This window comes from Oxalicibacterium sp. (assembly GCF_035565035.1).
Lineage (GTDB): Bacteria > Pseudomonadota > Gammaproteobacteria > Burkholderiales > Burkholderiaceae_D > Oxalicibacterium.
This window is the reverse complement of the sequence record NZ_DATMTD010000115.1, coordinates 1-57,671: the sequence shown is the minus strand read 5'-3', so window position 1 is coordinate 57,671 and position 57,671 is coordinate 1. Positions and strand designations below refer to the sequence as shown.

At 56.6% G+C, this 57,671-nt stretch carries 55 protein-coding genes and 1 riboswitch (1 of these 56 running past the window's edge); of the genes, 21 read left to right on the top strand and 34 right to left on the bottom strand.

The window, feature by feature from the left end; all coding sequences use genetic code 11:
- The 9 genes from VN114_RS12540 to VN114_RS12500 form a co-directional block, all read right to left on the bottom strand.
- A protein-coding gene (locus VN114_RS12540; RefSeq protein ID WP_325515350.1) for a ParB/RepB/Spo0J family partition protein crosses the window boundary here: on the bottom strand, positions 1–426 show its start. The gene continues 465 nt to the left of window position 1, outside the view; 426 of the gene's 891 nt are visible here — the first part of the coding sequence; its start codon is at positions 424–426; the stop codon falls past the left edge of the window.
- Between the two features lie 61 nt (positions 427–487).
- Complete coding sequence (locus VN114_RS12535) at positions 488–1,258, bottom strand: AAA family ATPase (protein WP_325515348.1); 771 nt, start codon at positions 1,256–1,258, stop codon at positions 488–490.
- A gap of 56 nt (positions 1,259–1,314) precedes the next feature.
- Positions 1,315–1,854: a lipocalin family protein gene (locus VN114_RS12530; RefSeq protein WP_325515346.1), complete on the bottom strand. Its 540-nt coding sequence runs from the start codon at positions 1,852–1,854 to the stop codon at positions 1,315–1,317.
- Entirely contained in the window at positions 1,851–2,513 is a 663-nt protein-coding gene (gene rsmG, locus VN114_RS12525; protein WP_325515344.1) for a 16S rRNA (guanine(527)-N(7))-methyltransferase RsmG, read from the bottom strand. The genes VN114_RS12530 and rsmG overlap by 4 nt, the downstream gene beginning before the upstream one ends.
- Positions 2,510–4,447, bottom strand: a complete 1,938-nt coding sequence (gene mnmG, locus VN114_RS12520) for a tRNA uridine-5-carboxymethylaminomethyl(34) synthesis enzyme MnmG (RefSeq protein ID WP_325515343.1) — start codon at positions 4,445–4,447, stop codon at positions 2,510–2,512. Before mnmG ends, rsmG begins: the two co-directional genes overlap by 4 nt.
- 132 nt (positions 4,448–4,579) lie before the next feature.
- Positions 4,580–5,341: a TSUP family transporter gene (locus VN114_RS12515; RefSeq protein WP_325515342.1), complete on the bottom strand. Its 762-nt coding sequence runs from the start codon at positions 5,339–5,341 to the stop codon at positions 4,580–4,582.
- 72 nt (positions 5,342–5,413) lie between these two features.
- Positions 5,414–6,925 (bottom strand): CoA-acylating methylmalonate-semialdehyde dehydrogenase, encoded by a 1,512-nt coding sequence (locus VN114_RS12510; RefSeq protein ID WP_325515340.1) that lies wholly within the window; start codon positions 6,923–6,925, stop codon positions 5,414–5,416.
- A gap of 698 nt (positions 6,926–7,623) precedes the next feature.
- Positions 7,624–9,630: an AsmA family protein gene (locus VN114_RS12505; protein WP_325515338.1), complete on the bottom strand. Its 2,007-nt coding sequence runs from the start codon at positions 9,628–9,630 to the stop codon at positions 7,624–7,626.
- A 219-nt stretch (positions 9,631–9,849) separates the two neighbouring features.
- Positions 9,850–10,803: a LysR family transcriptional regulator gene (locus VN114_RS12500; protein WP_325515336.1), complete on the bottom strand. Its 954-nt coding sequence runs from the start codon at positions 10,801–10,803 to the stop codon at positions 9,850–9,852.
- 152 nt (positions 10,804–10,955) lie between these two features.
- Here VN114_RS12500 and VN114_RS12495 point away from each other — a divergent pair, with 152 nt between their 5' ends.
- Together VN114_RS12495 and VN114_RS12490 are read left to right on the top strand one after the other, a co-directional pair.
- A complete protein-coding gene (locus VN114_RS12495; protein ID WP_325515335.1) occupies positions 10,956–11,219 on the top strand; it encodes a hypothetical protein in 264 nt (87 codons plus the stop codon).
- Between the two features lie 427 nt (positions 11,220–11,646).
- Positions 11,647–11,829 (top strand): hypothetical protein, encoded by a 183-nt coding sequence (locus VN114_RS12490; RefSeq protein WP_325515386.1) that lies wholly within the window; start codon positions 11,647–11,649, stop codon positions 11,827–11,829.
- A 115-nt stretch (positions 11,830–11,944) separates the two neighbouring features.
- On the opposite strand, the gene VN114_RS12485 is transcribed toward VN114_RS12490, so the two are convergent.
- The 6 genes from VN114_RS12485 to VN114_RS12460 form a co-directional block, all read right to left on the bottom strand.
- Positions 11,945–12,754, bottom strand: coding sequence for a substrate-binding domain-containing protein (locus tag VN114_RS12485; RefSeq protein ID WP_325515333.1), 810 nt, complete (start codon positions 12,752–12,754; stop codon positions 11,945–11,947).
- An 84-nt stretch (positions 12,755–12,838) separates the two neighbouring features.
- Positions 12,839–13,066 carry a formate dehydrogenase subunit delta gene (locus VN114_RS12480; RefSeq protein WP_325515331.1) on the bottom strand — a complete coding sequence of 76 codons (228 nt, stop codon included), beginning with the start codon at positions 13,064–13,066 and terminating at the stop codon, positions 12,839–12,841.
- A gap of 25 nt (positions 13,067–13,091) precedes the next feature.
- The gene (gene fdhD, locus VN114_RS12475) at positions 13,092–13,922 is read right to left on the bottom strand and encodes a formate dehydrogenase accessory sulfurtransferase FdhD (protein WP_325515330.1); all 831 of its coding nucleotides are present in this window, start codon (positions 13,920–13,922) and stop codon (positions 13,092–13,094) included.
- Positions 13,923–13,943: 21 nt separating this feature from the next.
- Entirely contained in the window at positions 13,944–16,811 is a 2,868-nt protein-coding gene (gene fdhF, locus VN114_RS12470; protein WP_325515328.1) for a formate dehydrogenase subunit alpha, read from the bottom strand.
- A gap of 14 nt (positions 16,812–16,825) precedes the next feature.
- A complete protein-coding gene (locus VN114_RS12465) occupies positions 16,826–18,403 on the bottom strand; it encodes an NADH-quinone oxidoreductase subunit NuoF (RefSeq protein ID WP_325515326.1) in 1,578 nt (525 codons plus the stop codon).
- Complete coding sequence (locus tag VN114_RS12460) at positions 18,400–18,879, bottom strand: formate dehydrogenase subunit gamma (RefSeq protein ID WP_325515324.1); 480 nt, start codon at positions 18,877–18,879, stop codon at positions 18,400–18,402. The genes VN114_RS12465 and VN114_RS12460 overlap by 4 nt, the downstream gene beginning before the upstream one ends.
- A gap of 255 nt (positions 18,880–19,134) precedes the next feature.
- Here VN114_RS12460 and VN114_RS12455 point away from each other — a divergent pair, with 255 nt between their 5' ends.
- A complete protein-coding gene (locus VN114_RS12455; protein WP_325515322.1) occupies positions 19,135–20,256 on the top strand; it encodes a substrate-binding domain-containing protein in 1,122 nt (373 codons plus the stop codon).
- Here VN114_RS12455 and modC read toward each other — a convergent pair.
- The 4 genes from modC to VN114_RS12435 are packed head-to-tail and all read right to left on the bottom strand — an operon-like array spanning position 20,231 to position 23,589.
- Positions 20,231–21,328, bottom strand: coding sequence for a molybdenum ABC transporter ATP-binding protein (modC, locus tag VN114_RS12450; protein ID WP_325515321.1), 1,098 nt, complete (start codon positions 21,326–21,328; stop codon positions 20,231–20,233). The genes VN114_RS12455 and modC overlap by 26 nt on opposite strands.
- A complete protein-coding gene (gene modB / locus VN114_RS12445) occupies positions 21,325–21,996 on the bottom strand; it encodes a molybdate ABC transporter permease subunit (RefSeq protein ID WP_325515320.1) in 672 nt (223 codons plus the stop codon). Before modB ends, modC begins: the two co-directional genes overlap by 4 nt.
- Before the next feature lie 17 nt (positions 21,997–22,013).
- Positions 22,014–22,772, bottom strand: coding sequence for a molybdate ABC transporter substrate-binding protein (gene modA / locus VN114_RS12440; RefSeq protein WP_325515318.1), 759 nt, complete (start codon positions 22,770–22,772; stop codon positions 22,014–22,016).
- Between the two features lie 22 nt (positions 22,773–22,794).
- Positions 22,795–23,589, bottom strand: a complete 795-nt coding sequence (locus VN114_RS12435) for a TOBE domain-containing protein (RefSeq protein WP_325515316.1) — start codon at positions 23,587–23,589, stop codon at positions 22,795–22,797.
- A gap of 390 nt (positions 23,590–23,979) precedes the next feature.
- On the opposite strand from VN114_RS12435, the gene VN114_RS12430 reads away from it, so the two are divergent.
- The 4 genes from VN114_RS12430 to VN114_RS12415 all read left to right on the top strand — a co-directional run bounded on the left by VN114_RS12430 (position 23,980) and on the right by VN114_RS12415 (position 29,146).
- Positions 23,980–25,365 carry an L-lactate MFS transporter gene (locus tag VN114_RS12430; protein WP_325515314.1) on the top strand — a complete coding sequence of 462 codons (1,386 nt, stop codon included), beginning with the start codon at positions 23,980–23,982 and terminating at the stop codon, positions 25,363–25,365.
- A 27-nt stretch (positions 25,366–25,392) separates the two neighbouring features.
- Complete coding sequence (locus tag VN114_RS12425; protein WP_325515312.1) at positions 25,393–25,533, top strand: MFS transporter small subunit; 141 nt, start codon at positions 25,393–25,395, stop codon at positions 25,531–25,533.
- A gap of 157 nt (positions 25,534–25,690) precedes the next feature.
- Positions 25,691–27,097, top strand: coding sequence for a sigma-54 dependent transcriptional regulator (locus VN114_RS12420; RefSeq protein ID WP_325515310.1), 1,407 nt, complete (start codon positions 25,691–25,693; stop codon positions 27,095–27,097).
- A 12-nt stretch (positions 27,098–27,109) separates the two neighbouring features.
- Positions 27,110–29,146 carry a sensor histidine kinase gene (locus VN114_RS12415; RefSeq protein ID WP_325515308.1) on the top strand — a complete coding sequence of 679 codons (2,037 nt, stop codon included), beginning with the start codon at positions 27,110–27,112 and terminating at the stop codon, positions 29,144–29,146.
- Here VN114_RS12415 and VN114_RS12410 read toward each other — a convergent pair whose 3' ends face one another.
- The 4 genes from VN114_RS12410 to VN114_RS12395 all read right to left on the bottom strand — a co-directional run bounded on the left by VN114_RS12410 (position 29,147) and on the right by VN114_RS12395 (position 32,138).
- Positions 29,147–29,671, bottom strand: a complete 525-nt coding sequence (locus VN114_RS12410) for an MgtC/SapB family protein (protein ID WP_325515306.1) — start codon at positions 29,669–29,671, stop codon at positions 29,147–29,149.
- A gap of 107 nt (positions 29,672–29,778) precedes the next feature.
- On the bottom strand, positions 29,779–30,117 hold the full coding sequence (locus tag VN114_RS12405; RefSeq protein ID WP_325515304.1) for a hypothetical protein: 339 nt from the start codon (positions 30,115–30,117) through the stop codon (positions 29,779–29,781).
- A 215-nt stretch (positions 30,118–30,332) separates the two neighbouring features.
- Complete coding sequence (locus VN114_RS12400) at positions 30,333–31,181, bottom strand: oxidoreductase (protein WP_325515302.1); 849 nt, start codon at positions 31,179–31,181, stop codon at positions 30,333–30,335.
- 120 nt (positions 31,182–31,301) lie between these two features.
- Entirely contained in the window at positions 31,302–32,138 is an 837-nt protein-coding gene (locus VN114_RS12395; RefSeq protein WP_325515300.1) for an oxidoreductase, read from the bottom strand.
- A 157-nt stretch (positions 32,139–32,295) separates the two neighbouring features.
- Between VN114_RS12395 and VN114_RS12390 the strand changes: the two genes are divergently transcribed.
- Genes VN114_RS12390 through VN114_RS12380 form a run of 3 tightly spaced genes read left to right on the top strand, consistent with a single transcriptional unit; the run spans position 32,296 to position 35,202 of the window.
- Positions 32,296–33,192: a LysR family transcriptional regulator gene (locus VN114_RS12390; protein WP_325515298.1), complete on the top strand. Its 897-nt coding sequence runs from the start codon at positions 32,296–32,298 to the stop codon at positions 33,190–33,192.
- Between the two features lie 57 nt (positions 33,193–33,249).
- The gene (locus VN114_RS12385; RefSeq protein WP_414694224.1) at positions 33,250–34,293 is read left to right on the top strand and encodes an LLM class flavin-dependent oxidoreductase; all 1,044 of its coding nucleotides are present in this window, start codon (positions 33,250–33,252) and stop codon (positions 34,291–34,293) included.
- A gap of 9 nt (positions 34,294–34,302) precedes the next feature.
- The gene (locus VN114_RS12380) at positions 34,303–35,202 is read left to right on the top strand and encodes an acyl-CoA thioesterase II (RefSeq protein WP_325515294.1); all 900 of its coding nucleotides are present in this window, start codon (positions 34,303–34,305) and stop codon (positions 35,200–35,202) included.
- A gap of 65 nt (positions 35,203–35,267) precedes the next feature.
- On the opposite strand, the gene VN114_RS12375 is transcribed toward VN114_RS12380, so the two are convergent.
- Entirely contained in the window at positions 35,268–35,624 is a 357-nt protein-coding gene (locus VN114_RS12375) for a DUF1428 domain-containing protein (protein WP_325515292.1), read from the bottom strand.
- 268 nt (positions 35,625–35,892) lie between these two features.
- On the opposite strand from VN114_RS12375, the gene VN114_RS12370 reads away from it, so the two are divergent.
- Entirely contained in the window at positions 35,893–36,624 is a 732-nt protein-coding gene (locus VN114_RS12370) for a phosphatase PAP2 family protein (protein ID WP_325515290.1), read from the top strand.
- 111 nt (positions 36,625–36,735) lie between these two features.
- Here VN114_RS12370 and VN114_RS12365 read toward each other — a convergent pair whose 3' ends face one another.
- Positions 36,736–37,092 carry a hypothetical protein gene (locus VN114_RS12365; RefSeq protein WP_325515288.1) on the bottom strand — a complete coding sequence of 119 codons (357 nt, stop codon included), beginning with the start codon at positions 37,090–37,092 and terminating at the stop codon, positions 36,736–36,738.
- A gap of 158 nt (positions 37,093–37,250) precedes the next feature.
- Between VN114_RS12365 and VN114_RS12360 the strand changes: the two genes are divergently transcribed.
- Entirely contained in the window at positions 37,251–37,490 is a 240-nt protein-coding gene (locus VN114_RS12360; protein WP_325515286.1) for a DUF2061 domain-containing protein, read from the top strand.
- A 141-nt stretch (positions 37,491–37,631) separates the two neighbouring features.
- Positions 37,632–38,612, top strand: a complete 981-nt coding sequence (locus tag VN114_RS12355) for a D-2-hydroxyacid dehydrogenase family protein (RefSeq protein WP_325515284.1) — start codon at positions 37,632–37,634, stop codon at positions 38,610–38,612.
- A gap of 7 nt (positions 38,613–38,619) precedes the next feature.
- Here VN114_RS12355 and VN114_RS12350 read toward each other — a convergent pair whose 3' ends face one another.
- Positions 38,620–39,393 carry an L-asparaginase gene (locus tag VN114_RS12350; protein WP_325515283.1) on the bottom strand — a complete coding sequence of 258 codons (774 nt, stop codon included), beginning with the start codon at positions 39,391–39,393 and terminating at the stop codon, positions 38,620–38,622.
- Positions 39,394–39,782: 389 nt separating this feature from the next.
- Between VN114_RS12350 and VN114_RS12345 the strand changes: the two genes are divergently transcribed.
- Both VN114_RS12345 and VN114_RS12340 read left to right on the top strand, forming a co-directional pair.
- Positions 39,783–42,341 carry a chemotaxis protein CheW gene (locus VN114_RS12345; RefSeq protein WP_325515281.1) on the top strand — a complete coding sequence of 853 codons (2,559 nt, stop codon included), beginning with the start codon at positions 39,783–39,785 and terminating at the stop codon, positions 42,339–42,341.
- Between the two features lie 150 nt (positions 42,342–42,491).
- Positions 42,492–42,977: an asparaginase domain-containing protein gene (locus VN114_RS12340; RefSeq protein ID WP_325515279.1), complete on the top strand. Its 486-nt coding sequence runs from the start codon at positions 42,492–42,494 to the stop codon at positions 42,975–42,977.
- Positions 42,978–43,237: 260 nt separating this feature from the next.
- On the opposite strand, the gene VN114_RS12335 is transcribed toward VN114_RS12340, so the two are convergent.
- Complete coding sequence (locus VN114_RS12335; RefSeq protein ID WP_325515277.1) at positions 43,238–43,432, bottom strand: hypothetical protein; 195 nt, start codon at positions 43,430–43,432, stop codon at positions 43,238–43,240.
- 155 nt (positions 43,433–43,587) lie between these two features.
- Between VN114_RS12335 and VN114_RS12330 the strand changes: the two genes are divergently transcribed.
- From VN114_RS12330 to VN114_RS12310, 5 genes are all read left to right on the top strand, one after another.
- On the top strand, positions 43,588–43,833 hold the full coding sequence (locus tag VN114_RS12330) for a hypothetical protein (protein WP_325515275.1): 246 nt from the start codon (positions 43,588–43,590) through the stop codon (positions 43,831–43,833).
- Between the two features lie 46 nt (positions 43,834–43,879).
- A riboswitch (Fluoride riboswitch) is annotated at positions 43,880–43,966 on the top strand.
- A 72-nt stretch (positions 43,967–44,038) separates the two neighbouring features.
- Complete coding sequence (locus VN114_RS12325; protein ID WP_325515273.1) at positions 44,039–45,256, top strand: voltage-gated chloride channel family protein; 1,218 nt, start codon at positions 44,039–44,041, stop codon at positions 45,254–45,256.
- A 99-nt stretch (positions 45,257–45,355) separates the two neighbouring features.
- Positions 45,356–47,191: a DUF4153 domain-containing protein gene (locus VN114_RS12320; RefSeq protein WP_325515271.1), complete on the top strand. Its 1,836-nt coding sequence runs from the start codon at positions 45,356–45,358 to the stop codon at positions 47,189–47,191.
- Between the two features lie 187 nt (positions 47,192–47,378).
- On the top strand, positions 47,379–47,603 hold the full coding sequence (locus tag VN114_RS12315; protein ID WP_325515269.1) for a Lar family restriction alleviation protein: 225 nt from the start codon (positions 47,379–47,381) through the stop codon (positions 47,601–47,603).
- A 217-nt stretch (positions 47,604–47,820) separates the two neighbouring features.
- On the top strand, positions 47,821–48,366 hold the full coding sequence (locus VN114_RS12310; protein WP_325515267.1) for a DUF4399 domain-containing protein: 546 nt from the start codon (positions 47,821–47,823) through the stop codon (positions 48,364–48,366).
- A gap of 87 nt (positions 48,367–48,453) precedes the next feature.
- Here the strand turns inward: VN114_RS12310 and lpxO are convergent, their stop codons facing one another.
- The 7 genes from lpxO to rpmH all read right to left on the bottom strand — a co-directional run bounded on the left by lpxO (position 48,454) and on the right by rpmH (position 55,853).
- On the bottom strand, positions 48,454–49,347 hold the full coding sequence (lpxO, locus tag VN114_RS12305; protein WP_325515384.1) for a lipid A hydroxylase LpxO: 894 nt from the start codon (positions 49,345–49,347) through the stop codon (positions 48,454–48,456).
- 138 nt (positions 49,348–49,485) lie between these two features.
- Positions 49,486–51,714 carry an NADP-dependent isocitrate dehydrogenase gene (locus tag VN114_RS12300; RefSeq protein ID WP_325515265.1) on the bottom strand — a complete coding sequence of 743 codons (2,229 nt, stop codon included), beginning with the start codon at positions 51,712–51,714 and terminating at the stop codon, positions 49,486–49,488.
- 145 nt (positions 51,715–51,859) lie between these two features.
- Positions 51,860–53,260, bottom strand: coding sequence for a tRNA uridine-5-carboxymethylaminomethyl(34) synthesis GTPase MnmE (mnmE, locus tag VN114_RS12295; protein WP_325515263.1), 1,401 nt, complete (start codon positions 53,258–53,260; stop codon positions 51,860–51,862).
- Between the two features lie 119 nt (positions 53,261–53,379).
- Positions 53,380–55,035 carry a membrane protein insertase YidC gene (yidC, locus tag VN114_RS12290; protein ID WP_325515262.1) on the bottom strand — a complete coding sequence of 552 codons (1,656 nt, stop codon included), beginning with the start codon at positions 55,033–55,035 and terminating at the stop codon, positions 53,380–53,382.
- 15 nt (positions 55,036–55,050) lie between these two features.
- Positions 55,051–55,311, bottom strand: a complete 261-nt coding sequence (gene yidD / locus VN114_RS12285; RefSeq protein ID WP_325515260.1) for a membrane protein insertion efficiency factor YidD — start codon at positions 55,309–55,311, stop codon at positions 55,051–55,053.
- Complete coding sequence (rnpA, locus tag VN114_RS12280; protein ID WP_325515258.1) at positions 55,308–55,709, bottom strand: ribonuclease P protein component; 402 nt, start codon at positions 55,707–55,709, stop codon at positions 55,308–55,310. The genes yidD and rnpA overlap by 4 nt, the downstream gene beginning before the upstream one ends.
- 9 nt (positions 55,710–55,718) lie before the next feature.
- Positions 55,719–55,853, bottom strand: coding sequence for a 50S ribosomal protein L34 (gene rpmH / locus VN114_RS12275; RefSeq protein WP_011872825.1), 135 nt, complete (start codon positions 55,851–55,853; stop codon positions 55,719–55,721).
- Positions 55,854–56,190: 337 nt separating this feature from the next.
- On the opposite strand from rpmH, the gene dnaA reads away from it, so the two are divergent.
- On the top strand, positions 56,191–57,579 hold the full coding sequence (gene dnaA, locus VN114_RS12270; RefSeq protein WP_325515253.1) for a chromosomal replication initiator protein DnaA: 1,389 nt from the start codon (positions 56,191–56,193) through the stop codon (positions 57,577–57,579).
- The last annotated feature ends 92 nt before the right edge of the window (positions 57,580–57,671 follow it).

Below are 57,671 nucleotides of genomic sequence, written 5' to 3'. Positions count from 1 at the left end.
GCCTTGCGCTTCTTCCAGAGGGTTCAGATCTTCGCGCTGGATATTTTCAATCAGCGCCATCGCGGCCGTGGCTTCGTCGTCGACCTCTTTCACCAGCACCGGCACTTCTGTCAGACCGGCGATCTGGGCGGCGCGGAAGCGACGTTCACCGGCGATGATTTCATAACGCGGCTTGCCGTTGACCGGCGCAATAGGACGCACAAGAATTGCCTGCAGCAAACCCTGCGCCTTGATCGACGCAGCGAGTTCATTCAACGCACCTTCATCCATGCGCGTGCGCGGCTGATATTTACCGGCCTGCATGTCGGCCACCTGCAACGTCGTCGGTGCGCCGGGAATCGCGGCAACGGCTTCATTGAAATCGCTGGAACCGCCGAGCAATGCATCCAGGCCGCGGCCCAGGCCTTTTTGTTTTTTCGTAACCATGTTTCGCTTATTGCCTATCGATTGGTGACATGCGACTTCGCCGCACACCACACATTTGTTTTCAAATCGCCTTGATGCGTTCGACCATTTCGGCGCCGAACGCCAGATAGGCCTGCGCACCCTTGGACGCCGGATCGAAATTGATTCCCGGCATGCCGTATGACGGCGCTTCGGCCAGTCGCACATTGCGCGGGATGATCGTCTTGAATACCTTGTCGCCGAAATGCTGTTCCAGTTGCAGCGACACTTGCTGTGACAAGGTCATGCGCGGATCGAACATCACGCGCAACAGGCCGATGATCTTCAGGTCCGGATTCAGCTTTGCATGCACTTTCTTGATCGTGTTGACGAGATCGGACAAGCCCTCCAGCGCATAGTATTCGCACTGCATCGGAATGATCACGCCGTGCGCTGCACACAGTCCGTTCAGCGTCAGCATCGACAACGCTGGGGGACAATCGATCAGCATGAAATCGTAACCGGCATCGACCGCGGACAACGCATCCTTCAGACGATTTTCGCGATTCTCGAGTTCCACCATTTCCACCTCGGCGCCTGCGAGTTCGCGGTTTGCCGGCAACACGTCGAACTTGCCGGTCTCCGATGTCACGCGCGCGGCAGTCACATCCGCCATGCCGAGCATCACTTCATAGATCGACGATTTCAGTTCGGCCTTGTTGATGCCCGCACCCATTGTTGCATTGCCCTGCGGATCGAGATCGACCAGCAAGACACGCTGATTCAATTGTGCCAAACCCGCTGCCAGATTGACTGCCGTAGTGGTCTTGCCGACGCCTCCCTTTTGATTCGCGACGCAGAAAATTTTTGCCATGTTCTCGTTTTAGTTGGTGGTCGGTTCGGCATTGCGCCGATCATGAAAATAATGACTCAGGGCGTCTGTCTGGTCTTGACCAGTTTTGCCGTATCGAAGCCCTGCTCGGTCAGGCGATTGACGATTGCCGCGTATGTGGCATCCGACATCGTCGGTGTGCGCGACAGAATCCACAAATACTCGCGTGACGATTCGCCAACGGCTGCATACGTGTAATCGTCCGCAAGATCGATAATCCAGTAATCCGCCCAGACGAAAGGAATCCAGCCGAGCCAGTCGGGTGCAAAACGTACCTTCAAGCGCGCGTTGGTGATGGCATCGACGATACGTCCGCGGCCGATCGCTTCCTCCAATGTACCGTCGCTCTTCTTGCAGCGATTGACGACCTCGATTTCACCGTCGGTACGCTTGCTGTATTCGGCAGTGACATTGCCGCTGCACTGATCCTGGAAACGATTGGGAAAGCGCGCAATTTCGTACCAGCCACCGACATAACGATCGAGATCAACCTTGGCAACCGGCCGCACATCCTGAGCAAGTGCCGAATTGAACAGACAAGCCGCACAGAGTGCACCAAGCATCAAGATTCTGTTCATGCTGCCTCCCTTTCGATAAAAACCAGATGGCGTTCCGCATTCAATGTCGGCACATGGAGCTGAAGTATTTCGCTGACGCGCCAGCCTTCGGCCAGACGCCCCGCCTCTTCACCCGGCGCCACGCCCTTGAGCGCGATAAAACGTCCACGTTCATCCAGCAGGTGCTGCGACCATGTAACGAAATCATTGAGCTCCGCAAACGCGCGCGAAGTAATCACGTCAAACATTTGCGGTGCCTGCCACTGTTCGACGCGACCGGTTTGCACGCTGACATTATGCAGATCAAGCTCTGCTTTCACCTGCGTCAGGAACGCGGTCTTCTTGTGCACCGTATCGATCATGGTCAATCGAAGTTCGGGTTGCGCTTCTTCGGCCCAGATCGCCAGCACGATTCCAGGCAAGCCACCGCCGGCACCAACGTCAAGCACAAACCGCGCACCGTCAAATGCCGTGACTGCCGCCAGGGAGTCCAGCAAATGCTGCACCACCATCTGCGATGGGTCGCGTACGGCGGTCAGGTTGTAAACCGCGTTCCACTTGAGCATCAAGGCCAGATAGTCGATCAGCTTGTCACATTGCGCTTCGCTCAACGAAACAGACAAGGCGCGCGCGCCATCAGTCAGTTGGGCGGTCAACGCCGCTCGATCAAAGGACTTCATGCTGCCGCTTCGGATGCCGGCGGCACCGTAGCAAATTCCTTGAAGCCGCCCTTCTTCAGGTGCACCAGCAACAACGAGATTGCAGCCGGCGTGACGCCCGAAATGCGCGATGCCTGTCCCAAGGTTTCAGGCTTGTGCTTGCACAATTTCTGCCGCACTTCGAACGACAGGCCCTTGACCTCCATGTAGTCAAAGGCCCCTGGCAATTTCAGGTTCTCGTAATAATCGTGACGTTCGACTTCCTTTGCCTGGCGACCGATATACCCGGCGTACTTCAACTGGATCTCGACCTGCTCGCGCACCGCGTCTCCCGAGACGCCCGGGCCGCCCAGATCCTGGCCGTCGGCGCCCTTCAACGTCATCAGACTGGCATAGCTGACATTCGGGCGACTGAGTAAGTCTGCGAGTGCATACTCTCGCTCAATGCCTTTACCCAACACGCGTTCGGCCTCAGCTTGAGCCAAAATTCGGGGATTGACCCAAGTGGAACGCAGGCGTTCCAGCTCGCGCGCAACCGCTTCTCGCTTGGTTTCGAATGCCGTCCATTGCGCATCGCCGACACAACCGAGTTCACGACCGATTTCCGTCAGGCGCATATCGGCGTTGTCTTCACGCAGGCTTAAACGATATTCGGCCCGGCTGGTAAACATGCGATATGGCTCCAGCACACCCTTGGTGATCAGGTCATCGACCAGCACGCCGAGGTAGGCTTCGTCGCGGCGTGGCGTCCATGCCTCCCGACCTTGCGTCTGCAATGCAGCGTTGAGTCCGGCCAGCATGCCTTGTGCGGCGGCCTCTTCATAACCGGTGGTACCGTTGATCTGGCCGGCGAAAAACAGTCCCTGGATGACCTTGGTTTCCAGCGATGCCTTCAGGCCACGCGGATCGAAGTAGTCGTATTCAATTGCATAACCGGGACGCAGGATATGCGCATTTTCCAGGCCACGCATCGAACGCACGAGGTTTAACTGCACATCGAATGGCAGGCTGGTGGAAATCCCGTTCGGATAAAACTCGTTCGTGGTCAGGCCTTCCGGCTCAAGGAAGATCTGGTGCGAGTTCTTGCTGGCGAAACGATGGATCTTGTCCTCGATGGATGGGCAGTACCGCGGACCGACGCCTTCAATCACGCCGGTGTACATCGGACTGCGATCCAGACCGCCGCGGATAATGTCGTGCGTTTGTTCGTTCGTGTGCGTGATCCAGCAAGGCATCTGTTTTGGATGCATCGCGGCCGAGCCCATGACGGAAAACACCGGGATCGGATCGAGATCGCCCGGCTGTTCTTCCATCACCGAGAAATCGATCGTGCGGCCATCGATACGCGGCGGCGTACCGGTTTTCAATCGGCCCTGCGGCAGCTTCAATTCCTTCAGGCGCGCAGAAAGCGAAACTGCAGGTGGATCGCCGGCACGACCCGCCGAGTAATTATTCATGCCGACGTGAATCTTCCCGTCGAGAAAAGTACCTGCCGTCAGCACCACAGCTCTCGCCATGAACTTGATACCAACTTGCGTAACTGCGCCGACCACACGATCGCCTTCGACCAGCAGATCGTCGACTGCTTGCTGGAACAGCCAAAGATTCGGCTGATTTTCCAGGCGCGAACGGATCGCTTGTTTGTAAAGGATACGATCGGCTTGCGCGCGCGTGGCACGAACGGCCGGGCCTTTGGAGGAGTTCAGGATGCGGAACTGGATACCTGCTTCATCAGTGGCAATCGCCATTGCGCCACCCATGGCATCGACTTCCTTGACCAGGTGGCCTTTGCCGATCCCGCCAATCGACGGGTTGCAGGACATCTGGCCCAGCGTTTCAATATTGTGCGTAAGCAGCAGCGTCGCCTGTCCCATGCGGGCAGACGCCAGTGCAGCTTCGGTTCCGGCATGGCCGCCGCCGACAACGATCACATCAAATTTGTCAGGAAAAATCATGGTGCGCCTCAATGAGACTTAGGTGAGACAGTTAGGCAGAGGCGAGATTATAAAGTCTTTTTGATTTTATTTCGCCCGTTGCCGAGCAGGCCCGCAACAATCAAGCGCGGGATGTTTCACGTGAAACACTCGTCAGCCCAAAAAGGCGTCGTAAGCCGTCTTCAGGATCAAGGCCGAAACCACGAACAGGAATAACTTGCGGACAAAACCCGCTCCGTAACGAACGGCCAGCCGGATACCGACCAGTGACCCGATTACATTACATGCGGCCATCACTGCACCCAATTGCCACAACAAATGTCCGCTATAACCGAACCACAATAAGGCGGCAAAATTACAGGCGACATTGACCACTTTCGCCACGGCAGAAGCGCCGAGAAAATCGAAGCCGAAGAAACGGACAAACAGGAATACCAGAAAGCTGCCGGTACCCGGGCCAAAAAACCCGTCATAAAATCCGATGCCGCCGCCGACCAGGATTGCAATCGCCCGCTCTCTCCTTCCCGTATGCGCAGGAGCATGGACGCTGCCAAAGTCTTTTTTACGAAACGTATATATCGCTACAGCGACCAGAACAAAGGGTAAAAATTTCCGGATAAAGTCCGGCGGGATATGCGTGACGGCAAATGCGCCGGCAAAAGAGAGTGCGAATGCGGCCATGGCTGCCGGCACGGCTGTGCTCCATTGCACCCGAACCCGACGTGCGAAACCGACAGCGGCCGCAGTCGTGCCGCAAACTCCCGCCAATTTATTCGTGCCGAGAAGTGTTGCCGGCATGGCATTGGGCATGGCCGAAAACAATGCTGGTAGCTGGACCAACCCGCCGCCACCGACCACGGCGTCGATCAGTCCTGCAACAAATGCCGCAATCGCCAGAATGACATAATCAGCCATGCAGGCAGTCCCTGCGTTTTCTGATCAGTGTTTTGGAAAAGACCCAATAACGTTTCACGTGAAACATTGAACTTATTTGCTTACCGGCATCGAAAACTCGGGGCCTTTATCGATTGTTTCCGGCCAGCGCTGCATGATTGATTTATAACGCGTATAAAACCGGATGCCCTCTTCGCCGTAAGCATGGAGGTCACCGAACATGGAGCGTTTCCAACCACCGAACGAGTGCCATGCCATCGGTACCGGAATAGGGACATTGATTCCGACCATCCCGACTTCGATCCGGCGGGAAAACTCGCGGGCGGTATTGCCATCCGATGTGAATAACGAAACCCCGTTTCCAAATTCATGGCCGTTAATCAGATCAATGGCAGCAGCAAAGTCGGGTACACGAACGATGCACAGAACCGGTCCGAAGATTTCTTCCCTGTAAATCGTCATGTCTGGAGTCACATGATCGAACAGGCATCCCCCCAGAAAGAAACCTTGGTCGTGGCCACCCACTTTCAGTCCGCGCCCATCTACCAGCAGCTTTGCGCCTGCTTTTACACCAGCTTCGATGTAGGCTTCGATTTTTGCTTTGTGCTCGGCAGTGACGACCGGGCCCATTTCAGCGTCCGGATCCATGCCATTTTTAACCTTGAGTAATTGCACACGCGGAATCAAGGCGTCGATCAGCTTGTCCGCCACACTGCCGACGGCCACCGCAACTGAAACCGCCATGCAGCGTTCGCCAGCCGACCCGTATGCCGCGCCCATCAATGCATCGACTGCCTGCTCCAAGTTTGCATCCGGCATCACGACCAAGTGGTTCTTCGCTCCGCCGAGTGCCTGTACTCTGAGTGGATAGGGACCCATGCGGCTGGTACCGGCGGTATAGACATGTTCGGCAATTGGCGTCGAGCCGACAAAGGAAACCGCACGCACATCCGGATTCCGCAGCAAGGCATTGACTACATTTTTGCCGCCCTGCAATACATTGAATACCCCATCAGGCAAACCGGCTTCGTGCAATAGCTCCGCCACCATCAGCGAAGGGGAAGGGTCGCGCTCCGACGGTTTCAGAATAAACGTATTTCCCGTCGCCAGTGCAACCGGTGCCATCCACATCGGCACCATGAACGGAAAATTGAACGGCGTAATGCCGGCGGTGACGCCAAGCGGTTGACGCAGGTTCCAGTTATCGATGCCTCCACCGATATTGTCAGTAAATTGTGTTTTTAATAACTGCGGGATGCCGCAAGCGAATTCAACCACTTCCAGTCCGCGCGTCACTTCGCCTTTTGCGTCTGAAAAGATCTTGCCATGTTCCCGGGTAATGGCCGCGGCAAGATCATCATGATGGCGTTCGATCAGATCCTTGAACCTGAACAGGATGCGCGCCCGTTTCAACGGAGCCGTTGCTGCCCAGGCCGGGGCCGCAGCTTTGGCGGCTGCAACAGCGGTTTCTACGTCGGCTTCGTTACCGACGAGTACCTCCGCACCGACTTCACCTGTCGCGGGATTGAAAACCGGTTGACGATCGCCATCAGCGGAATCGACACGTCCACCATTTATATAATGTCCAATTATCGGAAGGCGCATCTGGATCCCTCAGGCCGTTGATTATCTGGCCGATGAGATTACCATGACGTCGCAAATGTTACTGATTCAGGCTGTGGATAAGGCACGGGAAAAACACTGGATAGTTTGTGGATAACGATGTGGAAAAGAGAAGTCTTGATCTTATGCAGAATCCATCCCTGCTCAATACACTGCTTATGCAGGTTTTATCCCAAGCGTAAATAACTGATTTAAAAACTGTTTACAGGGTTATCCACAGAAAACACCCTACGTTAACTATTACTACTAAACATATATACAACCAATTTAATTTAAAACCAGAACCCCATCAAAACCCCCAAACCAGAAAAAGAAGAACTGAAAACCATCCATTAAATTTCATTTCCAGGAAATCTGACGTGATGTGAATCGACGCAACTTAATCAGACACTTCCCTCGTTATACATTCCGTACCGATATTCAGAATACTGCTCGAACAACGTCTTGTTGAAGGACCTTGAGCGCACTAAAGCTCGAACCTCGCCATTAGAAGGCCCCACAGCCACGTCATAATCGAATCGTCGATCTTGGTGAGGGATGCTCCGATTAACTCGACCAGAGTTGCCTGGATCGTTTCCTCAACCAAAAATTGTTTTGACTCAGCCTTACACACTGTGAACACTACAAATTAGGTACAGACAAAAAAGCCCGCATTTTCATGCAGGCTCGATGACACGACTTCAATCAACCTTTTTTTGGCCGGGCGGAGGTGCTTTCGGCTTTTCCCTGTAATCAGCCAACAATTTCGCACAATCGATTGCCTCGGTGCGTCCCGGATTAATCAAGGGAACAACCGCGGCGAGTGGCGCCAATACCCCCAATGCGATTGCACCGCCCGCCTTGGCGACAAGCGCACCTTTGTACAGACCGATGTCCGGATTTTTGAAAGTACCCTTGACGTACAACGGCGAACGCAACGAGATGATGCGCAACCCTTTTGTCTTCGGTCGCACGTCGAGATTCATTGCTTCCGTCGACAGGTTGATCGTGCCATCGACAACAACGACAGCGTCATCGGTATCCATTACAAAATATTCCGTTTGCATCAGACCTGATTTGACGTCGAAGTCGGCTGCGAGGCAATTCAACTGCACCTGCTTGTCACCGAATAATTTGGCAAACACAGCATTGGGAACATTCAAGCCTGCTGCTTCCAGAATGAACTTGCTGACACTGCCTTCTGTAACAGCACCTTTTACTTCACCATTGGCAGAACCCACCATTGCGGCGATCGAATTACCGGTGCCCGATAACGATGCATCGGCATTCACTTCGCCCAGACTGGCCTGCATGCTTTCCAGCGTCGGGAAAAGCTGCTTGATCTTCAAATGCCGCGCAGCCGTTTTGATTTGCGCCTGAATGACATTCGATTGCCCGTTGAGCGTGATATTGGAGGTAAGGTTGCCGCCTGCCACACCAAAGTTCAGCGGTGTCAGCGTCAATACCTTGTCCTTCATGTGGATCTCGGTCACCAGATCATCGATCGGCAATGCGGCATCCCGAACAATTTTACGGCCGGTAAATTTGACGTCGGCATCCAGCGCGTCCCATTTGTCGGTGGTGAACTGCTCGACCGGCAAAGCCTTGGCATCAGGCTGTACGGCTTTTGCATCGCGATTTTTCTTTTCGGCGTTACTGTCAGCTTTTACGACTGCACCGAGATCTTCCAGTCGCAACTGATTGGAAACCATCTCGCCACGCAATAGTGGACGAGGTTTTTGGACGATGTATTCGAGCGTGCCTGCCAGGTCGCTTTCGCCAACCTTGCCGGTGAATTTTTCGTATTTCCAGTTGCTGCCGTCGGCGTTCAGGTGCCCGATCAGATGCCCCTTTGTGGCGTAAGGAGGTGTATCCGGCAGAAGCACGCCGGTCAGCGGATACAGGTTGGCCATGCTCGGGCCGGCCAGTGTCAGATGCAGATCGATTGCAGTAACGGCAGTTGGCTGGGTGACGTTGCCCTCGACGCCGATAATATTTTTGCCGATGTGCACATTGGCTTGTACCGGAAAGACAGTGCCCTTTTCCTTTAACGACAAAATGCCGCCGGTCTTGCCGCCGCCGGTGATCGGCGCGTTGTTATAGCTGCCGCCTGCCGTGAACTGCAGACCATAACCTTTTGGATTGTTGTCGTTCAGTGTCTGTGCGGTCGCTTTCAAATCGAGTTTGATGTTTGGATCGAGATAGCGCAACGCGGCCTGCCTGATTACCAGTTTGCCGAATTCAACGGCCCAGGCTGAAGGCTCGTCGTCATTCTTCTTGAAGGTCCAGTTATTTTTACCGTCGGTCGTTCTTTCCAGGCCCAATGCCAGACCGTCGACATCCAGTTCATGCAATACCACTTTTTTTGCCAGCAAAGGCCAGGGATTGATCGAGAACGCCACTTGCTTGAGCGTGACCATTTGCGGCCCGGTCCTGGCCCAGTCAGGATTGCTCAGCACGATGTCGCTGGCAGAAGGACGCGGCCATGGAATCCATGCGTGCCAGCCATCCTCTTCCGCGGCGCGTTTCCAATCCAGGTTCAGATCGCCGCGGATTTCGAATACGCGCCCTGTCGCGTCGCTGACGCGCTCATTGATCCACGGCCTCGCCCGATTCCAATCGAACGTCAACAGGAACACGATGCAGAGGATCGGAATCGCGAGTAAGCCCAGCGTGCTCCACATGATTATTTTTTGCGTTCGAGACATGGGGAACCTTGGTCAATGACAATATAAATAGGACTGCCCTGCAAGTTTCGAGTTCAACGTATACCGGGCCGGTTTTGCCGTCATTATGTGAAACAACACACATTGATCACAAACCGAAATGACCGGTAACGACGGGCAGCCAGAACACAGAGGATATCGAAAGGGAATAAAAAAGCCCTGCAACGCAGGGCTTGAAGCCTGTTACATGGCAGCTCAGCGTTATTTCTTGATACGTCCGATACCATCTTCGGTGCTCGCGCTCAGTTGTTCGCGCAGCCATTTGTGTGCCGGATTACGCGCATCGCGCTCGTGCCACAACATATCGACGTGAACATCCGGCAGTTCAAACGGCAAAACCTTTGCGATCAGTGAATCTTCCATGCCGGTCGATGCAATCAAGTGTCGCGGCAGCACCGTGATCAGATCCGAACTGGCCACGACGCGCCCGGCAGTAAAGAACTGGTTGACTGTCAGCAAGATACGACGCTCCCGGCCCAATTCAGTCAATGCGTCATCCATCAATCCCTTTGCACGTCCGGAGAAACTTACCAACAGATGATGCGCTGCACAATAAGTATCCAGCGTCAGTTCTTCCTTGGCCAAAGGATGATTTTTGCGCATCACGCAGACATATTCGCCGGTGTAGAGACGTTCATGGCGGATTTGCGAAATGGCCGTGTTCTGCCCGCTGGCCAGCTGTGCGGCGACGCCCGGGAAAAAGCCGATTGCCAGGTCAACATCGCCGCGCAACAGCATCGGTCGCGGCTCGCGCGTCGTCAACGGCACCATCCGCACATTCAGCCCGGGCGCATCGCGCTCGATCGCTCGCACAAGGAAAGGTAACCACAGCGCGGCGGTCGCATCGGCCATCGCCATGCGAAATGTCGTATTGACGCGCGATACGTCAAACGTGTCCGGAGTAACGGCGGCCTCCAGATCCGACAGCGCGCGACGCACGATCGGCCACAACTCTGCAGCGCGCGACGTCGGTTTGACGCCGTGTGCCGTCCGGATGACCAGCTCGTCGCCGAGAGTTTCGCGCAGGCGCCGCAGGGCATTGGAAACCGCCGGCTGCGTCATCGCAAGCAGGTTGGCGGCGCGGGTCAGGTTCTGCTCCGTCATGACGGCATCGAAGACGCGCAACAGGTTCAGATCAAGGGTGAGAAAACTCATGGTGTGGTTACCGAATAAAGGAAATTAGCGATCCCGTTCATATTCATGATTAGTATAACTGGTATCCGAAATTGAAATTAGATTTATATCTCTACTATACCTATACTGCAATGCATCAACAGGGATCATTTATAGAAAGAAAGGAAATTATCATGTCTACATTATTGAACAGCACTACTTCCGCTTATGCGTTGAACAGCAAAGCCAACCAGATCGCTCAATCGCAACCTGAACTGGCATCGGCTCTGCGCATGCGCGCTGCCTACGGCCTTCAGCAACCATTCGCTCAACGCGTTGCTCAAGTGGAAGCCAAAGCAGTGAAGTCGGCTCAAGCACTGAACAGCAAGGCAAACTCGATCGCTCAATCGCAACCGCAGCGCGCCATTCAGCTGCGCATGCAAGCGGCTTTCGCTTAACGCACCACGTTGAAATCGGTTGAACGAAAATTAACAATTCAATCGATAAAAAGGAAATTTCGCAATATTCGGCGGTAACTGTTAATTGAATATTGCGACGGCTGAAGTCGCGAAGTCGAAATGTGGCTGGAAGCCTGCGATTCAAGCGAGCGTGATATGACGCCGCTTTGGAAATATTTAACGACGCTGCCCGACGTCACATCGGGCGACGTTTTACCGTGTCTCCTCCTCCCTCTCAAGGAAGGTTTAAGCCCCGCGAGCCGAATGCTCAGCGAGGCTTTTTTTCGTCTACGTGTCTCAAACTGGAACATTGTGCTGACAATTCGCGTCAATATCAGGATAAAACCCGCGATTTGGTGCAAAATGGAGTTGCCGCCTGCTTTGCAGTCGGCGGATGTCGTGATGTTGTTATCCCACAGGAGTCAACTTGAGCCGTCTTATCAAAAACAACTATGCCAACAGTGCGTTGTTGAAAGAACTGATGACCACACCACCGATGACGGCAGAGCAGCATGCCGAAATCATGCGAAAGCGAATTGCCCACCGTCGTATGGTCGAGGAAGCCAAGGAATTGAAGACAGCCAGCGAAGATGCCTATCAGGGACAGTAAATAAAAAGCGCGGAATTCCGCGCTTTTGTTTTTTACACAGCGGATTTCAATCCGCTGCAATCGGTTGGCTTTCACGTTCGTTAAGAACCAACGGCGAACGATCTCATTTGATTTCTTATTTGGCTGACGGGAAGAAAACCTGTTCGCCATTGACGCGGTATTCACCGATTTTCTTCTGGCCTTCAGGCGACGTGATCCAGTCAACCAGCTGCATGGCGCCCTTGTAGTTGATGTCCTTGTACTTGGCCGGGTTGACGGCAATGATGCCGTACGGATTGAACATCTTCTTGTCGCCTTCAACCATGATGGCCAGGCCGGTTTTTGCACGATATGCACCGTACGTTGCACGATCAGTCAACGTATAGCCCTGCAGTTCGCCTGCCATCGTCAGCACTTCACCCATGCCGAGGCCGGCAGAAACGTAATTGCTGCCTTCCGGCTTGACGTTGATATCCTTCCAGTACGATTTTTCCATGACATCCGTACCGGAGTTGTCACCGCGCGAAATGAATTTCGCTTTCGCGTCGGCGATTTTCTTCATCGCGGCAAGAACATCATGGCTGCCTTTGATACCGGCCGGATCGCTGGTCGGACCGACGATGATGAAATCGTTGTACATCACGTCGCGACGATTGACGCCATGGCCTTCAGCCATGAACTTGTCTTCCAACGAGCGCGCATGAACCAGTGTCACGTCGACGTCGCCGTTCTTCGCCAGCTCAAGCGCCTTGCCCGTACCGACGGCAATCACATGGACCTTGGAATTTGTCTTGGCTTCAAACGCCGGCAGCAAATAAGGCAGCAAGCCGGAATTGTCAGTGCTGGTCGTGGTCGACAGCTTGATGATTTGTTGTGCAAAGACCGGCGCGACGAATGCAGATGCAAGCACGACAGCGGCAAGACGGAATACGGATCGACGTAACATGATTTCTCCTACAGGCAAGACATGAAATAAAAAGCTGCGGACCCAGATGGTAGCGCAGCGTGGGCTTGAGACAGTTCTTTTCCGTCAGATCATTTTATGTGTACGCACGGCTTCCAGAACGATGTCCTTCAAGCCTTCGCCGCCATGATGTTCAACGTGATCCATCAACGCGATGCGCATGCGTGGATCCCACGATCTTCTCAGATGGCCGGCGATCTCATCCAGCGATTTTGTACGATCCTTCATCGATTCAAAAAAATCACCGATCTGGTTGGCCATGATGATCAGGGTGTCTATGGTATTGCCGCTCATTGCGTTTTCCTTGGAGTAAATTCTTTTATTTTGAAGTGGCTCGTATCAGACGATGCGACTGTGCATAGACGACGTGACTTTGATCTCTTACGAAACCGATCAGCGTCACATTGGACTCCTCGGCCATGCGAATGGCCAGGCTTGTCGGCGCCGAAATCGCGGCAAGAAATCCAATGCCCATCGTCGCGGATTTCTGCACCATTTCATAACTGGCGCGACTGGTGATCAGCGCAGCACCAGCAGAAAAATCCAGTCTTTTTGCTGCCATGGCGCCGATCAATTTATCCAGAGCATTGTGGCGACCGACATCCTCGCGCACCAGATCGATGCTGCCTTCGACAGTCATCCATGCTGCCGCATGCGTCGCGCCCGTGTATTTCTGCAGGCGCTGCATGTTGCGCATGGTTTTCATGCCGGCGTGAATCTGTGCGGCAGAAAACATCGCGGTACCGATCGTTGCTTCAGGACGGCGAATCGCCTGTTCGAGCGTCTCGGCACCGCACAGACCGCAGCCGGTACGGCCCGTCAGGTTGCGGCGCTTGTCCTTCAACGCGACGAATCGTTCGGTTGCCACCTGCATCTGTACCTGGATGCCATCGCAGCCGGGGATCACTTCACAGTCGTACAACTCGGACCTGTCTTGCAGAATGCCTTCGCTGAGTGAAAAACCCAGCGCGAAATCTTCCAGATCGTAGGGAGACGTCATCATCACTGCATGCGAGATGCCGTTGTACTCCAGCGCGACCGGAATTTCCTCCGCGACGTCGTCTTCGCAGACGACACGCCGATCCGCGTCCCATTTTTCAACGGGGACGCGAACCAGCGCACTGCGTTCTTCATCTGTGAATGCATTCATCATGCAGTCCTGTTGTCGTCCTTACTTCGCTGCAGTCGTTTCACGAGGGATCAGCTTGGTGCTCGCAAAACTTTCCTGCTCGGCGTTGAAGCGGTTGTACGAACGCTGCCATTCCGACGGTTGCGACACAGGCATGATTTGTACCGCCGTGACCTTGTACTCGGGACAGTTGGTGGCCCAGTCGGACGAGCTGGTCGTGATCACGTTGGCGCCCGATTCAGGAAAGTGGAACGTGGTGTAGACAACGCCTGGCTGGATACGCTCGGTGATGTCCGCGCGCAGGACCGTCTGCCCGGCACGCGATTCGATGCCGACCCAGTCGTTCTGCTTGATGCCGCGTTCCGCTGCATCGTCCGGATGGATTTCCAGACGATCTTCGCTGTGCCACATGTTGTTGAACGTACGGCGGGTTTGCGCCCCGACGTTGTACTGCGACAGGATACGGCCGGTCGTCAGGATCAACGGAAAATCCTTGTTGGTGCGCTCACCGCTGCCGAAGTACTTGGTGTTGATGAAACGGCCCTTGCCGCGCACGAATTCCTTGATGTGCATGGTTGGCGTGCCTTCCGGTGCTTCGGCGTTGCATGGCCACTGGATGCTGCCGCCCAGTTCATCGATGCGCTTGAAGCTGACGCCGGTGAAGGTCGGCGTCAACGATGCGATCTCGTCCATGATTTCACGTGGATGCTTGTAGTTCATCGGATAACCCAATGCGTTCGACAGCATCTGCGTGACTTCCCAGTCGCCATAGCCGGATTTCGGCGGCATCACTTTACGTACGCGCGAAATACGGCGCTCGGCATTGGTGAAGGTGCCGTCTTTCTCGAGGAACGACGAACCCGGCAGGAACACGTGTGCGTATTTCGCGGTTTCGTTCAGGAAGATGTCCTGAACGATGATGCATTCCATTTTTTCCAGTGCGCCGGTCACGTGTTGCGTGTTCGGATCGGACTGAACGATGTCTTCACCTTCGCAGTACAGGCCCATGAAGGTGCCGTCCATCGCGGCATCGAACATGTTCGGAATGCGCAGGCCCGGTTCCGGATCCAGTTTGACGTTCCATGCCGCTTCGAATTCGGAACGCGCAGTGGTGTCGGATACGTGACGATAGCCGGGCAGCTCATGCGGGAACGAACCCATGTCGCACGAACCCTGCACATTGTTCTGACCACGCAGCGGGTTCACACCCACGCCTTCGCGACCGATGTTGCCGGTTGCCATCGCCAGGTTGGCAATACCGATGACCATGGTCGAACCTTGTGCATGTTCGGTGACGCCCAGGCCGTAATAGATTGCGCCGTTCTTGCCTTCGGCGAACAGGCGTGCAGCGGCACGGACGTCAGCGGCCGGAACGCCCGAGAACGGTTCCATCGCTTCCGGCGAGTTCTCCGGCAACGAAACGAACTCCGCCCATTCCTCGAACGAGTCGACTTCGCAACGTTCCTTGATGAAGTCGGGCTTGTGCAGGTCCTCGGTGATGATCACGTGCGCCAGCGCATTGATGACGGCGACGTTGCTGCCCGGCTTCAGTTTCAGGTGATAGTCGGCCATGATGTGTGCCGACTTGACCATTTCGGTTTCACGCGGATCGATAACAATCAACTTGGCGCCCTGACGCAGCCGGCGTTTCATCTGCGAGGCAAATACCGGGTGGCCCGATGCAGGGTTGGCGCCGATGATCATGATGACATCGGATTTCATCACCGAGGCAAAGGTTTGCGTACCGGCCGATTCGCCCAGCGTGACCTTCAGGCCGTAACCGGTCGGCGAGTGGCAAACGCGTGCGCAGGTGTCGACGTTGTTGTTGCCGAACGCAGCGCGGACCAGTTTCTGTACCAGATAGCCTTCTTCATTCGTGCACCGCGACGACACCAGACCGCCAACGGAACCCTTGCCGTATTTGCCCTGGATGCGTTTGATTTCGGATGCGGCGTAGTTGATCGCTTCTTCCCACGACACTTCTTTCCACGGGTCGGTGATCTTCGAGCGGATCATCGGTTTCAGCATGCGGTCCTTATGCGTCGCATAACCCCATGCAAAACGGCCCTTGACGCAGGCGTGTCCCTGGTTGGCCTTGCCGTCCGGATTCGGCACCATGCGGACAACTTCGTTGCCCTTCATTTCGGCCTTGAACGAGCAACCGACGCCGCAGTATGCGCAGGTCGTGACTTTGCTGTGTTCTGCCTGCCCCATCATGATGACGGTCTTCTCGGTCAGCGTCGCAGTTGGGCATGCATCGACGCAGGCACCGCAGGAAACGCATTCCGATTCGATGAAGTCTTCGTTCTGGCTGGCAGCGACGCGCGAAGTGAAGCCGCGGCCGTCGATCGTCAGTGCAAACGTGCCTTGCGTTTCTTCGCAGGCGCGCACGCAACGATTGCAGACGATGCATTTCGATGCGTCATAAGTGAAGTACGGATTGGATTCGTCCTTCTCCATCTTCAGATGGTTTTCGCCATCGTAGCCGTAGCGCACGTCGCGCAGGCCGACCACGCCGGCCATGTCCTGCAGTTCGCAGTTGCCGTTGGTCGGACAGGTCAGGCAGTCCAGTGGATGATCCGAAATGTACAGTTCCATCACACCACGGCGGATGTCGGCCAGTTTCGGGGTTTGGGTCTTGATCTTCATGCCCGCTTCGGCAGGCGTCGTGCACGATGCCGGATAGCCGCGACGGCCTTCGATTTCAACTAGGCACAGACGGCAGGAGCCGAATGCTTCCAGGCTGTCGGTGGCGCACAATTTCGGGACGTTGATGCCGGCTTCTGCTGCCGCACGCATGACCGACGTGCCTTGCGGCACGGAGATCGTTTTACCGTCGATTTCCAGTGTGACGAGATTTTCGGATTCACGTTTCGGCGTGCCGTAATCGATGCCATTAAGTAAGTTCATTTTTTCGCTCCAGATCAGGCTGCATTAGCCATTGGTTTATCGCCGAAGTCGTCAGGGAAGTGGTTCAGGGCGGACAACACCGGGAACGGTGTCATGTTGCCCATCGCGCACAGCGATCCCGTGACCATTACATCGCACAAGTCACGCAACAATTTGATTTGCTGCGGGCGGTTCTGGTTGGCGATGATCTTGTCCATGACTTCCACACCGCGAGTCGAGCCGATTCGGCATGGCGTGCATTTGCCGCACGATTCTTCCGCACAGAAGTGCATGGCGTAACGTGCCTGTTTTGCCATGTCGACGGTATCGTCGAAGGCGACAAGCCCGCCGTGTCCGACGGTCGAGGCGACAGCTGCAAAAGCCTCGTAGTCGAACGGCGTGTCGAACAGCGATTCGGGCATGTAGGCACCGAGCGGGCCGCCGACCTGGACGGCGCGAATCGGGCGACCGGATTCCGAACCGCCGCCGAAGTCGTACAGCAATTCGCGCAGCGTGACCCCGAATGCCTTCTCGACCAGACCACCGTATTTCAGGTTGCCGGCCAGTTGCATCGGAAGCGTGCCGCGTGAACGACCCATGCCATAGTTCTTGTAGAACTCGGCGCCACGCGACAGGATCAGTGGGACTGCGGACAGAGAAATGACATTGTTGATGACGGTTGGCTGACCGAACAGGCCTTCCAGTGCCGGAAGCGGCGGCTTGGCACGCACCATGCCGCGCTTGCCTTCGATGCTTTCCAGCATTGCCGTTTCTTCGCCGCACACGTATGCGCCCGCAGCCTTGCGGACTTGCAGGTTGAACGTGCGGCCGGAATCGAGAATGTTCTGGCCCAGATAGCCGGCCTTGTTGGCGGCGTCGATCGCTTCGTTCAGGTTGGCGATCGAGTGCGGATACTCGGAACGCACATAGATATACCCTTCCGTCGCGCCAACCGCGATGCCCGCGATCGTCATGCCTTCGATCAGCATGAATGGATCGTCTTCCATCACCATGCGATCGGAGAACGTGCCGGAATCACCCTCATCGGCATTGCAGGCGATGTATTTCTGTGCAGCTTGCGCGCCCAGCACGGTTTTCCATTTGATACCGGTCGGGAACGCCGCACCGCCGCGACCACGCAAGCCGGAGTCGGTGACTTCCTGCACGATGGCAGCAGGTTCCATCGCGATCGCCTTTTTCAGGCCGACGTAACCTTCGTGTGCCAGATAGTCGTCCAGTGAAACAGGGTCGGTGATGCCGACGCGCACAAATTGCAGGCGTTCCTGTTTCTTCAGGTAAGGGATTTCTTCGACCAGGCCGAGTGCTTTCGGATGTCGTTGTTCCTCAACCTTGCCGGAAGTGAAATTGGCGTCGAACAGGCCGGCGACTTCATGCTCTTCGATCGGACCGAAGCCGATGCGGCCGGCGTCGGTGGCGACTTCAACCAGCGGTTCCAGCCAGAACATGCCGCGCGAGCCGTTGCGCACCAGTTTGATGTCGATGCCGCGCGCCTTCGCTTCCTTGGCGATGGCCGCTGCCGTTTCGTTGGCGCCGAGTGCCAGCGCGGTCGAATCGCGCGGGACGAAAATGGTGGCTGTTTTAACTGAGGTCATTGCACACCTCGCTTCGCCTGGATCAGGCGATTGAATTTTTCCTTGGAAACGCGCGCGTACAGGTCGTCATCGATCTGCACCGCGGGACCGCTGGCGCACTGGCCGAGGCAGTAGACGGTTTCCAGCGAGAAGTTGTTGTCGTCCGTGATGCCGTGGAAGTCACAACCCAGCAATTCTTTGGCGTGGGAAGCAAGGTCTTCGCAACCGCGTGCCTGGCAGGCTTCTGCGCGGCAGATTTGCACCACGTGCTTTCCGGCCGGATGCTGGCGGAAAAAGTGATAATAGGTAATCACGCCGTGGACTTCCGCGCGCGAAATATTCAGGCCGTCGGCGATGGCCGGAACGGTGCTTGGCGGAATGTATCCGACAACCGCCTGGATATCGTGCAAAATCGGCAACAACGCGCCTGGTGTTGCCTTGCGTTGTGCGATGATGGATTCCACCGCTGCCATATCGAATGTGTTCTGGGCGCTCATGAAGAGACTCCTACCAACGACATCGATGGCGATACGTCGTGCCGCGAGGTCGTGAAATAAAACGAGACCATACTGCTTCCTTGTTTATAAAAATTATCTTGTTTTAGCTTGTATATATGCTTTCTATAGCATATAGTTTGCAGGCAAACCTTTTCCAACGGCTGAAAGTTAGCACCCGTAAAAGCAAGCTTCAATAGGCTATCTTTTGCATAATCGCGAACGCGGCGTAAACGATACATAGGCTTTTTTTGACATATGTTCAAAGTCATCATCAACCCGCACTGGGAGATCACGCACGACGCCGACGCGCCGCTGGACACGGCGGTTTTGCTCGATTTGCTGATGTCGATCCAGAAGACCGGTTCGATTTCGAAGGCAGCGCGGCTGGTGGGACTCTCTTATCGCTATTCGTGGGGAATGCTGCGTGACGTCGAGAAACTGTTCGGCACACCGCTATTGAATACAGACCGCGGCCGTGGCACGACATTGACGCCGTTGGCAGAAAAGCTGATCTGGGCCGATCGTCGCATTCGCGCGCGTTTGTCGCCGACGCTGGAAAGTCTGGCGTCCGAGCTGGAAAATGAAATTGGCAAAACCATCGTCGGCAAAACCAAACCGCTGCGGCTGGACGCCAGCCATGGCTTCGCGGTCGATGCGTTGCTGCATCAGTTGACCGAAGCGAATCTTCCGGTCGATCTGCGTTATCGCAACAGTACCGATGCGGTGGCTGCGTTGTCCCGGAGCGAATGCGATCTGGCCGGCTTCCATGTGCCGCTTGGCGAATTCGAGAAAAAAGCGGTGGAGCGCTACACGCAATGGCTGAATCCGCGTGAACACTGCCTGATCCATCTGGCGATCCGTACGCAGGGGATGTTCGTCGCGCCGCGCAATCCGAAAAAAATTCTGACGCTGCAGGATCTGGCGCGTCCCGGTGTGCGCTTCGTCAATCGTCAGGCCGGCTCCGGCACGCGCATGCTGCTTGAGCTGATGCTGGCCGGAGCGGGTATTTCACCGTTCGATATCGAAGGTTATCAAAGCAACGAATTCACGCACTCGGCTGTCGCGGCGTATATCGCCAGCGGCATGGCGGATGTCGGCGTCGGCGTGCAGACGGCGGCGCATCGTTTTGGTCTGGATTTCATCCCGCTGGTGAAGGAGCGCTATTTCATGGCGTTGCCGCTGTCGATGATGGAAGATCCGTTGATCCAGCATGTGATCGAGGTTGTGCAGTCCGGCTACTTCCGCAAACTGATCAATGGGCTGGCAGGCTACGAATCGACCGATACCGGCAAGATCCTGCTGCTGTCCGAAGCATTCGGTACCGCGGCGACGCGGCGTCCTGTTGCGCCGCCTACTTCAGAATCGCAATTCCCTTGATGTGCGCATAAACGCGGTTGCCTGGCGCAAGATTCATCGTTGCACAGGACTTGCGCGTAATGCGTGCCAACAGACGCGTGCCGTTTGCATCCAGTCCGACCATCACCTGTCCGGCACCGTCGTCCACGAATTCGGTGACCGTCGTTTCCACAATATTCAGAATGCTGGTGTCGCGCTGCGGCGTGCGGCTCAGGCTGACATCGCGCGCCTGAATCCGGATGCGTACCTGCTGGCCGATCGCGGCGCGATGTTGCGGCAACAATAGTCGTCCACCGGGAAATTCGGCCGATGTCAGATGGAATGCCGGATCGTGTTCTATCACGGTTGCCGTAATCAGCGCACCGGCATTGGTGCCATGCGCCACATCCAGATCGAGGCGCGTCATCAGTTCAGCCGTTGCACCGCTGGCCGTCACACGCCCGGCTTCGAGCAGCACCAGATGATCGGCAAGACGCGCGACTTCTTCCACCGAATGACTGACGTACAGCACAGGAATCTCGAGCTGGTCGTGCAGACGTTCCAGATACGGCATGATTTCTTCCTTGCGTCGCGCATCGAGTGCGGCAAGCGGTTCGTCCATCAGTAGAACGCGCGGGCTGGTTGCCAGCGCACGTGCGATGGCCACGCGCTGGCGTTCGCCGCCCGACAACTTGTCGGGTTTGCGCGGCAACAGATGCCCAATGTCGAGCAACGCGATTGCGTGGTCGAGCGAAACCTGGCGCTGCGCAGCAGCGATGCGACGCATGCCGTATTCCAGATTGCGACGCACATCCAGATGCGCAAACAGGCTTGCTTCCTGAAATACATAACCAAGCGATCGCTGCCAGGTCGGCACAAACAACCCGCTTGCATCGTCCTGCCAGATGTCGCCATTCACGCGCAACCGCACATGCGATGCGCGTTCCAGCCCCGCCATCACGCGCAGGAAGGTTGTCTTGCCGGAACCTGACGGGCCGAACAGGGCTGTCACGCCGCGTCCCGGCAGCGCCAGATCGATATCGAGATCGAATGCGCCGTAATCGACGTTGAAGCGTGCGCAGATTTGATTTGGTGCGTGAGGTAATTCGCTCATTTGCGGCGTCCGGTCGGATTCAATGTATAGAGCGCGATCAGCACCACTAACGAGAACGCCACCATGCCGGCCGAGAGCCAGTGCGCCTGTCCGAATTCAAGCGCTTCCACATGATCGTAAATCTGCACCGACACCAGACGCGTCTTGTCGGGAATGTTCCCGCCGATCATCAGCACCACGCCGAACTCGCCGACCGTATGTGCAAAACCCATCACGGTTGCCGTCAGATAACCCGGCCTTGCCAAAGGCAGGATCACGCTGAAAAAAGTATCGAATGGCGAAGCGCGCAATGTCGCGGCAACTTCAAGCGGTCGATCGCCGATGGCCTCGAATGCATTCTGAATGGGTTGTACAACGAACGGCATTGAATACAGTACGGAACCAACCACAAGTCCGGCAAACGTGAAGGGCAGCGTGCCAATGCCGATGGCTTGCGTCAGCTGGCCAATGGGCCCGTTCGGCCCGAGCGTTACCAGCAGATAAAAACCGATCACGCTCGGCGGCAGCACCAGCGGTAGTGCGACCATCGCACCGATCGGACCTTTCAGCCATGAGCGCGTACGCGCCAGCCACCATGCGAGTGGTGTGCCGATGACCAGCAGAATGCATGTGGTGAGCGCTGCCAGCTTTAACGTCAGGATGATCGCGCCGATGTTGGGATCAGTCATGCTGCGGTGGCGTACATTTACAGGTCGTAACCAAAGGAGCGAATGACGGCTCTGGCGGGTTCCGATTTCAAGTACGCGGTCAGCTCGGCTGCGGCCTTGTTGCCCTTGCCGCGGGTCAGGATGACCGCATCTTGCCGAATCGGCTGATGCAGGTTCGCCGGCACAATCCAACCGGATCCACTCTTCAATTTTCCATCTTCAAAAACCTGCGACAGCGCAACGAAACCCAGTTCGGCATTGCCGGTGGAAACGAACGTGAACGTTTGCGCGATGCTTTCGCCCTGCACGAACTTCGGTTGCAGCGTGTCGTACACGCCGAGCTTGTTCATCGTTTCCACTGCGGCCTGGCCATAGGGCGCGAGCTTCGGCGAGGCCAGCGCAATGTGCATGAACGTGTTTTTCTTCAGCACATCACCCTTGGCATCGACCACATCAGGTTTGGCTGACCACAGTACCAGCTTGCCGATTGCGTAGGTGAAGCGCGAACCGGCAACAGTGCCGCTTTCCTTGTCGAGTTTTTCAGGCGTCGCATCGTCAGCCGCGAGGAACACATCGAATGGCGCACCGTTCCTGATCTGCGTATAGAACTTGCCGGTAGAGCCGAATGACAGCACGACCTTGTGGCCAGTTGCCTTTTCGAAGTCGGCGGCGATGGTTTTCATCGGGGCGGTGAAGTTGGCGGCGACGGCCACCTGCACTTCTTCGGCAAAGGTGGGCAGGGAGATTCCGAGTAGTCCGAGTGACAGCAGCGCAGTGGCGAGAGGAATTTTTTTCATGGCGAGTGTGCAGTTGGAAATTTCAGTTGGCCACCGCAAGGATGATGTGCGATGCCTTGATCAGCGCAGATGCACGCACGCCCTCTTTCAGGCCGAGCGTCTTCACGCTTTCGTTCGTGATGACGGAGGCGACGGTTTTTCCGCCCGGTAGTTCGATGACGACTTCCGCGTTGACAGCGCCTTCCTGGCAACGCACGACAGTGCCGGTCAGGCGATTGCGCGCGCTGGTCTTCATGTTTTCCTCGACCGTGAGGATGATCCACTGTGCCTTCACCAATGCATAGGCTTCACTGCCGACTTCCAGTCCCAGATGATCTGCGCTGTCGTTGGTGATGATGGCTGCCAGCTCTTCGTCACGGCCGATGTCGAGAATGACTTCGGCGTTGACCGCACCTTTGGTGACGGATCTGACGGTACCGAGAAACTGGTTGCGTGCGCTAGTTTGCATATCGAATCTCCGGCTCATCGAGTAGTACTGGTTGAAGTCGTCCATCGTGCGGCCGATCGACGCCGGCACTGCAGCCCACACCTGTTCCAGCTGGCGATAGGTGGCGACCATGCGGCGACCGTAATCGGTCAGACAAGTGCCGCCACCGGTGCTGCCACCGGGCTGCCGGATCACGACCGCTTCGCGTGACAGGTTGTTGATCGATTCGACCGCCTGCCACGCCGCCTTGTAGCTCATGCCCATCGCCGTAGCGGCGGCCGAAATCGAACCGGACGTATCGATGCGTTCAAGCAGTTCGAGATGGTCCCAGCGCTTGCCGCGCGGTTTGGACAAGCCTTCCAGCTTGATCGGCGAATCGGATTTGCTCATCGGATATTTCAGACGGGATGAAGACAGAACACGAATTATATCCATTATTACTTTTAACGACATAACGCTGTGATCGCCAGGTTACTGCGGCGGTGCGTTGCGCTACGCGGACGGGATGCATGGATGTACAAAATGAAAACCATGTCCGCTATGCCCGGCCAAGGGGAGACTTCGTAAATTCACCCACGGACAATTTGTCGCGACGACGAGTCAAATTGTCGCGCCTGTTTTTTCGTACTCCGGCAGCATGTCTTTACAAATCAAGGGGTTAGCGTTTGTTTTGTGATGGCATGTCGATTGCCTAGTGATCTGCAATGGCAAAAGCTTTTTGCCACCAAGCGCGCGACAGTATTCACGTTGCGCATGAAAAGATCAGAGGAGAGATTTCACATGCTCGCATTTTTTGCAAAAGACAAAACCGTTGCCGGCCCGGGCTTCAATCGCTGGATGGTGCCGCCGGCCGCGTTGGCAGTTCATCTATGTATCGGACAGGCATACGCATTCAGCGTCTTTAACGGCCCGCTGTCGAAGGTCATCGGCATCGACAGCTCGGCACCGGACGACTGGAAGCTGACCACCATCGGCTGGATTTTCAGTCTCGCCATTTTCTTCCTCGGTCTGGCCGCAGCGTTCGGCGGCAAGTGGCTGGAAAAAGTCGGTCCGCGTCTGACGATGTTTGTCGCGGCGTGCTGTTTCGGCGGCGGCTTTCTGGTTTCCGCGATCGGCGTGGCGACCCATCAGATCTGGCTGCTCTATCTCGGCTATGGCGTGATCGGCGGTATCGGCCTCGGCCTGGGTTATGTGTCGCCGGTCTCGACGCTGATCAAATGGTTCCCGGATCGTCGCGGCATGGCGACCGGTCTGGCGATCATGGGCTTTGGCGGCGGTGCGCTGATCGGTGCACCGTTGTCCGTCTTCCTGATGAACACCTTCAAGTCGGCAACTTCGGTTGGCGTGATCGAAAGCTTCCTCGTGATGGGCGTGCTGTATTTCATCTCGATGACGATCGGCGCATTCACGATCCGCATTCCGGCCGAAGGCTGGGCACCGAAAGGCTGGACGCCACCGGTTGCGGAGAACCGCATGATCACGCGCAATCACGTGCATATCGATGAAGCGTTGAAGACACCGCAGTTCTATCTGTTGTGGCTGGTGCTGTGCCTGAACGTGACCGCCGGTATCGGTGTGCTGGGCCAGGCATCGGTGATGATTCAGGAGACCTTCAAGGGCAGCGTGACGCCGGCCGCGGCAGCCGGTTTCGTCGGTCTGATGAGCCTGTTCAACATGGGCGGTCGCTTCTTCTGGTCGTCGGCTTCCGACTATCTGGGACGCAAGAATACCTACTTCGTCTTCTTCATCCTCGGCACCATTCTGTACACACTGGTTCCCCATACGGGACAGACCAACAGCGTTGCACTGTTCGTGCTGGCCTACTGTTTGATCATCAGCATGTACGGTGGCGGCTTCTCGACGATTCCTTCCTATCTGGCTGACATGTTCGGCACCAAGTACGTTGGCGGCATTCATGGACGACTGCTGACTGCATGGTCTGCTGCCGGCATCTTCGGCCCGGTACTGGTCAACTACATCCGCGAATATCAGGTCGAGCATGGCGTGGAAAAAGCGGCTTCGTATGAAGTGACGATGTACGTGATGGCCTGTCTGCTGATCGTGGGCTTCATCTGCAATCTGTTGATCAAGCCGGTGAGCCAGCGTCACCACATGACCGAACAGCAACTGCGCAGTGCCGAGCCTGATCTGGCCGGCGCACATTGAACAATTCATCGACAAGGAGCATCCAGCATGAATAACCATTACTCTTCGGCCGAAGCGAGCCAGCCGACCAATCCGTTGCTCATCGTTGCCTTCTGGCTGTATGTCGGCATTCCGCTGGCATGGGGCGTGTGGTCGACGCTGCAAAAGGCGACAGCATTGTTCCACTGACAGCAATGCCGTATTGCATGCGGTAACATCGACAAGGCGAGAGAGACCCTCTCGCCTTTTTTCTTGCACGTGGTGAAGGCCGCAAAAAAATGCAACAGCAGAAGCGCAAAATGACGGCACAATGCATTGCCGTCCGAATGAAATGAGCGAATATCCGATGAATTCCGCGAGTACAACGATTCCTGCCGCGCCGGACGCCGATGAATCGTTCACCGAAGCCTTCGGTGGCTGGCAGCATCGCTCCATTCTGATTGTCGATGATGAACCCGGCATGCGCAGCTTCCTGCATCGCACGCTGGCAAGTCGCTGCAGCCGTGTCGAAACGGCCGAGTCGGTTGAAGAGGCAGCCGTGCTGCTTGGCCAGCATCACTTCGATCTGATCATCCTCGACAATTCCCTGCCCGGCAAATCCGGCGTCGACTGGCTGCAGGAAATCCGCACGCTCGGCCTGCACAACGATGTCGTGCTGATCACGGCGTTCGCCGATCTCGATATCGCGATCCGCGCGTTGCGCGCTGGCGCCGCCGATTTTCTGCTGAAGCCTTTTCGCGTCAACCAGATTCTCAGCGCCATCGGTCGCTGCTTCGATCGCGCGCATCTGCGCCGCGAAAATTTCGTGCTGCGTCGCGAACTGGATCAGCATGCCGATCTTGCCGGCGTCGAGGGACTGGTCGGCAACTCTGCCGCGCTGGAGCCGATACGCGAAGCGATCAAGCGGCTGGCGACGGTGACCAGTACGGTCATGATCACCGGCGAATCCGGTACCGGCAAGGAAATCGCCGCGCGTGCGATGCACACGTTGAGCAATCGATCGAGCAATCACTTCGTGCCGATCAACTGCGGTGCGGTCGCACCCGAAATCATCGAGAGCGAATTGTTCGGCCATGTGAAAGGTGCATTCAGCGGCGCCGCCTCGTCGCGCGAAGGCCTGTTTTTCTATGCGCAAGGCGGCACGCTGTTCCTCGACGAAGTTGCCGAGTTGCCGCTGGCGATGCAGGTCAAGCTGTTGCGCGTGCTGGAAGAAAAGAAGATTCGTCCGGTCGGCGCCGAGCGCGAGATTCCGGTCGACGTACGCGTCATCGCAGCGACCAATCGGAATGTCGAGGAAGAAGTGCGCGAAGGCCGTTTCCGTCAGGATCTGTACTACCGGTTGAACGTCGTGCAGATTCACATGCCGCCATTGCGCGAACGCATCGACGACATTCCTGCGTTGTCCGCTTATTTCGTGCGGCAGCTTGCGCAGCAACTCGGCGTGCCACCGCATGCGCCCGACGCCACGTTGCTGAAGGCGATGGGATCGTACGCGTGGCCCGGTAACGTGCGCGAACTGCGCAACCTGATTGAACGCTGGCTGATTCTCGGCACCATGTCCGATATCTCAGCCGGCCAACAAAGAAAAATCGAGGAACAGATTACCGGCGGCGACATGACGCTGGAGGCTGTCGAGAAGCGTCACATTCTCAAGGTGCTGGACGAAGCCGGCGGCAACAAGACCGAAGCCGGACGTCGTCTCGGCATTTCGCGCAAGACGCTCGAGCGCAAATGCGCCGAGTGGGGTGTCTGACCGTTGCGCGTCGTGCGTCGCTTTTTGCAATGGTGGCTGAGGTTGCGTTTCTTCGGCAACGCGTCGGTGCGCACCAAGCTGTTGCTGGTGGCGCTGGTGCCGTTCCTGACGGTGCTGCCGATTTTGTTCTTCCTCATCTTTTACTGGGGCGTCGGCTATTACGATCGTCTGCTGACATTCAAGGTCAGCAGCGACCTCGCGGTTGCGCATGAATATTTTCAGCACGTGCGCGATCGTGTCGGGCAGGATATTTCCAGCCTCGGCAATTCGCATCCGCTTGTCACCACCATCGAAGAGAACAACAACGCTGCGCTGCAGCAGTTTCTGGCGGAGCGACAGGTGGCGCTTGGACTGGATTTCCTGAATTTTCTCGATACGCAGGGAAACCTGCGTGTGTCGGCGGTAACACCCAAAACGATCGACAACGCGCATTGGCCCGTCGTGCAATCGGCCCTGCAAGGCAATGCCGGCAATGACATCGACATCTATTCCGAAAAGCAGCTGCGCGAACTCGATGAGCATCTTGCCCAGCAAGCTCATCTGGAACTGGTCGATACGCCGAACGCCGCTCCGACCGACAAGAAGGCGGAAACCAGCGGCATGGTGATTCATGCGGCTACACCGATTTACGATGCGGACGGTCGCCTGCTGGGCGTGCTGGAAGGCGGCATGCTGCTGAACCAGAATCTGCCGTTCGTCGATACGATCAACAGTCTCGTGTATGCCGACGGTTCGCTGCCGGAAGGCAGTGCCGGTACCGCAACGCTGTTCATCGACGACGTGCGCATTGCAACCAATGTGCGCTTGTTCGGCAATCGTCGTGCGCTCGGCACGCGTGCGTCGCAGGTCGTGCGCAATCATGTGCTGGAAGACGGCCGGACCTGGCTCGACAGTGCCTTCGTCGTGCACGACTGGTACATCTCCGCATACGAACCGATTACAGACAGTTTCGGCCGCCGCGTCGGCATGCTGTACGTCGGTTATCTGGAAGAACCGTTCCGCAAGGCGAAGGAAACCGCCTTCGTGCTGCTGGCAGCGTTGTTTACGGTGATCGGCATCGGCGGCGTCTATTTCTCTTTACGCGTTGCACGCGATATCTACTCGCCGCTGTCCGCGATGAATCGCACGATGACGGCGGTCGAACAGGGCGACATGGACGCACGCACCGGCAACCTGCAGACGCTCGACGAACTGGGCAATCTGTCGCGCCATCTGGACGAATTGCTGGATACCGTGCAGGCGCAAAATCACGAGCTGAAAACGTGGGGCGAGCAACTGGATCGCAAGGTCGTCGAGCGCACCATCGAACTGCAACAGACCAACAAGTTGCTGGTGCAGGCGCAGCAGCAACTGGTACTCGCCGAAAAACTCGCGGCGATCGGCGAAATCACCGCCGGTGTCGCACATGAAATCAACAATCCGGTCGCCGTCCTGCAGGGCAATCTCGACGTGTTGCGCGATGCACTCGGCACCGCGGCGAAACCGGTGCAGGGCGAACTGCAATTGATGGATCAACAGATTTATCGCATCAATACGATCGTCACCAAACTGCTGCAGTTCGCCAGCCCCGGAGAATTTGCCGGCTATGTCGAAACCATTTCCGTCGACGAGGTCGTCACCGATTCGCTGGTGCTGGTGCGCCATCTTCTGAACCAGAGCAACATCCGGGTCGAACACATCAAGGGTGCGACGCTTGCCGTGCCGATCAATCGCGGCGAGTTGCAGCAGGTGTTGATCAACCTGTGCACGAACGCCATTCACGCGATGAAGGACGGCGGTTGCTTGACCATCGCGACCGCGGACTGGCATGAAAGAGATGGTGCAAACGGCACAAGCGGCGTCACCATTCGCGTCGCCGATACCGGCGTCGGCATCAAGAAGGAAGATGTCGGCCGTGTGTTCGACGCGTTCTTCACGACGAAAAGACAAGGCGGAACGGGGCTCGGACTGTCGATCAGTTACACGCTGGTGGCGCGTTACGGCGGCACGATCACCGTAAAGAGCGACGAAGGCGCCGGCACCGAATTCACGGTGCGATTGCTGGCGTAATTATTTCTGCAGTGGGTCAGTCGATTCTTTCTTGTCGTTCTTGTGTCGGCTGCCGGCCTGACGCAGGACCGCCAGAATGAATAGTGCCAGCAGCGTGCTTAACACGGCAGTCGCTTCGCGGCCCATGCCTGCCGCGACACCGATCGCTGCGGTGAGCCAGACGCTGGCGGCAGTCGTCAGGCCCTTGATTTCCTGCTCCTGATTAAGCTTGATGATCGCGCCGGCACCGAGGAAGCCGACGCCGGTAATCACGCCTTGCAGCACGCGACTCAAGTCGCCATGACTGACGCCCGCTTCCAGCGGTACCAGCACGAAAATCGCCGCACCGAGTGCCACCAGCATATGCGTGCGCAAGCCGGCAGAGATGCCGCGCGTCTCACGTTCATAACCCAGCAAACCACCCAGGATCATCGCAACCAGCAGGCGCACGCAGACGCGCGTCACCTGCTCCGCATCGCTGATGTCGGAAAACTCGTCGCGAATAGTCCGCAGAATTTCGGCGCCCACGCTACTCTCTGCACTCATGGCGCTCCTTCACGATGCGCGAACAAAAAATAACCCGCGCTGCTGGCAGGCGGGCGAAATGGACCGCGTGTTATTGCGCGTGTTGTTCTACGTAGCGTTCCACGTATTTATTTCTGCTCACCGACCGGATTGGCGGTTGAATGGTTATTGACCTGGCCGGACTTCGGCATGGCCGAACTTTCTTCTTCCTTGGTCAGGTCTTGTGGATGAGCCTGAGTGGGGCCAGCGGCGTCACCGCTGTTGGTGGGGCTGTCTGCAGGCGAAGGAACCATTTTCGTTTCGGATGGCGGCATGCTGCTCGGTGGCGCGGCGACCGAACCGCTGGTGCTTGGCGTATCGCCCATCGACGGTGTCGGTGGCGTCTCGGCCTTCTTGCAGCCGGCCAGTACGGCGAGAACGAAAACGGAAGTAACGGTTGAGGCAAAAACGGAACGGGTAACGGACATGTCGATCTCCTAACCAGGGTTGCGTGATCTCATTGTAGTGAGCGATCTTGCGATTAGAAGAGATATTTTCGCTTTTGTTTCAGAGTGAAAAACTTACATATTGCATGCCGGTGCATTTTTCAAAAAGTATGGATTTTCGATCGTTTCTTGCTGCACAGGCATAAAAAAACGGCGCCTGCTTTTTCAAACGGCGCCGTGTTTTGTTCGAATACGGATCAGGTTTCCGGGAAATCCGCCGACTCGCTTATCTGCGCCCAGTCTTCCACGTTCTGCTTCAATGAAGCAAGCTTGTTGCGTGTGATCGACAGCGCGCTCTTGCCGAGCAGCAGACGCAGGGGCGGATTTGCCGATGCGACGGTCTCGACGATGATGGCTGCGGCACGTTCCGGATCGCCCGGCTGATTGCCGCTATAGCCACGTATCGTGCGCAAGCGCGCCCCGGCGGTGGCGTCGTAATCGGCGATGGTGGCAGGCACTTCGCTGGCCGAACGCCCGGCCCAGTCGGTGCGGAACGGACCCGGCTCGACGATCAACACCTTGATGCCGAGCGGCGCGACTTCCTGCGCCAGCGCTTCGGATAATCCCTCGACGCCAAACTTGGTGGCGTTATAGAAACTGACCGCAGGAAACGCCGTCAGTCCGCCCATCGATGAAATATTCACGATGGTGCCGCTGCGCTGCTTGCGCATCAATGGCAGCACCGCGCGCGTCATGCTGGTCAATCCCCAGATATTGATTTCAAACATCTGGCGCACTTCGTCGATATCGCTTTCTTCGAACGAGCCGAAGTAGCCGACACCTGCATTGTTGACCAGCACGTCGATGCGGCCGAATTTCTGTTCTGCTGCGGCGACCGCCGCATCGATCTGCGCCTGCACGGTGACGTCGAGCGGTACCACCAGTGCAAGGTCTTCGTGACCGGCGACGATGTCTTCGACCTGCTTGACGTTGCGCGCAGTGACGACAGTCGGATAACCGAGCGACAGCGTGTGTTTGGCGAGCTGGCGGCCGAAGCCGGTGGAGCAGCCGGTGATGAACCAGACGGGTTTGGTGTGTGCAGTCATGTGATCCTCGATGGTGCGGTAAAAGCAAAGAGGCGATTAATGTACGCCGATTCGCAAAACGTTGCGCGCCGATACCATTCGGCTGGCGCGCAACATTTGAAAAGCGGGATCAGATCGACATCAGGCGGCCTGTACAAAATCGGTCGACAGTGCAAGGTCGCGCCATTGGTCCAGTTCTGCTGCAACGCTGCGATTCTTCTGCTCGATGCGCGCGACGGTATCGCTGCCGAGTGGCAGGCGCAATGGCGGATTTTGTGCATTCGCCAGTGTCAGGAACGCGTCCGCAAGTTTCGCCGGATTGCCTGGTTGTGCATGGCTAAGATTACTGGCGACGTTGCGCATCACGCCGACGGTATCTGCATAATCGGTGATCTGGTTGCCCGAAGTGACGAGCGACGATGCATCGAGAAAGTCGGTGCGGAAGAAGCCCGGTTCGACCACCGTCACATGGATGCCGAGTGGTTGCAATTCCTGATGCAACGCTTCCGACAACCCTTCGACCGCGAACTTGGTTGCGCCGTAGACGCCCCAGCCGTAATACGCCTCGTAACCACCGATCGACGAAATGTTGATCACGTGACCGGAACGCTGACGGCGCATGTGCGGCAGCACGGCGCGCGTCACGGCGAGTACCCCGAACACATTGGTGGCAAACAGCGGTTCGATTTCTTCCTTGCTGGCTTCTTCGACCGCGCCGAGCAAGCCGTAGCCGGCGTTGTTGACGAGGATGTCGATCCGGCCGAAACGCTTGATGCCTTCTGCCACTGCCTGATGTGCCTGCTGTTCGCTGGTCACATCGAGCTGTACCGGCAGCAGATTCGGAGGATTGCCGAAACGTTCTGCCATGCCGTCCGTTTTACGTGCGGTGGCAATTACTGCATCGCCAGCGGCCAGAGCCTTCTTTGCAATCAATTCACCGAAACCGCGGGAAGCACCTGTAATCAACCATGTACGCATTTTGTTCTCCTGTTCAAGTCAAGTTGTCTAAGTGGCGCAATGCCGTCGTGTCTGTAACGTGCATCGCGATGACTGAACTTTAGGGGAACACGATTGATGTGATAATCCCTATAATTTTGAAAGACCTTATGAATAAAATTCACTAATTGAAAACGCCATGAAACCACGCGTCACGCCATCCGACCTCGCCGTCTTCCTAAGTATTGCGCGGCATCTCAGCTTCAGCCGCGCGGCGGTCGAACTTGGCCTGACGCCCTCCGCGCTTAGCCATGCGCTACGCGGTATAGAGGAACGGCTCGATCTGCGGCTCTTCAATCGCACGACGCGCAGCGTGGCGCTGACTGAAGCAGGCGAGCGCCTGTTCGCACGCGTCGATCCCGCTTTTCGCGACATCGATGATGCGCTGGAAGATCTCAATGATTTTCGCGGCAAGCCGGTCGGTACCTTGCGTATTACCTCCGGCCGAGCGTCGACCCAGATCGTGCTGCTGCCGGTTGTCGCCGCGTTCTTGCAGGCTTATCCGGAGGTCAAAGTGGAAATCGTGGACAACGATGCCTTCGTCGACATGGTGTCGTCGGGTTTCGACGCCGGGGTACGTTTCGGCGAGCGTATCGAAGCCGACATGATCGCCATTCCGCTCGGTCCTTATCAGCGTTCGATCGTGGTGGCGACCCCGGCTTTCATCAAGCAGCACGGCAAACCCAAACATCCGAAAGACTTGCTGGGACTGCCCTGCATTCGCCATCGATTTCCCAGTGGTGTCGTGTATCGCTGGGAATTCGAACGCGGCGGTGTCAAGCTGGAAACCGATGTAACTGGTCCGCTGACCCTGACCGATGTCGGACTGATGCTGGATGCCGCGTTGCATGGTGCTGGTTTCGCTTACGCGTTCGAGCAGATGGCGGCGCCTTATGTCGAAGCCGGCTATCTGCAGGCCGTGCTGGACGACTGGTGCCCGCATTATCCGGGTCTGTATTTGTACTATCCAAGTCGTCGCCAGATGCCGGCGGCATTGAAGGCGTTCGTCGAATTCGTGCAGGCGTTACGCAAATAGCGCACCTCCAAACCGGATTTCCGATTCACGTTATTCTGTCATCTGTCTTGTACGCGAATGCGCAGGTGCGCATGCGTCGATCAAGGATCAGGATTCGCCATGAAATTAAAAGATATTCCCTTGTCGGTGCTGGATCTGTCACCGATCACCGTCGGCGGCGATGCAGCCGATGCCTTCCGTCGATCACGCGATCTGGCGCAACGCGTTGAACAGTTCGGTTATCACCGCATCTGGCTGGCCGAACATCACAGCATGCCGGGTATCGCCAGCGCGGCAACCGCTGTCGTCATCGGTCACGTTGCGGGCGCGACGTCGACGATCCGGGTCGGTTCCGGCGGCATCATGCTGCCGAATCACGCCCCGCTGGTGGTGGCTGAGCAGTTTGGCACGCTGGCCTCGTTGTATCCGAACCGCATCGATCTCGGTCTCGGTCGTGCGCCGGGTTCCAATCAGGCGACGGCGCGTGCATTGCGACGCGAGATCAGCGATGACGGCAGCGAATTTCCGCGGCAATTGAATGAATTGCGCGGGTTCTTTCAACCGGCCCATGAAGATGCGCCGGTGCAGGCAATTCCCGGCCAGGGCATCGATGTTCCGATCTGGCTGTTGGGGTCGAGCAGTTACAGCGCGCAGCTTGCCGGCCATCTTGGTTTGCCGTTTGCGTTTGCCGGTCAGTTCTCGCCGGACTACATGCTGACGGCACTGCAACTGTATCGCCAGAATTTCCGCCCGTCCGGCACGTTGCAGAAACCGTACGCGATGGTCGGTGTCAATGTGTTTGCCGCCGATACCGAAGAGCAGGCGCAGCGCATGGCGACATCGCAGCAGCAGATGCATCTTGGCCTGGTACGCGGCACGCCCGGTCAGTTGCCGCCACCGATCGAAAACATGGATGACGCGTGGCTGCCGCATGAACGCATTTCGGTGGAATCGATGTTGCGAGCATCGATCATCGGCGATGCCGCCATCGTGGGCGAGAAACTGCAGGCCTTCCTCGACACGACGCAGGCGGACGAAATCATCATCCACACGATGGCGTTCGATCACGCAGCACGCGTGCGTTCGTATGAAATCGTCGCCGACGTGCGCCGCCAGTCCTGACGCATAACCATGAGCATAACCATGCCGGATCCATCGCTGTTCAACACGGAAGAAATCGTCGCGCTGCTGTCGCTGCAGACAGGCGGCGCCGATCGCTATAGCGGGCAAAGCCATTTCATGGGTGCGCCGCACGTGTTCGGCGGACAGGTACTTGGCCAGGCGCTGCATGCGGCGAACATGACGGTGCCGCAGGAAGATCGTCGTCCGCATTCGCTGCATGCGTTGTTCATTCTGCCCGGCGATCTTCGTTTGCCGATTGAATATGAAGTCGAGCGTGTGCGTGACGGCGGCAGTTTCAGCACGCGACGCGTGGTTGCGACGCAGGAAGGCAAACGCATCTTCGTGATGTCGACGTCGTTCCAGTCGCCGGAAGAAGGTCTGTCGCATCAAAAATCACCGCCGCCGATGATCGATCCGGAAACACTTCCTTCCAGCGTCGAACAATGGCGACAGCAGGCGACGAGCGGCTGGCCGTTCCGTCCGGTGCCGATGGACTATCGTGCGACGCACGATGGCGATCTGTTGAGCGGCCCGCGCGGGTCGACCAGCCGCAACGTCTGGATGCGCGCGCCGATGCGTTTGCCCGACGATGCGTATGTGCACGAAAGCCTGTTCGCTTACGTATCGGATTACGGATTGTTGTGGACGTCATTGCAGCCGCACGGCATTTCCGTCGGCGATCCGCGTCTGCAGATTGCCAGTCTCGACCACACGATCTGGTTTCACCGGCCGTTCCGCATGGATGAGTGGCTGCTTTTCTCGATCGATACACCGAATGCTTCCGGCGGTCGCGGACTGTGTCTCGCCCACGTGTATAACCGCGAAGGTGTGCTGATCGCGACGGTGGCGCAGGAAGGCTTGATTCGTCTGCGGCAACCGGCGCCATCACCAACATCAACGACGCAATAAAAAGCTGTCGGGGACGGCTTTGCAGAGACATTCAGCGTCATTGCAAACGACGCACATCACGCCGATTACAGATCGATCACCATCTCGAACCCGCCGAAAATCATGCGCTTCGCATCGAACGGCATTTTGTCCGGCGACATGTCGGCAACACGTGGATCTTTCATCACCTTGTCGTTGACTTCGTCACGATGCGCGCGCGACTGGTAGACGATCCATGAAAACACTACCGTTTCATCGTCCTTCAAATCCACGCTTTGCGGGAATGACGTGAGCTTGCCGGGTTTGACATCGTCTGCCACGCATTCGCGATATTGCAGTGCGCCGTATTCCATCCAGATGGCGCCGAATTTGCTGGCGAATGCCTTGTACTCTTCGATATTGTTTTTCGGTACGGGAATAACGAAACCATCTACGTAAGCCATCTTCGTCTCCTTGAAAAATCATCCGGGGATGCGCCGAATATTTTGGCGACGCTCGTGTGATGACCAGTTAGCCGTTTGCTACCAGTCTCGTCCGCAATTTACTCCAAAAAACGACCGTCTTAACGAGAATTTAACCTGCTGAGGCGTAGTTTCTTGAGGGTATGTAAACGGGCGTGTTTGTGACGCTCTATCGTTATCAAATCTTTTCGAACTTCAGAGTATTCCGCTGCAAGAATGCTGTGGGGCAATCGTTTTGCGGGAACGTGTTGTGGAAAATTCTTATCGCCGTTTTATCTCCGTCAATCTGATCGGACTCTTCGTCTCAGGCGTTCTGTTTGTATGGCTCTCCCGCAGCGGTACCATCGATTTCTGGGTGTCGCAGCAGTTCTTCGATCCCGTCACGCAAACCTTTCCTCTCGAACACAACAAAAGATTGTTTTACTGGGGACATCAGGTATTGAAGAAGCTGAGCGTGATTGCCTGGCTGGTATGCATCGGCCTGGCGCTTGCCGGCGTCTGGTCGCAACGTCTTCGCACGTGGCGGCGGCCATTGCTTGTATTCATTGCCATGGGCGGTGCGGTATCACTCGTGATCCAGATGCTGAAAGGATCGAGCATGCATGCATGCCCGTACGACCTTGCGATGTACGGCGGCAAGAGCGTCTGGTTTCCACTGTTCGATACGGTGAAGATGGCGGTGCGCCAGGGACGCTGCTGGCCGGGTGGCCATGCTTCTGCGGGTTTCGTCCTGATTGCCGGTTATTTCGCGTTGCGCGAGCGGGCTCCGCGATGGGCGCGCGGCATCCTGATCGGCAGTCTCGTACTTGGTACGGTGATGAGCGCGGTACAGGTGGTGCGTGGCGCGCACTTCGTTTCTCACAACCTGTGGTCGCTGTGGATTTCCTGGGCAGTGTGCGTGGCGATCAGCATGGTGATCGAAGGTTTTCGATATGTTCGTTTGGCGAACGTCAAAACCGGACTTGCCAATCAATGCGGTTAGCGGCTGTCGTCCCGGTGATCGGCGAGGCAGTCATCGTTCGAAGGTTCCGGCAGGTGAAGGCTTTTGCAGAACACATCAGCAGAGCTCGTGAAACGGGAGCCGCGGAAAGCGTTACGGTTGAATCTGCTGTTCGGTAACGATGGGTTCGGGCGCAGGTTTTGGATGACGTCTATCCAGCCACCAGGCCAGTAAAGGCAGGACGAAGAAACCGCCCGGTGCGATGAACAGCACCATGTAGGGACTCAACTCCATCAACTTGTGCAGATGCACGCGAATCCGTTTGCGATCGAGGTCGGTCCAGCGTTCGCCATTGCGTCGCTTCATCAGCAAGGGCAGCAGGCCGCGCATCTCGTTCATTTCATGCCACAGGCGCGTGCGTTCACGTCCCTGCATTGCCCACAGGAAGTGCGTGGTATTGCGAATGAATCGGTAAGGCAGCGCTGCTGCGCGCAGTAATTGGCGGGGCACGTGTTGTCCGGTAGTTGAGACCCGATTCTACGCCAGATCAGAGGCAATAGCCCGCACCTATTATTTTGGTTGAATAAATCAAATTGTTCTATTAAACGAGAATGATTACTCTTTGCCTCATGCGTCAGTCATCAAACGAATAGGGAAAGGATCACATCATGGTTACCGCAGCAAAAACCGTCAGTCAGGTCGGCATGCACATGACAGTTGCATTCAGCGTCATGTACATCTTCACCGGTTCGATCGCGCTTGGCGGCGTGGCGGCTGTCATCGAGCCGATCTGCAATGTGATGTTAATGCCGGTGCATGACAAGGTCTGGGAAAAGATCCGCTACAGGATCAATGCACGCGAAAAAGCGCAGATGCAGGTCGCCTCGCAAAAAACACAGAATGCATAATCGCCGAACTCCGAATGATCGAGGCCGCTGATTTTTCAGCGGCTTTTTTATCGCCGCTTGAAAACAAACGACGAACAGCTGTCGGATAATACGGCGCACTGTTTGCGTATCGCGCATGATCATTTATCACCCGGAGCTTTCATGAAAATCGCAATCCTCGACGACTATCAGGACAGCGTACGGCGGCTTGATTGTTTCTCCCTGCTGGACGGACATGACGTCAAGGTGTTCACCAATAACGCACGCGGCGTCGGGCAGTTGGCAATCCGGTTGCGGGATTTCGATGCGCTGGTGCTGATACGTGAACGCACGGCGTTGTCGCGGCAATTGCTGGAGAAGCTGCCGAATCTCAAGCTCATTTCGCAAACCGGCAAAGTCAGCGGTCACATCGATGTTGCTGCCGCGGCGGCACGCGGCATCACGATCTGCGAAGGCATCGGCGATCCGACTGCGCCATCGGAACTTGCGTGGGCGCTGATCATGGCGGCCACGCGCAAACTGCCGCAATACGTCAATAATCTGAAGGACGGCCTGTGGCAGGTCGCATCGATGTCGCCCGAGCGCAATACGCTGGGCACGTCGTTGAAGGGGCGCATGCTCGGCATCTGGGGCTACGGCCGTATCGGCCGCAAGATGGCCGGATACGGCAAGGCATTCGGCATGGACGTCGTTGTATGGGGACGCGAGACGAGTCGCGCGGCGGCGGAGCAGGATGGATTTCGTTTCGCCACATCGAAGGAAACCTTCTTCGGCGAAGCAGATGTATTGTCGCTGCACCTGCGCCTGAACGACCAGACGCGCGGTATCGTCACGGCGGAAGATCTGCAGCGGATGAAGCCCGATGCGCTGTTCGTCAATATCAGTCGTGCCGAACTGGTGGCGCCGGATGCATTGCTGGCGTCGCTGCGGGCGGGACGTCCCGGTTACGCCGCCCTCGATGTGTATGAAAGCGAACCGTTGCCGCCGACTTCACCGTTGCTGCAAATGGAGAATGTACTGGCGTCACCGCATCTCGGTTATGTCGAGAAAAACAGTTACGAAATCTATTTTCGCAGCGCGTTTCAGAACATTATTGATTTTGCGAATGGCACGCCACAGAACGTGCTGCAACCGGAAGCCTGATAACGATTCAGCGAGCGATATCGGATTCGGCGTCAGTCGGGCCGCGTTTGGAAGACGGCAGCAGGGTCGCCGTTGTGGTTGCCAGATGGCCACCACCCCACAGCTTGATCCAGCCCGGCGGCCACGGCAGCGGCGGTCCGCTGTAGGGCGGCACACCGCGACGCACCGGAATGACCGGCAACGCGTCCGGTATCTGGCCGTCGCGATCATTCCAGCCGAGCGAATAGGTGTAATCCGGCAGCAACGCTTCACAGACTGTCTCGAACCACAACGTGTGATCTTCATCGCGTCCCAGCGCTTGTGCCATCCCGGTCGGGTCGAACTGTGCCAGGGTGCTGGCCAGCTCTTCCGTTGTTTCGCCAGGGGCGTCGCCCCAACCCATCACAGGATTGAAGTTGTATTCGGCTCCCGAGCCGTACCAGCCTTCACGCCACGGACGTTCCATCCAGTTGCGCGGACCGGTAAACAAATGCCAGCGCAGATGCAGGCCTGACGGTTTCGGCCAGCTATACAGATACAGGCGTTGATAACCGGCGCGATGCAGTTGCCGCACCATCGCCATCAATCGCGCGTGCGGCATCGGATCGGGCGGTGTTCGGCGGAACAGAATCGGCTCTCCATCGGCATGCTGGACTTCATCGGTCGACAGATTAAGGTCGAGCGTCCGCATCTCGCTGCCGAAGCGCGCCGAGATCCAGCCGGTCATCAGATTAACGGCCGTGATGACGCCATAGCCTCGATGGCGATGGAAAATCACGGTGCCGGGTGCGATGGGTTTCATTGAGCAAACAGTTGATTGCAAAAAACAGGAAGTAATGAGGCGTTAGTGTAGCGGGATTTGACTGCGTCGATGCCGGATCGGTATGCGTGCAGCGTATTTATCCGGGCTTTATTTTCTTTCAAGCCGGAATCCTGCGCATGTTGCATCGAACGCGCCTAATGGAAGAATGGAAGTTGTGCACCGGCGCATCACCCCGGTGCGAATGTGTAAATTTTTTCCAGGCAAACGTCACACATCTTCGCTGTGACAGGACGTTTTGCGTGCGGCGTTGTCATGTCAATAATGATGTGTGCGGCTGGTCTGCTAATTGCTTTGAAGCATCTATGCGTCATGTTGCTATCTTCCCCGCAACCTCTGTCGCCCGCAATTTTCAGAAAGTCAGGACCATCATGGACGCCCACGCCCCGCTGCAAATTGACACCTTCCTTCCCTACATGCGCGATGTCAGCCGTTGCGAACAATCGCTGCGCGAACTGAATCTGATCTGGCGCATGATCGAAGCCTCCGCCAAGATGAATTGCCCGGTCGAAGCGAAAGCGATCCTGCCGACGATGGCGGCAACGCGTGCCGGGTTCAATCGTCTCGAGCAGGAACTGGTGACCAGTCTGGTGCGTGAAAAAGTCGCCAATGTGCTGGAAGAAATCGGCACCAAGGCGCAGTACGTGATCGACATCGTCGTGCGCAATCTGTACGAACGCACAGCCGACGTTGGCTTCCTCGCGACCGATCGCGAGCTGTGTACATTCGTCGCCGGCATCCATGACGAGCGCGACATGATTCGCGCACGCCTGCGTGCCTATCGCAACAAATACACGGTGTATGACGAGATCATCCTGCTCGACACGGCAGGCAACGTGTTGGTGCAGATCGGTGAATCGACGCCGCTCGAAGGCAGCACCGATCCGCTGCTCGAACAGACGCTGGAATCGGATACGTATGTCGAAACGTTTCGCGCCACCGACTTGCGTCCAGGCAAACACGAAGCACTGATCTATTCGCGCCGCATGCATCACCCGGAAACCGGTGAGGTGGTCGGCGTGCTGTGCCTGTGCTTTCACTTCGAGGAAGAACTGGCCGGAATCTTCCGCTCGCATCGCGATCCGGCCGAGCGCTCCAACATGCTGCTGCTGGATGGCGGCAACCGCGTGATCGCCAGCGCCGATCCGCGCTGGATTCCGGTCGGTGCGGTCGTGCCGGTCAATCGTGACGCCGAGCCGAAGCTGGTGGTTTACGGAGGCCGCGAATATCTGGCGCGTACGTTTTCTGCGGATGGTTATCAAGGTTACATGGGGCCGCCGGGCTGGCAGGGACAGGTGATGATTCCCGTCGAACTGGGCTTCACCGGACTGGCGACAAATGCGCTGACCTCGCTCGACGCACATGTCGCCGATGGTCTGCTGTCGCATGCCGAATCGTTTTGTCCGCCGCTGTTCGAAATCATGAGCGCAGCGGAAACCATTCGACGCGTCGTCTGGAATGGCCAGGTCATGACCGCCGGCCAGAACGGCGAACTGCTGAAACTGAAAACCATCCTCGAGCAGATCAGCGAAACCGGTGCGCGCAGCAACGAACTGTTCTCGCAATCGATTCGCGATCTGTACGAAACAGTACTGTCGTCCAGCCTCAGCGATTCCGAATTCGTCTCGCACCTGATGGTCGATCTGCTTGATCGTAATCTGTACGAACGATCCGACGACTGCCGTTGGTGGGCGCTGACGCCGGAGTTGCAGGTTGCGCTGGCCGATCCGCATAAATCGGCGCAGACCGTTGCGCGCATTACGGAGATCCTCGATTACATCAATTCGCTGTACACGGTCTATACGCGCATCTTCGTCTACGACCGCGATGGCATCATCGTCGCCAGCACCGACTTCAAGGGAGACGGTCTGCAAGTGATCGGCACCAGCATCGACGCAAGAACGTTGGAGGCGGTCGTCGCACTGACCAACGATCAGCAGTATTACGTCTCGCCGTTCGAAGCGACGCCGTTGTATGGCGGCCGGCCAACGTATGTGTACCACGCCGCGATCCGTCACCCGGAAAACGAGTTCAGCGTGGTCGGCGGTATCGGCATCGTGTTCGACGCGGCGCCGGAATTTTCCGCAATGCTGAAAGGCGCGCTCGGCGACAAGAAAGATGTCAGCGCCCTCTTCGTCGATCGTGACGGCCACATCATCGCCAGTACCGATGCGTCGCGGCCAGTCGGCACGCAACTGGAAATCGATGGCGAGTTGCTGGCCCTGCCAAACGGCAGCAGCACCTCGCGCATCGTGATTCACGATGGACATTACGCGATCCTCGGCTGCACGGTGTCGCACGGTTATCGCGAGTTCAAGACATCCGACGGTTATCGCGAAGACGTGATCGCGGTCGTCTACAACGCGTTCGGCGAAGAACGTCGGCAATCCGGAAACGGCAAGCATGTGAATGCCGTACTGGAGGTCGATCCGGCTGCGCCGGCGGGACGCGAGTTCGCAACGTTCTTCGTCGACGGGTCGTTGTTTGCCATTGCTGCGGAATACGTGCAGGAAGCGTTGCCCGCCTCGGCGATTTCCTCGATGTCGATGGGCAGCCGCGCCGAGCGGATCGGCATCCTCGCACTGAACCACGATGGCGAGTCGCGTCGTTTCGTGTGGGTGTTCGATCTCGGCCATCTGATGCGTGGCACGAAGTCGGAGATCGACAGCAGCAGTCAGGTCATCGTCGTCCAGCGCGACGGCAAGAGTATCGGCCTGCTGGTCAGCGAACTGCACGGCGTGCCGGAATTCCAGCCCGCGCAAATCGTGCCGACGCCATTGGCCGCGCCGGAAACCGGCATGCTCGTGACCGAGGTCATCCAGGCCAATCGCGGCGAACTGCTGATTCAGGCAATCAATATCGATCACCTGTTTGCCGTCCTCAATGGTGAGGAAATCCCGATCGATCCCGCGATGAAGATCGCGGCCTGACGAGTGGACCGTCACCGCACCGGATCTCGGCGCGGTGACGGAAAGGTTAATTAGAAAATTTCATGTCGTAACAGTTGTCGCAACAGGCACTGCTGGCGTTATGATGTGCAAAGCAATTTCAAATAATCCTTTGCCTGCGCGATCATAAAAATGACACTACGCATCATCGCCACCGGCGGTACCTTCGATAAACACTATGACGAGATCGAGGGTCGTCTCGGTTTTGGCCACGGCCATCTTCCGCATGTCATCAAGCGTGCCCGCATCACGGTGCCGATCCAGCTTGAACAACTGCCCTTCCTCGATTCGCTCGATATGCACGATGCCGATCGCCAGCGCATCGCAGCCTCCTGCCTGCGTGCGGATGAAAAAAGCATCGTCGTCATCCACGGTACCGACACGATGAAGGAAACGGCTGAGGTGCTGGGTACGGCGCAACTGCCGAAAACCATCGTGCTGACTGGCGCGATGATTCCTTACGAAGTGAAAAATTCCGATGCGCTGTTCAACTTCGGTTTTGCCTGCGGCATTGCACAGACCTTGCCGCATGGCGTCTACATCGCGATGAACGCGAGGATTTTTACGTGGGACGATGTTCGCAAGAATCGCACGGAAGGCGTATTCGAACAGGCTTGATGGAAGCGCGATGCATTGACCGTGACGGCTGCCTTCGGCGGCCGTTTTATTTTGGAGTTACGCAAAAAAAAGCCCGCACTTCCGGTGCGGGCAAAAGAGAATATCAATACTTGGAGAAGTATCGAGGCAAGCATAGCGAGGCATTGTTACGCCGTTGTGACGCAGGGCAACTATTTTGGATGCGAGAGTTTTTGGCAGACGGTATGCAGGATTTGTCATTCGTCTGTCATATCGACGCAGTTGGAATGATCGTGAGATGTTCAGAAATATCGCGGTTCCTTGACCACCGGATGCGTATCAATAAAATTCTGTGCGTCGCTCAGCGGATCGGCATCCGTATCGATATTGTCGGCGCTGCCGAACCGGAGCTTGAAGGCATTCTCTGCGCTTTCGACGGAAATGCCGGCATGAACCAGCGCCTTGACCCATTTGTAGTGCCAGTCGTCCTTGGACATTTTGTGCTCCTGGATTCATCGCCATGCATGCGACGCGGACAGGTTGGACGTATGGTCATGCCGAACGTTCAACGGCACATGCACGTAGCGAATGTTGCCGTTCGCCACGACTAATCGGGTAGAGTTATGCTTCGTGGAAAATGCAGGACATCGTCATGAACAACCTCGACGCACTTCAATCTGCCGGTCTGCAATTGCCGAGTCCGGCCTATCTGTTCGGCGCCATCCTGTTCGGCATCGTCGGCTACGCTGCCTATCGATACGGCAAGAAGGCCGAATTGCCTTATCCGAAATGGATCGGTGTGGCACTGATGCTGTATCCGTATGCGATCTCGCGTACCGGGATGCTGTATCTGGTCGGCGGCGGATTGTGTGTGTTGTTGTATGTTTTCCGCGCATGACTGTTTCGCTGTGAACAACAGTCAGGGCTTCCTGCTAAGATTCGCATGCTGTACGGGAGATGGCATTCCTCCCGACCCAACCGCCGCCTGCCTTACATCCTTGTCCTGGGCGGCTGATGATGCCTGTAGTGTTCCCGGTCGGGGAGCTGCAGGCGTTCGTCGTTAGCGCATCGTGACCGGGTTGTCCAACCTGCCATCCGATTTCATGAAAAATTCAAAATATCCCGAACAAGTCGCGCTGCTGCCGTATGCGTTGAAATGGCTGCTGTTGTCGCTGGTCGTCGCCGCTCTCGCGGGTACGGCATCGGCTTTCTTTCTCTTTGCGCTCGACAAGGTAACAGCATGGCGCGAAACGCATGGCTGGATCATCTGGTTCCTGCCCCTGGCCGGATTTGCCGTTGCCTGGATCTACCTGAAGCTGGGCAAGGAGGTTGAAGCCGGCAACAACCTGATCATCGATGAAATCCATGATCCGAAAAAAATCATCCCGCTGCGCATGGCGCCGCTGATTCTTGGCGCGACGATCACGTCGCATCTGTTCGGCGCATCGGTCGGACGCGAAGGAACCGCCGTGCAGATGGGCGCAGCGCTGGCCGATCAATTGACGCCGATCTTGCGCATGGATAAACAGGCCCGGCGTCTGTTGATCATGACAGGTATCAGCGCTGGTTTCGCATCGGTGTTCGGTACACCGCTGGCCGGTGCCATCTTCGGCCTGGAAGTATTGATGGTCGGCCGCATGCGTTACGACGCGATTCTCCCCTGCTTTTTCGCGGCGATTGTCGGCGAACAGGTTGGCAATCTGTGGGGCGTGCATCACATGCATTTCGCGGTAGCGATCGTGCCGGATATCACGTTGCCGACCCTGGCGGCGACGGTGGTCGCCGGTATTGCCTTCGGTCTGGTCGGCATGCTGTTTGCGCGCAGCGTGCACGGCGTCGGCGACCTGATGAAGAAACATGTTGCGTACGCGCCATGGCGGCCTTTCATCGGGGGTATCGTGGTCGCCGTTGCCGTATGGGCGCTTGATTCGCAGCGTTACATCGGGCTTGGCATTCCGGTCATCAATGAGGCATTCCAGCAGCCATTGCCGATATGGGATGCGATCGGCAAGCTGGTGTTTACCGTCGTATCGCTCGGCAGCAGTTTCAAGGGAGGCGAAGTCACGCCGCTGTTTTATATCGGGGCCACGCTCGGCAACGCATTGGCGCCGCTGTTGCAACTGCCTTTCCAGACGCTTGCTGCATTGGGGTTTGTTGCGGTATTTGCCGGTGCGTCGAATACACCGATTGCATCGACCGTGATGGCGATCGAACTGTTCGGTCCGACAATCGGGCCGTATGCGGGCATTGCCTGCGTGGTCAGTTATCTTTTTTCCGGGCACACCGGCATTTATCGCGCGCAGCGCATGCAGCGCGATTAAGGCTGCATCTGGCTTACCCAGTTTCAGGGATGGCATTGTTTCAGTAATCGCGTAAAGTCGCATGGCACATTCGTGCAGGGATCACCCAGAGGAGACCGGATGCATACGGCAACAGATGAAGAACTGTCGATACCGCAATCGATTGTGAGCAGTCGCATTGCGCAATGGCGCATGGCAACCGGCTTGTTGCAGGGAGTGGTGCTTTATTTCCTGTACTGGTCCGCGAAACATACCGGCTGGCCTTCCTCCCATCTCTATCTGTTTGCATCGCTGGTGATGACTTTCCTGTTCGTGCCGGCACTGTTCGTTTCTGGTCTCGGGCATCTGGAGAAGCGGCGCATTGCGATCTGGATGGTGGGGGCTATTGCAGTTTGCGTGTTGCTGACGCTGCACGATATCTGGCGTTCCGGCATGGGGAACGGCGAATGGCGCTTTTTCGGCAATACATCTACCGGATATTCGCCTTCAGGCTGGCTGCTGTTCTTCCTGCCGGCCGGTCTTTATATCGCACATGCACTGGTTCTCTCCGGCGCAGCAGATAAGCGGCGCATAGCAAGCTATTCGTCGTATTTCGAAATATCTTGGAAACTGATCATTCAGATCATGTTTTCATTGTTGTTCACCGGTGTGTTGTGGCTGATCCTGTGGCTGGGTTCAGCGCTGTTCATGCTGGTCAAACTTCGTTTCCTGCAGGACCTGTTGGGGAAGCCCTGGTTTGTCGTGATTGTGACCACGTTTGCTTTTGCGACGGCGTTGCACGTTACCGATGTCCGACCAGGCATCGTGCGCGGGATTCGCGGCTTGCTGCTGGTATTGATGTCGTGGCTGTTGCCGGTGACGACACTGATCGTCGGTGGTTTTCTGGTGAGTCTGCCTTTTGTCGGGCTGGAACCACTCTGGGCGACGCGCCACGCAACATCGGTATTGCTGGGTGCGACCGCCGTGCTCGTGCTGCTGATCAACGCGACCTTTCAAAGCGGCGAACTGGGTAAGCAGATTGCACGTGTGCTGCGCGTTGTCGCCAGGGCAGCATGCATTCTGTTGCTGCCGATGGTGCTGATCGCGATTTATTCGCTGACGCTGCGTGTAGAACAATACGGCTGGACCAATGACCGCATCATCGCCGCGGCGGGTCTGCTGATCGCAATCTGCTATGCGGTCGGCTATCTGTGGGCGGCATGCGAGCGTGGCACATGGCTGGCGCGTATTGCGCCGACCAATGTCATCACGGCGTTCATGATTCTGGCGGTCTTGATTGCATTGTTTACACCGATTGCGGATCCGGCACGACTGTCGGTCGCCAGCCAGATGGCGCGACTGGAAAGCGGCAAGGTCGGCGCAGCGGAATTCGATTACGCCTACCTGAAATTCGAAGGCGCACGTTACGGCAACGACGCGTTGCAGGTGCTCAAAACCAGAACCACTGGCAACGATGCGGCGACCATCAGAACGCTGGCCGAGACGGCATTGAACAGAAAAAACAAATGGGATCGCAACGAAGGCAATCCGGCAGCGAACGCGGCGTCGCGCGTAAAAAATATGACGGTGTGGCCGAAGACGGAATCATTGCCGGAAGATTTTCTGCAACAGGACTGGAACAAGGATGCGACGGCAACGGAATGTCTGCGCTACCAGAATCGTCATTGCAACGCATACCTGAACGATCTGAATGGCGATGGCCGGACCGATATCCTGTTGAAGGATGAAAATCGTTACAGCCCGATCGCCGTCTTCACGGCGAATACGACAACCGGTCAGTGGCAATTGTCAGGCTATATCCGGGGCGCTCGATGCAAGGACATGATGGAAGCGATGCAAGCGGGCAGCTATCAGCTTGTCGTCCCGGAGTTCAAGGACCTGGAGATCAATGGCCGTCGCCTGCACTTCGAGCCGAAAAACAGCGACGAAACCAAATGTGCAGAGGATCGTCGATAACACTCATCGGAAAACCTTCCGCATGCATAGTTTTCAACTGAAATACACACAAACGAATTTGTACTAGAATCAAATCGAGTGGACTGTTATCGGTCTGCCGTCAGATCAAAAACAGGAGGAAGCGGCGGAACTCTCGGATGGTGAATTAATCGCATGTTTGACAAGCAAATCAAACTAGGAGGGAAAGATGGATAAAGCACTGAAATCGTGTCCGCTGTGCGGCAGCCGGGCAGAGTTGAAAGAATCCCATTATCTTGAATCCGAATTGCCGTATAGCTACGTCCATTGTACGAATGGTGAATGTGTATTGAGTCACAACACGGCTCACTTCAGCGGCGGTAGCGAAAGCAAAAACAGCGAGAGCGCCGTTGCTGCATGGAACAAGCAGAAGGCGCCCGAACTCCATCATTAAGCTAATCCCATAGCAATCAGCAAACTAGAAATGGCCGACTCGACTCGACTCGGCCATTTTCTTTTGTGTCATGCATAGCAACGCTTGTGCAAGGCATTACGTGCGCAGACGGCACAGGCAAATAATGGTGTAATGGAATAAATTCTGGTTGGCAACGTTTACAACGTTATTGCCGGCAACCTTTCCCTACATCTCCATGCAAACGAGTCCTAAAATCATGTTCGTCCACCAAACGGTCACTGCCCGCGCACTGGCAATCGCACTGGCCTGTCAGTGCGCACAGGTCTACGCAGCCGAACCTGCGAGAAAAGCGGATATCGACAAAAAAGTCGATACCGATTCCATCATCAGCACCATCGGCGCAGGCGAACGCACACGCCCTTTTCCGGTCGGTGAAAAGCTGGCGTACTTCACCAACATCAAGGACGGCGACCGGGTGAAGTCGCCGTTTCGCGTCGCGTTTGCCGTCACCGGCATGGGCGTGGCGCCTGTCGCCGCCGGCAATATCGACAATACCGGCCATCACCATATCCTGATCGACATGCCGTTGCCGGTCGATATCAAGGCGCCGATTCCGTTCGACAAGCCGAATGAACACACGCACCAGCATTACAAGCACTTCGGCAATGGAGAAACAGAAACCGTGCTGGATCTGCCGCCGGGCAAGCACACATTAAGGTTGCTGTTTGCAGATTATCGTCACGTACCGTACTACGTCTCCAGCAAGGAGATCACGGTGTTCGTGGAGAAGCGAGGCAACTGATTGCATGTTGCGTCATGAAGAGGGTGGATGTCGCAGGGAGAGAACGTTTGCGTGCATGCCAGCATTCTGCAGCACGCAAACGGTTGATCAGATCAGGATGACGCCGCCCACGATGGCGGCCAGGAATGACCACTTGATCGCGTAATACGCAAATTTGTTGCGTGCTTTCAGGCGCTTGAATGCCGCGCGTACCGAGTAGATGTATTTGAACGCACGATTAACGCCGCCCGTGCGGTCGTGCATGTCATTCGGTGCCGCAGTTGCCGCCATCACCGTGCTGCTGAACCAGTGATTGACCGCCTGTGCCCAGCGCCACTTCATCTTGCGTTCCAGATCGCAGAACAGAATGATGCGGTTCTTGTCGCTCTCGTTGGCTGCCCAGTGAATATACGTTTCGTCGAAGATCACTGCCTCGCCGTCACGCCAGCTGTAACGCACGCCATCGACATCGATGAAGCAGCGATCGTCGTTCGGCGTCACCAGCCCGAGGTGATAACGCAGCGAACCGGCATACGGATCGCGATGCTTGCCGAGATCGGCACCCGGCGGCAATTGCGTGAACATCGCGGCCTTGATGGTCGGAATCGAATCGAGAATGGCGACGGTGCGTGGGCAACGCTGCACGGCCGATGGATGGCTCTCGCCGTACCATTTCAGATAGAAGCGGGTCCAGCCGCGGCGGAAAAAGGAGTTGAAGCCCGCATCATCCATGTTGGCCGATGCCTTGATCTCGCCTTGCAACGCAATCGCTTCGTCACGAATGACCTGCCATTGTTCAGCCAGCGCTTTCAGTTCCGGATAGCTGTTGACGTCGTGATACGGCTTGTCCGGCAGACTGGAAAACAGGGTCATGAACGCATTGATCGGCGCCATGAATGTCGAGTGATCTGTCGACTGGCGCAGCCAGCGATGTCGCACCTTGCCGCGGTAATGCGTATAGCAGACGCTGGCAAGGAACAGCGTGATGAGAGTCCATTTAATCATGTTGCCCGGAAGTCATGGATTGTGAAGCGCAAATTGTACTCAACTGCCGGCAAACATGCTCGAAACGCCCGCCGTCCATATTGACCGGGCGCTTTGAATCAAGCGACACAGCAGCGGTGCCGCCTGACAGGCACATTACTTGATCGCGTCGAGTATCGTATTCAACGTTTTACTCGGCCGCATGGCCTGGCGCGTCCTGACCACATCGGGATGGTAGTAGCCACCGATATTGACAGCCTTGCCCTGCGCCGCTTTCAGTTCCGCAACAATGGTTGCTTCGCTATCGGTCAGGGCTTTTGCCGGAGCCTTGAACTGTGCCTGCAGTGCAGTATCTTCCGTTTGCTCGGCCAGCGCCTGTGCCCAGTACAACGCCAGATAAAAATGGCTGCCGCGATTGTCGAGTCCGCCAACGGCGCGTGCAGGCGACTTGTCGGTATCGAGGAATTTGCCGGTGGCCTGATCCAGCGTCCTGGCGAGAACCAGTGCCTTCTTGTTGCCGTTTACGTCGCTCAAATGTTCGAGCGAGGCCGCAAGTGCCATGAATTCGCCAAGCGAATCCCAGCGCAGGAAGTCTTCTTCGACAAACTGCTGCACGTGCTTCGGTGCGGAACCGCCGGCACCTGTTTCGAACAAACCGCCACCCGCCATCAGTGGCACGATCGACAACATCTTGGCACTGGTGCCGAGTTCCATGATCGGGAACAGATCGGTCAGATAGTCGCGCAGCACGTTGCCGGTAACCGAGATCGTGTCCTGCCCTTTGCGGATGCGATCGATCGAAAACTTCGTCGCGTCGACCGGCGACAGGATACGCAGGTCGAGACCGGCGGTATCGTGGTCCTTCAGATAACGATGTACTTTCGAGATGATCTGCGCATCGTGCGCACGTTTTTCATCAAGCCAGAATACGGCCGGTGTGCCGGTCGCGCGCGCACGATTGACGGCGAGCTTGACCCAGTCCTGGATCGGCGCGTCCTTGGTCTGGCACATGCGGAACAGGTCGCCGGCTTCGACTTTCTGCTCGAGCAGAACGGTTCCTTTCGCATCGGTGACGCGCACCACGCCGTCGGCTGCAATCTGGAAGGTCTTGTCATGCGAGCCGTATTCTTCTGCCGCCTGCGCCATCAGGCCGACGTTCGGTACCGTTCCCATCGTGACCGGATCGAACGGACCGTTCTTCTTGCAATCGTCGATGACGACCTGATAAATGCCGGCATAGCAGCGATCCGGAATCACGGCTTTCACGTCCTGCAGTTTGCCTTCTGCGTTCCACATCTTGCCGGAATCACGGATCATCGCCGGCATCGACGCATCGATGATGGTGTCGCTGGATACGTGCAGGTTGGTAATGCCTTTGTCCGAATTGACCATCGCCACGGCAGCGCGCTGCGTGTAGGCAGCCTGAATGTCCTTTTCAATCTCGGCCTGCTTGTCGGCCGGCAGCGTCTTGATGCGCGCATACAAATCGCCCAAGCCGTTGTTCGGATCGAAGCCGATGTCTTTCAGCGTTGCTGCATGTTTGGTGAACGCATCTTTATAAAACACCGATACCGCATGGCCGAAGATGATCGGATCGGACACCTTCATCATCGTTGCTTTCAGATGCACCGAAAACAGCACGCCTTTCGATTTGGCATCGGCGACCTGCGCTTCGAGAAAATCGCGCAACGCCTTCCTGCTCATCACCGATGCATCGATGATCTCGCCTGCCTTGACCGCAGTCTTCTCTTTCAGCACGGTGGTTTTGCCATCGGCAGTAACCAGTGCAATCTGCACATTGCCGGCTTCGGCGATCAGCGCAGATTTTTCACTGCCGTAGAAGTCGCCGCTATCCATGTGCGCGACATGCGATTTCGAGTCGGCCGACCATGCGCCCATCTTGTGCGGATGTTTGCGCGCGTAATTTTTTACCGACAATGGTGCGCGACGATCGGAATTGCCTTCGCGCAGAACAGGATTGACCGCACTGCCCTTGATCTTGTCGTAGCGCGACTTGATATCCTTTTCCTGATCGTTCTTTGCCTCATCGGGATAGTCCGGCAGCTTGTAGCCTTGCTCTTGCAACTCCTTGATTGCTGCCTTCAATTGCGGCATCGACGCACTGATGTTCGGCAGCTTGATGATGTTGGCTTCGGGTTTGGTGGCCAGTTCGCCGAGCTCGGCCAGCGCCGGACTGATTTTCTGTGCATCCGTCAAGAATTCAGGGAACGCCGCGATGATGCGTCCGGCCAGAGAGATGTCGCGTGTTTCGACCGCGATACCGGACGACCGGGTGAAGGCTTCGACGATCGGCAGCAGCGAATAGGTCGCCAGCGCAGGCGCTTCGTCGGTCAGGGTATAGATGATCTTGGATGTAGTGGACATGGGCGTATGAGTGCTGAAGGTTGGCCGGAATAAGGAAGGGCGTCGATCGGGTATGGACCGCGGATCAACGCCTTTGCCGTGTTGTACAGAAAGCCTGATGCTGCATTGTCGCCAAAATCCGGGATTTCGGCAAAGGACGGCCGATTTACTTGCCGATGCAGAACCTGCTGAAGATCACACCGAGTAGATCGTCCGATGTGAATTCGCCGGTAATACTGGACAGGCGTTCCTGTGCCAGGCGCAGTTCTTCGGCGAAGAGGTCCAGCGCGGGCGTGGTGGTTTCGCTGTCATGTGCGGCGTGTTGTGCTGCCATTTCCAGATGATCGTGTGCGGATTTCAGCGCGATCAAATGACGCTCACGTGCCAGATACAGTGATTCGCCGGTTTGCTGCCAGCCGATCAGGCGCAACAGTTCCGTGCGCAGTAAATCCATGCCGGCCAGATCGGTTGCCGACAGATAGATATGCGTTGCATCGGGCATGCGATCGACTGCCGGTCTGTGTCCGGACAGGTCGATCTTGTTCCAGATGCGGATCACCGGTGCATTGACGGGGAAGCGTTCGACGATCTCTTCATCTTCTCGCGTAGGCCCGCGGCTCGCGTCCAGCATATGCACGATGACATCGGCCTTTTGCACAGCGGCCCACGTGCGCTCGATGCCGATACGTTCGACTTCGTCGGACGCGTCTGCCGCGTTGCGAATCCCGGCAGTATCGATGACATTGATCGGTATGCCTTCGATCTGAATGGTTTCGATCACCTTGTCGCGCGTGGTGCCGGCGATTGGTGTGACGATTGCCACATCGCTACCGGCAAGTGCGTTCAGCAGTGACGATTTGCCGACGTTCGGTTGTCCCGCCAGTACGATGTTCAGGCCGTCGCGCAGCAACGCGCCTTGCGCCGATTGCTTGAAGACCTGTTGCAGCGTGTCGCGAATGCCGTCGAGTTGACCGCGTGCGTCCGATTGCTGCAGGAAATCGATTTCCTCCTCCGGAAAATCCAGCGTCGCTTCGACCAGCATGCGCAACCTGATCACGCGATCGACGAGGTCCTGAATCGTTTTGGAGAATGCGCCGGACAGCGATTGCGAAGCGGACTTCGCAGCGGCCTCGGTCGATGCTTCGATCAGGTCGGCAACTGCTTCGGCCTGCGCCAGATCGAGCTTTTCGTTGAGGAAGGCGCGATGCGTGAATTCGCCCGGTTGCGCCATGCGCAGTCCGATTTCAGCACCGGCCTGCAGGCAGCGGCTCAGCAACATCTGCAGCACGATGGGGCCGCCATGACCCTGCAGTTCCAGCACGTCTTCGCCGGTGTACGAATGCGGCGCCTTGAAATGAATCGCGAGGCCCTGATCGATGACGCTGCCGTCGTCGTTCAGAAAACTCAGATAGGTCGCATGACGCGGCTGCAGGGTGCCGGCTTTTTCCGGACCGCAGACGGCTTCGATAATGGAAGAGAGATTTTTGCCGGAGACGCGGACGACACCGATGCCGCCGCGTCCTGGTGCGGTGGCAATTGCCGCAATAGGAGAAGAGTCGAAGTTCATGAAGTCATTCTATGTTTGTTCAAATGCGAAGCGCAACTAAACAGCAATAAAAAAGCCCGCAAACTGCGCGGGCTTTTTTTATCGCAGGTCGCATTACGCGACCGACACGCTACGTCAGGTTATGCAGGCTTCTTGCCATCACCGATACGACGGGTAATGACCCATTGCTGTGCGATCGACAGGATGTTGTTGACGACCCAGTACAGCACCAGACCGGCCGGGAAGAAGAAGAACATCACCGAGAATGCAATCGGCATGAACATCATGATCTTGGCCTGGATCGGATCCGGTGGCGTCGGGTTCAGCTTGGTCTGGATGAACATCGAGATCGCCATCAGCACCGGCAGGATGTACCAAGGATCAGGCGATGCCAGATCGTGAATCCAGCCGATCCACGGCGCGTTGCGCATTTCCACGCTGGCCAGCAGCACCCAGTACAGCGAGATGAAAACCGGAATCTGGATCACGATCGGGAAGCAGCCGCCGAGCGGATTGATCTTCTCTTTCTTGTACAGCTCCATCATCGCCGCATTCATCTTTTGCGGATCGCCTTTGAGGCGGGTGCGGATGTCGGTCATTTTCGGCGTGACCAGCTTCATCTTCGCCATGCTGCGATAGCCGGCAGCGGACAACGGGAAGAACGCCAGCTTGATCACGATCGTCAGCACGATGATGGTCCAGCCCCAGTTGCCGAGCATCTGGTGGATGTGTGTCATCAGCCAGAAGATCGGGCGTGCGATGATCGTCAGCCAGCCGTAATCCTTGACCAGCTCGAAGCCGGGCGCGACTTCTTCCAGGCGTTTGGATTCCTGCGGACCGGAGAACAGTGTGGCATCCATCGATGCGGTTGCACCCGGTGCGACCGCACCCATTGGCAGGATGGTGCCGACGGCGTACAGGTCGGTGCCCAGCTTGCGTGTGTAGATTTCACGCTGAGCATCTGCCGGCGGGATGAAGGCGGAAACGAAGTAGTGCTGCACCATGGCGATCCAGCCGTTGTTGGCTTTGGTCGCGTGCTCGTCCTTGCCCTTTTCGATCGAATCGAATTTCACCTTCTGGAATTTATCGCCTTCGGTGTACACAGCCGGTCCCGTGAAGGTGCTGTAGAACATCGATTCGTTCGGCAGCTTGGCACCGTCGCGCACCAGTTGCAGGTACAGCGATGGGGTGATCGGTGCGCCGGTATTGTTGACGACGTCATGTTTGACGTCGATACGGTAATCGTTGCGCTTGAACGTGAAGGTCTTGATCAACTTGACGCCATGCTGTTCCGACGTCAGGACCAGCTGTACCTGGTTGGCATCGCCCAGGTCACGCGGACCGGCTTGTGCGACGAACATCGATTTGTGATTTGGATACACGCCGCCAGTCAGGCCGGTCTGGCCGAGATAGGTGCGTGGCGGTGTGGCATCGAACAGCACGACGTTCTTGTCCGGATGACCGCTTTCGTGGTGCTTCAGCAATTCCAGATGACGGATTTCGCCGCCGGCCGTATCGATTTCTGCCTTCATCAGATCGGTCGTGATGACGATGGATTCGTTTTTAACGGCAGCTGTATCGCCGGTTGGCACACCGGTTGTTGGTGTGCCGGTCGTTGCCGCAGGCACATTGGCGGTTGGAGCGGCGGCGTCGCCTGCACCGGCCGCAGCAGGTGCTTTTTGCGCGGTCGACGGGCCGAACAACGGTTCCTTGCCGGTGTAGCGGTTGTAGCTATCCCATAGCATCAACAGCGAAAACGAAAACACAACCCACAGGATGGTACGTTTGGTATCCATAATCTCTTACTCAGTTCAGGAATGGCCGCAACCGCAAGCGGTTGAAGAGGAGGTTTTGGTGGACGATTCGGGTACGGGATCAAGCCCGCCCGGATGCCAGGGGTGGCATTTGCAAAGACGCTTGGCCGATAGCCAGCCGCCCTTCATTGCGCCATGCCGGCCGATTGCTTCGATCGCATATTGAGAACAACTGGGATAGAAGCGGCAGTTCTGGCCGAGAAACGGGCTGATGCCCAATTGGTAGACACGCACCAGCAATACGAGCAACGTCTTCACGAAGTTGCTCCCGGCGTGCCCTGCTGCGCAATTTGTTGAGAAGCGAACAGTCGCGTCAATTCTTCCCGCAACAACGCCTTCAGGCCGACACTGGTTGCCGGGCCTTTTTTCGTATTGACGGGTTGCGACAGGCGCACGATGCAGTCGATGGACGGCAAAGCCGTTTGTCGAAACAGTTCGCGCGTCATGCGCTTGATGGTATTGCGCGTCACGGCGCGGGGTGCGAGGCGTTTGGCGGCGACAACGCCCAAACGGGCGTGTGGCAGATCGGTCTTGCGTGTATAGAGGACGAAATGTGCCGTGCGATATACGGGCCGCAAACGAAAAACGGATGAAAATTCATCCGTTTTAACGATCCGCCGATCGCGTGCAAAATCGAACGAACGATCGCCGGTCACGCCATCTGCTTAGGCAGCGAGGCGTTTGCGGCCTTTGGCGCGGCGTGCGTTGAGCACAGCGCGGCCACCGCGGGTAGCCATGCGGACACGGAAGCCGTGGGTGCGCTTGCGGCGTACGACGGAAGGTTGGTAAGTACGTTTCATTGTGGTCTCGCTAATCGGCAAAAATAAATCGGAACATCACGCGCCCATCGCCAAATCCTGGGCAGCTGGCGCAGGTTGATGCCTTTAATGGCGACAACACAACGATCCAACATCGTGGGTAGTGAACCCTGAATTAGACAGCATTTTCCGCTTGTCTGTCAATTACTTAGCGCAGTTTGGCCAGTGTGGGGATTTTTGAAATAAACCGCCGGCCTGTGGATAACTTGGTCCGACGGGGGTAGAATAGCGCGACGCGTGGCGAGCCCTCAGGCACCATTAGACCACCCAAGGGAAGTGCAGTACAGCCCCTGTATAAATAAGATCAAGTAGACGATTCATGGAAAATTTCTGGCAGACCTGCTCCGCCCAGTTGGAGCAGGAATTGACGCCTCAACAATATAGTGCGTGGATCAAACCGCTGGCGCCGCTCGATTACGAGGATGGCACGTTGCGGATTGCTGCGCCGAATCGTTTCAAGCTCGATTGGGTCAAGGCGCAGTTTGCCAGCCGCATTACCGCCCTCGCCGCCCAGTTCTGGGAAGCCCCGATCGACGTGCAGTTTGTTCTCGATCCACGACTGGCGGCGGCAAAGAAGCCGGCGTTGCGTTCTTCCAACGGCGACAGCCACGCCGACGATGCGCCGGCGGGCATGCCGGAATCGATTCCGGTCCAGGCCGGCGAAGTCGAGCAAGCGCCGCGCCGCGATCAAAGCCGTATTAATACCGCGCTGACTTTCGACAGCTTCGTTACCGGCAAGGCCAACCAGCTGGCACGTGCGGCAGCGATCCAGGTCGCCAACAATCCGGGCAGTTCTTATAACCCGCTGTTCTTGTATGGCGGTGTCGGCCTCGGTAAAACGCACTTGATCCACGCCATCGGCAATCAGATTCTGGCCGACAATCCGAACGTCAAAATTCGCTATATCCACGCAGAACAGTACGTTCGCGACGTAGTGACCGCTTACCAGCGAAAGGGTTTCGACGACTTCAAGCGCTATTATCATTCGCTCGATCTGTTGCTGATCGACGACATCCAGTTCTTTGCCGGCAAGAGCCGTACGCAGGAAGAATTCTTCTATGCGTTCGAAGCGCTGATTGCCGCCAAGAAGCAAATCATCATCACCAGCGACACCTATCCGAAGGAAATCACCGGCATGGACGACCGGCTGATTTCGCGTTTCGACTCCGGCCTGACGGTCGCCGTCGAGCCGCCGGAGCTGGAAATGCGGGTCGCCATTCTGCTCAAAAAAGCGGAACAGGAAGGCGTGACCTTCTCCGACGACGTAGCGTTTTTTGTTGCCAAACATCTACGTTCCAACGTCCGTGAGCTGGAAGGCGCACTGCGCAAGATTCTTGCTTACTCCCGTTTCCACGGCAAAGACATCACGATTGAAGTTGTCAAGGATGCATTAAAAGATCTGTTATCGGTGCAGAATCGCCAGATCTCGGTCGAGAACATTCAGAAGACCGTCGCCGACTTTTTCAATATAAAAGTTGCCGATATGTACTCGAAAAAGCGTCCGGCCAACATTGCCCGGCCACGCCAGATTGCGATGTATCTTGCCAAGGAGTTAACGCAAAAGAGCCTGCCGGAGATCGGCGAGCTGTTCGGCGGACGCGATCATACGACCGTGTTGCATGCGGTTCGGAAGATCGCCGCGGACCGTGGCAAGAGTCCGGAATGCAACCATGAGTTGCATGTTTTGGAACAGACGTTGAAGGGATAGACAGCTGCCTATCAGCCTGTGGATAACTTTGTGGATATCCGTTGGATAAGCAGTGAATAGTCGGTGAATAAGTTCGAGTAAGGACAAAATCA

Coding starts and splice junctions, on each gene's coding strand:
- VN114_RS12485 (WP_325515333.1), bottom strand. CDS start 12,754: ATGTTACGTCGATCCGTATTCCGTCTTGCCGCTGTCGTGCTTGCATCT.
- mnmG (WP_325515343.1), bottom strand. CDS start 4,447: ATGATTTTTCCTGACAAATTTGATGTGATCGTTGTCGGCGGCGGCCAT.
- VN114_RS12335 (WP_325515277.1), bottom strand. CDS start 43,432: ATGTCCAAGGACGACTGGCACTACAAATGGGTCAAGGCGCTGGTTCAT.
- VN114_RS12400 (WP_325515302.1), bottom strand. CDS start 31,181: ATGACTGCACACACCAAACCCGTCTGGTTCATCACCGGCTGCTCCACC.
- VN114_RS12330 (WP_325515275.1), top strand. CDS start 43,588: ATGAACAACCTCGACGCACTTCAATCTGCCGGTCTGCAATTGCCGAGT.
- VN114_RS12460 (WP_325515324.1), bottom strand. CDS start 18,879: ATGAGCGCCCAGAACACATTCGATATGGCAGCGGTGGAATCCATCATC.
- VN114_RS12420 (WP_325515310.1), top strand. CDS start 25,691: ATGAATTCCGCGAGTACAACGATTCCTGCCGCGCCGGACGCCGATGAA.
- VN114_RS12430 (WP_325515314.1), top strand. CDS start 23,980: ATGCTCGCATTTTTTGCAAAAGACAAAACCGTTGCCGGCCCGGGCTTC.
- VN114_RS12500 (WP_325515336.1), bottom strand. CDS start 10,803: ATGAGTTTTCTCACCCTTGATCTGAACCTGTTGCGCGTCTTCGATGCC.
- VN114_RS12310 (WP_325515267.1), top strand. CDS start 47,821: ATGTTCGTCCACCAAACGGTCACTGCCCGCGCACTGGCAATCGCACTG.
- yidC (WP_325515262.1), bottom strand. CDS start 55,035: ATGGATACCAAACGTACCATCCTGTGGGTTGTGTTTTCGTTTTCGCTG.
- VN114_RS12325 (WP_325515273.1), top strand. CDS start 44,039: ATGAAAAATTCAAAATATCCCGAACAAGTCGCGCTGCTGCCGTATGCG.
- VN114_RS12355 (WP_325515284.1), top strand. CDS start 37,632: ATGAAAATCGCAATCCTCGACGACTATCAGGACAGCGTACGGCGGCTT.
- modA (WP_325515318.1), bottom strand. CDS start 22,772: ATGAAAAAAATTCCTCTCGCCACTGCGCTGCTGTCACTCGGACTACTC.
- VN114_RS12340 (WP_325515279.1), top strand. CDS start 42,492: ATGACACTACGCATCATCGCCACCGGCGGTACCTTCGATAAACACTAT.
- modC (WP_325515321.1), bottom strand. CDS start 21,328: ATGAGCGAATTACCTCACGCACCAAATCAAATCTGCGCACGCTTCAAC.
- VN114_RS12510 (WP_325515340.1), bottom strand. CDS start 6,925: ATGCGCCTTCCGATAATTGGACATTATATAAATGGTGGACGTGTCGAT.
- modB (WP_325515320.1), bottom strand. CDS start 21,996: ATGACTGATCCCAACATCGGCGCGATCATCCTGACGTTAAAGCTGGCA.
- VN114_RS12410 (WP_325515306.1), bottom strand. CDS start 29,671: ATGAGTGCAGAGAGTAGCGTGGGCGCCGAAATTCTGCGGACTATTCGC.
- VN114_RS12390 (WP_325515298.1), top strand. CDS start 32,296: ATGAAACCACGCGTCACGCCATCCGACCTCGCCGTCTTCCTAAGTATT.
- VN114_RS12535 (WP_325515348.1), bottom strand. CDS start 1,258: ATGGCAAAAATTTTCTGCGTCGCGAATCAAAAGGGAGGCGTCGGCAAG.
- VN114_RS12395 (WP_325515300.1), bottom strand. CDS start 32,138: ATGCGTACATGGTTGATTACAGGTGCTTCCCGCGGTTTCGGTGAATTG.
- rsmG (WP_325515344.1), bottom strand. CDS start 2,513: ATGAAGTCCTTTGATCGAGCGGCGTTGACCGCCCAACTGACTGATGGC.
- VN114_RS12380 (WP_325515294.1), top strand. CDS start 34,303: ATGAGCATAACCATGCCGGATCCATCGCTGTTCAACACGGAAGAAATC.
- VN114_RS12345 (WP_325515281.1), top strand. CDS start 39,783: ATGGACGCCCACGCCCCGCTGCAAATTGACACCTTCCTTCCCTACATG.
- VN114_RS12375 (WP_325515292.1), bottom strand. CDS start 35,624: ATGGCTTACGTAGATGGTTTCGTTATTCCCGTACCGAAAAACAATATC.
- VN114_RS12530 (WP_325515346.1), bottom strand. CDS start 1,854: ATGAACAGAATCTTGATGCTTGGTGCACTCTGTGCGGCTTGTCTGTTC.
- VN114_RS12315 (WP_325515269.1), top strand. CDS start 47,379: ATGGATAAAGCACTGAAATCGTGTCCGCTGTGCGGCAGCCGGGCAGAG.
- fdhF (WP_325515328.1), bottom strand. CDS start 16,811: ATGAACTTACTTAATGGCATCGATTACGGCACGCCGAAACGTGAATCC.
- VN114_RS12480 (WP_325515331.1), bottom strand. CDS start 13,066: ATGAGCGGCAATACCATAGACACCCTGATCATCATGGCCAACCAGATC.
- VN114_RS12320 (WP_325515271.1), top strand. CDS start 45,356: ATGCATACGGCAACAGATGAAGAACTGTCGATACCGCAATCGATTGTG.
- VN114_RS12455 (WP_325515322.1), top strand. CDS start 19,135: ATGTTCAAAGTCATCATCAACCCGCACTGGGAGATCACGCACGACGCC.
- VN114_RS12385 (WP_414694224.1), top strand. CDS start 33,250: ATGCGCAGGTGCGCATGCGTCGATCAAGGATCAGGATTCGCCATGAAA.
- VN114_RS12505 (WP_325515338.1), bottom strand. CDS start 9,630: ATGTCTCGAACGCAAAAAATAATCATGTGGAGCACGCTGGGCTTACTC.
- rpmH (WP_011872825.1), bottom strand. CDS start 55,853: ATGAAACGTACTTACCAACCTTCCGTCGTACGCCGCAAGCGCACCCAC.
- VN114_RS12360 (WP_325515286.1), top strand. CDS start 37,251: ATGGTTACCGCAGCAAAAACCGTCAGTCAGGTCGGCATGCACATGACA.
- VN114_RS12405 (WP_325515304.1), bottom strand. CDS start 30,117: ATGTCCGTTACCCGTTCCGTTTTTGCCTCAACCGTTACTTCCGTTTTC.
- VN114_RS12350 (WP_325515283.1), bottom strand. CDS start 39,393: ATGAAACCCATCGCACCCGGCACCGTGATTTTCCATCGCCATCGAGGC.
- VN114_RS12435 (WP_325515316.1), bottom strand. CDS start 23,589: ATGAGCAAATCCGATTCGCCGATCAAGCTGGAAGGCTTGTCCAAACCG.
- fdhD (WP_325515330.1), bottom strand. CDS start 13,922: ATGAATGCATTCACAGATGAAGAACGCAGTGCGCTGGTTCGCGTCCCC.
- VN114_RS12465 (WP_325515326.1), bottom strand. CDS start 18,403: ATGACCTCAGTTAAAACAGCCACCATTTTCGTCCCGCGCGATTCGACC.
- mnmE (WP_325515263.1), bottom strand. CDS start 53,260: ATGAACTTCGACTCTTCTCCTATTGCGGCAATTGCCACCGCACCAGGA.
- VN114_RS12425 (WP_325515312.1), top strand. CDS start 25,393: ATGAATAACCATTACTCTTCGGCCGAAGCGAGCCAGCCGACCAATCCG.
- VN114_RS12515 (WP_325515342.1), bottom strand. CDS start 5,341: ATGGCTGATTATGTCATTCTGGCGATTGCGGCATTTGTTGCAGGACTG.
- VN114_RS12300 (WP_325515265.1), bottom strand. CDS start 51,714: ATGTCCACTACATCCAAGATCATCTATACCCTGACCGACGAAGCGCCT.
- VN114_RS12495 (WP_325515335.1), top strand. CDS start 10,956: ATGTCTACATTATTGAACAGCACTACTTCCGCTTATGCGTTGAACAGC.
- dnaA (WP_325515253.1), top strand. CDS start 56,191: ATGGAAAATTTCTGGCAGACCTGCTCCGCCCAGTTGGAGCAGGAATTG.